Source organism: Bradyrhizobium sp. AUGA SZCCT0222 (genome assembly GCF_018130205.1).
Taxonomy (GTDB): domain Bacteria; phylum Pseudomonadota; class Alphaproteobacteria; order Rhizobiales; family Xanthobacteraceae; genus Bradyrhizobium.
Map to the genome: position 1 here is coordinate 1 of NZ_JAFCLX010000045.1, position 56471 is coordinate 56471.

Consider the following 56471-nt stretch of genomic DNA (forward strand, 5'->3'; position numbering starts at 1 on the left):
AACGGCCCGGAATTACCGGGCCGTCGTCACTCTCGCAGCCATCGTTCTGTGGATGCGCTAGTGTCCACACCACCTAGCGCGGGATGAGATGAGGTTGGGCCGTGACGATGGACCATTTTTCTCGCACCCGGGACACAGCATATCGTGGGGTGCTTGCGAGCCGAGGCACATTCCCTACTGTGCATGGGGTTGTTTTCGCGGTTTTGTGTCGAGCTGCCCCGCCAGCGCGATCAGCGCCCGGTCGGACCAGGCCGGCGCCAGCAGCGTCACCCCCATGGGGATGCCGTTCGGCAACACGCCGTTCGGGATCGCTACCGCGCAGAGATCCAGCAGATTGGCGAAGTACGAGTAGTGGCCAAGGCGGTTGTTCAGCGTAATCGGATCGCTGTGCATCTCGTCCAGCAGGAACGGTCGCGGCGCCGTGGGCACCACAAGCGCATCGACGCCGGAGAGAAGGCTTTGTGATTGCCGGCGCAGCCGCAACAACCGGTGCATCGCGGTGAAGGTGTCGATCGCCGAATAGCTGGTGGCCGTCCGAAGCACGGTTTTTGTAACATCGAGCAGGCGATCGGTATCGACCTCCATCAGCGCTGATATCGAGGCACGTCTTTCCGCGACCCAGGGTCCGGCGAACATCATCGCGCCAGCCTCGGCGAACGGCGCAAAATCGATCTCGACCGCGGTGCCGCCGAGGCTGGAAAACCTGTCGCAGGCCTGCTCGTAGAGCGCGCCGCATTCCGGCATGCCGAAGAATTCGAGATCGTTGGCCATGAGGCGGCCGAACCTGAACTTGCCGGCGGCGCGGGCGCTGACGGAGGCCGGCGCGGGCCGGCTGTACGGATCCTCGGGATCGAAGCCTTCTATGACGTCCAGGATCGCGGCGCCTTCCTGCACCGAATTGCAGAAGATCGAGACGCAATCCAGCGTCGGGCAGTTCGGCACCAGGCCACGCGACGACACCAGCCCGACCGTCGGCTTGATGCCGACGATGTCGTTGAACCCGGCGGGAATGCGGCCCGAGCCGCCGGTATCGGTGCCAAGCGCGAACGTGACGTGGCCGGCGGCGACCGCGACCGCCGAGCCCGAACTGGAGCCGCCCGAGACATAGCGCGGGTCTGCGACAGCAGCGCAGGAGCCGTAGGGCGAGCGCGCGCCGGAGAGGCCGGTGGCGAGTTGATCGAGATTGGTCTTGCCGATGCAGATCGCGCCGGCCGCAATCAAGCGTTCGACGCTTTCGGCTGATCGTGCCGGCATGTAGCTGAACGCCGGGACGGCGGCCGTCGTCGGCATGCCTGCAACGTCGATATTGTCTTTGACGCCGAACAGGACACCGAGCAGGGGGAGGGTTTCGCCGGAATCGGCGCGTGTCATCAGCGTGCGGCAATGATCCCGCGTCTCCGCGATCGGGCGGACATGGATCCAGCAGTTCCGGTCACGCTCGCTCTCGATCCGCCGATAGGCCGTCTCGATGGCCTGCAGCGGGTCGCTCCCGGCAGGGGAGGACGTTGCGAATCGTAGATTGATTTGGTTCACCTGAAAGAACTCCACCCGCGCTGCTCTCGGCAAAACTGGGCGAGCGGTTCGTCACGAACAAGCAATTAAATGCTTCGTGTTCAGGTGCGGCGGTGATTCACGCCGTCACGAATTCATCGCGCCGATAGCCCTGCGCATACAGCAATGCGGTGAGATCGCCGTGGTCGATCCGGGCGGCGGCGGCCGCCGCCACCGCCGGCTTGGCGTGATAGGCGACGCCGAGGCCCGCGGCCTCGATCATGCCGAGATCGTTGGCGCCGTCGCCGGTCACCAGCGTGTCGATGTCGTCGAGATCAAAGGACTCGGTGAGTTCGATCAGCGTCGCGAGTTTGGTGGCGCGGCCGAGGATCGGCTCGGTGACTTCGCCCGTGAGCTTGCCGCCCGACACCTTCAACTCGTTGGCGCGGTTTTCCTGGAACCCGATCATCGCGGCGACCGCGTTGGTGAACAGCGTAAAACCGCCCGAGATCAGGCAGGTGTAGGCGCCGTTGGCGCGCATGGTCATGACCAGTTCGCGGCCGCCCGGCGTCGCCGTGATGCGCTTTTTCAGCACTTCATCGACCACGCCGACCGGCATGTCCTTCAGCAGCGCGACGCGCTCGCGCAGCGCCGGCTCGAACTCGATTTCGCCGCGCATCGCGCGCTCGGTGATGGCGGCGACGTGCGCCTTCAGTCCGGCAAAATCGGCCAGTTCGTCGATGCATTCCTGGCCGATCATGGTGGAATCCATGTCGGCGAGAAAAAGCTTCTTGCGCCGGAAGGCGGCAGGCTGCACCACAATGTCGATCGGCAGGTCGCCCCGCGCCTGGCGCAGGCGGGCCTCGATCGCCTTGATATCCTCGCTGCCGGTGAAGGGGATATCGACCGCAACTTCGTCGAACAGCCATTGGGCCGTGCCGGGCGAGGGCAGGACGGCCAGCGCGCCGTCGACGATGGTGGAGTCGAGCGCGGGGTTGACGGGATTGCAGATGAGCGTGGCGACGAGGGACATGCAGGCGAATTCGCGTTTGGGGAGTAAGGCCGTGCTTATCGCAGGGCCGACCGCCAGCGGCAAGTCGGCGCTGGCCCTTGAGCTGGCGCAAAAGACCGGCGGCGTCGTCATCAATACCGATTCCATGCAGGTCTATCGCGATCTCCGTGTCATCACGGCCCGCCCGACTCCCGCCGAAGAGGCACAGGCGCCGCATTGGCTCTATGGCCATGTCGATGCCGCCGTGAACTTTTCCGCCGGCGCGTGGGTCGCGGACGCCGCCAAAATGCTGTCGGAAGCACAAGCCGCAAAACGCCTGCCAATCTTCGTCGGCGGTTCCGGCCTCTATTTCAAGGCGCTGACGCGCGGCCTGTCGGCGGTGCCGCCGATCCCGGCCGAAGTGCGTGACAGTGTGCGCGCGCGGTTGGAGCGCGATGGCGTCGAAGCGTTGCATGCGGAACTCGCAAAGCGCGACCCGGCAACGGCGGAACGCCTGAAGCCGCGCGACCGCGCCCGCATCGCACGGGCGCTCGAAGTGGTCGAGGCCACCGGCCGCGCGCTGACCGACTGGCACCGTGAAGGCCTGCCGCCGCTGCTGCCGCAAGGCGAGTTTCACGCGCTATTTCTGGCACCCGAGCGCGACCAGCTCTATGCCCGGATCGATGCGCGGTTCGACGCCATGCTGGCAGCAGGCGCATTGGAGGAGGTGGCCGCACTGGCCGCCCGACACCTCGCCCCTCTGCTGCCGGCGATGAAGGCCCATGGCGTGCCGGCGCTGATCCGAAATTTGAAGGGCGAGATCAGCCAAGCGGAGGCCGCCGAGATCGGCCGCGCCGACACCCGCCACTACGCCAAGCGGCAGTTCACCTGGTTCCGGCACCAGTTGCCGGAGTTTGAGTGGGTGGCGCCGGAGGCGGCGCGGGGGTGGGTGGAGGCGCGGGTTTTGTAGCCCGGATGAGCGCAGCGATATCCGGGATCTCACACCCTGCGGCGATCCCGGATGTCGCTTCGCTCATCCGGGCTACGGCTGCTAGGCCCCGCGCATGGCAGGGAACAGCAAATTCGCACTCGCCGAACGGCCGGAACCCCGTTACACTGCCTTAATCGGGCTGAAAGCGTCCTTCCCTTGACTTCCGGGGTCCGATCGCTATAACGCGCGTAATCTTCGGGAAGTCTGGGCCGTCCTATGCGTAATATTATTACCAAGCTCCTTATCGTAGTCGTACCCTGGCGCACCGCCCGGGATGGCTGAGGCCATCCAATTGCAGGCGGTGTGCATAGGGCCTCTGGGGCCCTTTTTTATTTCCCAAATCCAAGCCGACGAAGCCGCGCAGACACAGCGCATCCGGAGCAAGCCAAGGAAAACGTCATGACCGACAAGAGCCACGATCCGAACCAGATGACCGGTGCCGCGATGATCGTGCGCGCGCTCATCGATCATGGCGTCCAGCATTTGTTCGGCTATCCCGGCGGTGCGGTGCTTCCGATCTATGACGAGATCTTCCAGCAGAGCGAGGTCGAGCACATCCTGGTGCGGCACGAGCAGGGCGCCGGCCACGCCGCCGAAGGCTATGCGCGCTCGACCGGCAAGCCGGGCGTCGTGCTGGTGACTTCCGGCCCCGGCGCCACCAACATGGTGACGCCGCTGACGGACGCGCTGATGGATTCGATTCCGCTGGTCTGCATCACCGGGCAGGTGCCGACGCATTTGATCGGCAATGACGCGTTCCAGGAATGCGACACCGTCGGCATCACGCGGCCCTGCACCAAGCACAATTGGCTGGTGCGCGACGTCAACGATCTCGCGAAAGTGTTGCACGAGGCGTTTTACGTCGCCACGACCGGCCGTCCCGGACCCGTCGTGGTCGACGTGCCAAAGGACGTGCAGTTCGCGACCGGCACCTATCATCCGCCGCGCAAGTCCGACGTGCATGTTTCCTACACTCCGCGGGTCAAGGGCGACGCGTCGCAGATCCGCAAAGCCGTGGCGCTGCTCGCCGGCGCAAAGCGCCCGGTGATCTACAGTGGCGGCGGCGTCATCAATTCCGGACGCGAAGCCTCGAAACTGCTGCGCGAACTGGTCGAAGTCACCGGCTTTCCGATCACTTCGACCCTGATGGGCCTCGGCGCCTATCCCGCGACCGGCAAGAACTGGCTCGGCATGCTCGGCATGCACGGCACGTATGAATCCAACATGGCGATGCATGATTGCGACGTCATGCTGTGCGTCGGCGCGCGTTTCGACGATCGCATCACCGGCCGCACCGACGCGTTCTCGCCGGGCTCGAAGAAGATCCACATCGACATCGATCCGTCCTCGATCAACAAGAATATCCACGTCGACGTGCCGATCATCGGCGACTGCGGCAACGTGCTCGGTGATCTGTTGCAGGTGTTCAAGGCGGAAGCGAAAAAGCCTGATATCAAGGCGTGGTGGCAGGAGATCGCCGTATGGCGGGCGCGCAATTCGCTCGCCTACCGGAAGAACAGCGAAGTCATCCTGCCGCAATACGCCATCGAGCGCCTGTTCGAGGCGACGCGCGGGCACGACACCTACATCACGACCGAAGTCGGTCAGCACCAGATGTGGGCAGCGCAGTTCTTCGGCTTCGAGGAGCCGCACCGCTGGATGACCTCGGGCGGGCTCGGCACCATGGGCTACGGGCTGCCGGCCGCGCTCGGCGTCCAGGTCGCGCACCGGGACAGCCTCGTGATCGATATCGCGGGCGACGCCTCGGTGCAGATGACGATGCAGGAGATGTCGACGGCGGTACAGTTTGAACTGCCGATCAAGATCTTCATCCTGAACAACCAGTATATGGGCATGGTGCGGCAGTGGCAGCAGCTGCTGCACGGCAACCGGCTGTCGCATTCCTATTCGGAGGCGCTGCCGGATTTCGTCAAGCTGGCGGACGCGTTCGGCTGTGTCGGCCTGCAGGCGATCAAGCCCGGCGATCTCGACGGCGCGCTCAAGGAAATGATCTCGATCAAGCGCCCGGTGCTGTTCGATTGCCGCGTCGCGGCGCTGGAAAATTGCTTCCCGATGATTCCGTCCGGCAAGGCGCACAATGAAATGCTGTTGCCGGCGGAAGCGACCGACGAGGCGACCGCGGCGGCCTTTGCCGGCGGCAAGGCGCTGGTGTGAGGTCAGATGTTTGATCTGGGGCAACTCGAGCACGCGCACAGGATCGTCGGGGCAGCGATGCCGCCGACGCCGGCGCATGCGTGGCCGCTGCTGGCGCAGCGGCTCGGCGCCGACGTGGTCGTCAAGCACGAGAACCACACCCCGATCGGTGCCTTCAAGGTGCGGGGCGGGCTGGTCTATGTCGAGCGGCTGCAACGCGAGCGGGCGCAGACCTCAGGAATTATCTCGGCGACCCGCGGCAATCACGGCCAGAGTCTCGCTTTCGCCGCGCGCCGTTTCGGCGTACCGGCGACGATCTATGTGCCGCATGGCAATTCGATCGAGAAAAACCAGTCGATGCGCACCTTGGGCGCCAACCTCATCGAGCATGGCGAGGATTTTCAGTCCGCCCGCGAGGAATGCGAGCGTCACGCCGAACGCGAGGGTCTCGAGCTGGTGCCGTCGTTCCACCGCGACCTCGTGATGGGCGTTGCCACCTACGCGCTGGAATTGCTGCGCGCTGCTGATGATATCGATGTGCTCTATGTGCCGATCGGGCAGGGCTCCGGCATCTGCGGCTGCATCCTGGCGCGTGATCTGCTCGGGCTAAAGACCGAAATCGTCGGCGTGCAGTCGACGGAAGCGCCGTCCTATGCGCTGTCGTTCGCTGCCGGCACCGTGGTGAAGACCAACAGCAGCAATACGCTGGCCGACGGCATGGCTACGCGCGTCCCCGACGCCGAGGCGCTGGCGATCATTCGCAAGGGCGCCTCGCACATCGTGCAGGTGACCGACGACGAAATCGCCGATGCGGTGCGCGCCTACTGGACTGATACCCACAATCTCGCTGAAGGCGCCGGCGCCGCCGCGCTTGCTGCTGCCCTGCAGGAGAAGTCGAAGCTCCGCGGCAAGCGGGTTGGGCTGATCCTGTCCGGCGGCAATATCGATTTCGATCTGTTCTGGAAATGGATCGCCCGCAACGAAAATGTCACCGCCGCCAAGGCACTGGCGTAGCCAAGATTTGGGAACGACAATGAATCAGCCCGCATCCGCCTATTTCCTCGAAGAGCGCCACGATCCGACCGAGTCGCACACGCTCTCGGTGCTCGTGCAGAACGAGCCGGGCGTGCTCGCGCGCGTGATCGGGCTGTTCTCCGGCCGCGGCTACAACATCGAAAGCCTCACCGTCTCCGAGACCGAGAGCCAGAAACACCTCTCCCGCATCACCATCGTCACGACCGGCACGCCGATGGTGATCGAGCAGATCAAGCACCAGCTCGACCGCATGGTTCCGGTCTATCGCGTCGTCGACATGACGCTGACCGGCCGCTCGATCGAGCGCGAGCTCGCGATGGTGAAGGTGCGCGGCGGCGGCGACAACCGCGTCGAGGCGCTGCGGCTGGCGGACGCGTTCCGCGCCCGCGTGATCGACGCCACCACCGAAAGCTTCGTGTTCGAGATCACCGGCAATTCGGCCAAGGTCAGTCAATTCATCGACCTGATGCGACCGATCGGCCTTGTCGAGGTGTCGCGCACCGGCGTTGCCGCGATCGGGCGCGGGCCAGAGGGGATGTGAACCATGCTGGCGCGCGACTGGTATTACAATCAACGGCGGCAACTCGGGCTCGATTCCGCCGTCGCCTCGATCTACGACCGGCATGACGACAGCGACATCCGCGCCCGCGCGGCGCTGACCATGCTCGGCGTCCAGCGCGGCTGGCGGGTGGCCGATATCGGCTGCGGCAACGGCGTATTGGCGGTCGAGGCGGCGCTGATGGGCGCCGAGGTCGACGCCATCGACATCTCGCCGGCGATGCTGGCGCTCGCCAACATCCAGGCGCGCGACCGCAAGGTCGCGGTCCGCACCCAGCCGGCGGGCATGCTGAGCTTCGCCTATCAGCCGAATTCCTACGACCTGATCGTCAGCGAGTTCACGCTGCATCATCTGCCGGATTTCTGGAAGGCGGTGGCGCTGGCGCGGATTTTTGCGGCGCTGAAGCCCGGCGCGAATTTCTACCTGCGCGACATCGTCTTCGTCAGCATGCCCGACGGCGTCGATCGCGATGTCGAGGCGTGGGCCGATTTCTCGATCAAGAACCACGATTTCGAGCGCGAGAGCGTGGTCACTCATATGCGCGACGAGTACTCGACCTTCGGCTGGGTGATCGAACGCATGCTGACCGATGTCGGCTTCACGCTGGAATCGGTCGACTACCACGCGCCGCTGCACGGCACTTATCTCTTGCGCAAACCGAAGCCGGACCACCAACAGAGCTAGAAAAAATGAAACCGGCCGATGTCTGCATCGCCGTGATGCCGCTGGCGAAGCGCTCGCAAGCCTCCTCAAAAACAGTTCTGCCAAAGATCGCGTGAGGCCACCATGTCACATTCGCTGCTGATCGCCTTCGTGCTGTTCGCCACCGTGATGTTCTTCACGCCGGGGCCGAACAACATCATGCTGCTGTCCTCGGGGCTGACTTACGGGTTCCGCCCGACCATCCCGCACATCGCCGGGATCACTGTCGGCTTTGCCTTCATGGTCGGCGCGGTCGGGCTTGGCCTTGGCACCATCTTCATCGCCTATCCGGTGCTGCAGACGATCCTGAAATATGCCGGCGTCGTTTACCTGATCTATCTTGCCGCCGCGATCGCGATGTCCGGGCCGGTTTCGGCCGACCAGGACAACCGCCGCGGGCCGATGACCTTCTGGGGCGCGGCCATGTTCCAATGGGTCAACGCCAAGGGCTGGGTCATGGTGATCGGGACCATCACGGCCTATGCCGCGATCGCGGCCTATCCCTGGAACATCGCGATCCAGGTCGTCCTGAGCCTGTTGCTGGGGGTGCTTTCCTGCACCGCCTGGGCCTTGTTCGGCAGCGCGCTGCGGCCGGTCCTGACCTCGCCGAGGGCGGTGCGGGCCTTCAATATCGTGATGGCGGTGCTGCTGCTGGCCTCGCTCTACCCGGTCTTCATGGACGCATGATGCCGCACCGCGCCATGCAGAAACGGGTTTCCCAGAAAGCGAAAAATGCTCTAGACAACGCCGGAAATTCGCGGGCGACCGGCGCTCCATCCTAACCCAAATGCCTGATTAACCGGCCCATTCTGGCCACCGATGAGGAAACGACTATGCGAGTTTATTACGATCGTGATGCCGACCTGAACCTGATCAAGGGCAAGAAAGTCGTCATCGTCGGCTACGGCAGCCAGGGCCACGCCCATGCGCTGAACCTGAAGGATTCCGGCGTCAAGGAAGTGGCCATTGCGCTGCGCAAGGGCTCGGCTTCGGCCAAGAAGGCGGAGGCCGCCGGCTTCAAGGTGATGGAAGTCGCCGAAGCCGCCAAATGGGCCGATCTCGTCATGATGCTCACCCCCGACGAACTGCAGGGCGACATCTACCGCGAGCATCTGCACGACAACATGAAGAAGGGTGCGGCGCTGGTGTTCGCGCACGGGCTCAACGTGCATTTCAACCTGCTCGACCCGCGCGCCGATCTCGACGTGCTGATGATCGCGCCGAAGGGCCCCGGCCACACCGTGCGCTCGGAATATCAGCGCGGCGGCGGCGTGCCCTGCCTGATCGCGATCGCCAAGGACGTATCCGGCAACGCCCACGACCTCGGCCTGTCCTATGCCTCGGCCGTTGGTGGCGGCCGCGCCGGCATCATCGAGACCACGTTCAAGGAAGAGTGCGAGACCGATTTGTTCGGCGAGCAGGTGGTGCTCTGCGGCGGTCTGGTCGAACTGATCAAGGGCGGCTACGAGACGCTGGTGGAAGCCGGCTACGCGCCGGAGATGGCCTATTTCGAGTGCTTGCACGAAGTGAAGCTGATCGTCGACCTGATCTATGAAGGCGGCATCGCCAACATGAACTACTCGATCTCCAACACCGCCGAATACGGCGAATACGTCACCGGCCCGCGCATCGTGACCGCCGAGACCAAGGCCGAGATGAAGCGCGTGCTCGCCGACATCCAGAGCGGCAAGTTCGCCCGCGACTGGATGCTGGAGAACAAGGTCAACCAGACCTCGTTCAAGGCCACCCGCGCCAAGCTCGCCGAGCACCCGATCGAGGAAGTCGGCGCCAAGCTCCGCGACATGATGCCGTGGATCAAGAAGGGCGCATTGGTCGACAAGACGAAGAACTGATCGTTCGAAGGTCTAAACGAATGAGGGCCGCGCGTTGCGCGGCCCTTTTTCATTCGCAGGATCGTAGGGTGGGCAAAGCGCAAGCGCGCCCGCCATTTTCATTCACGGACGAGCGCCATCAGGTGCGGGCAGTACGTGCGGCTGCTTCTCGATCCTGTTGTGAAGCTGCCAGAAGCGCACGGTGCGCTGGGCGGTCTCCATCGACAGTTTCCTGTAGTCCCGCTCGGCTATGGCCAGCGTCTGATCGTCGATCTTCAGCTTCACCGGGCGGTTGCGCAGGATGCTCTCGACCGTCGGCCAGTTCAGCCGGGCGGAGCGGCAGGGAATCAGGATGAGGTCGGCGCGGGGGCCTTCGATCAGGCGTGCCATCATTTCGGCCGGCACGTCGTTGAGGACCGCGAGCGAGACCATGACCTCGTCGAACTTCTTCGCCTCGGCGAAACCATAGACGGCTGCGTCGTCCAGCTCTTTCAATTCCATCATCAGCCTGACCAGTTCTTCGGCCACGCGGAAGTCGCGTCCGGACGGCGGTCCCTCGCGCACGATGTCCTCGATCACCCGCCGGATCTCCTCCTGGAGCGCGGGCGGCGCCAGGGCCAACAGCCGGGTGCGAACGGCGTCCTTGGCGCGGCGCAGCAGGTCGCGCAGGAACTTGATGGGAAGATCGAGGCGCAGGCCGAGGATCTCGACCAGTTCGTCGTCAGCTTCGGAATGGGCCACCATGCCGGAATAGCCGGCTTCGGAGAACCGCGCGGTCGCGTTCTTCGCGAGCCTGCGAATGACCTTGGTTTGGCCGCGATCGACGATCACGTCGGTGACGGCCTCCGGCAAATTGTCGCGCGCCGAAATCGCGAGCAGATGGTCCTGGCCCTTGATGCTGGCGATCTCGACCAGTGCTTCGACGCTGAGGCGGTTGGAATGGGTGAGCACCTCGCCGGCGACCGCGATCTCGTCGTCCCATGCGAGGTATTGGATAACTTCGAACGGCGCGTAGTCGAGCGGCGCCAGCCGCTTGCTGAGCTCGGTTCTCGCCCGCGTCTCGACGCGTGCGATCAGCAGGCAGAGCACGTCGTCAAACACCTTGACCTGGTCTTCGCTGAGGCGTTCGCCGTCATTGAGGAAGAGATCGGTGACCTGACGCAGGGTTTCGACGCGCCGGGCCGGCGATCCATCCCTTACGGCATCTTCGAGTTCGGCGATAATCGAGTGAGCCGGCTGTTGCGCCATTGTGGCAGCCTGTTTGTTGTTTCAACTTCAGCACGCACAATGCCGAGCGCGGTCTTTCGCGAGCGTTAAGGCGAAAGCCCGTAGAAATGCGGAACGACAGCACTGAAAACAGGCAATCGCGAAATTCGCAGCCATCGCTGCTAGTTCGCCGCTTGCGTGCGCCGAACATTGTCCGCTTTGCGTTCCCGATTGCTTTACCACGCACGCGACGCTGCATGCCGTTATACTGCGCCGTGATCGCCGGCATTCGCATGATTAGCGCCGTTTCCGGTATTTTGACCGGCAGCTATCCTCTCCAAACCGTTGCGAAAAAAACTCGAAGGCGAAGCGCTCCGACAACAGGCCATCAAGTCCGGTCCGCTGCCGAGGAGGTGGTCCATGATGCGCGGCGCTAAGGATTTTTTCACGATGAATTCTGTTAAGGCTGCCGGAATGCGTTCTTCAACCTCTCGCGCAAGAACGGGGGCGGGCGCGCGCACCGTCGTGACGGGAGTTTTGGCCGCCGCCGCCGCGCATTGCACTTCTCTCGATCCGGATTACATCAACCCCACCTCACGGAGGGGGAGACAATCATGAGATCCGTCGTCATCACCGGTGCATCCACCGGCATCGGCTGGGCTGCCGCGAAACTGCTGCTCGATCGTGGCTTTCGCGTGTTCGGCAGCGTGCGTAAGCAGGCCGACGCGGACCGCCTCAGGGTTGAGTTCGGCGACAATTTCACGCCGCTGCGGTTCGACGTCACCGACGAGGCCGCGGTGCTGGCCGCGGCGCGCGAGGTGCGCAGCCAGTTGAACGGCGAAACGCTCGCGGGCCTCGTCAACAATGCTGGCATCGCGGTGGCAGGTCCCGTGCTTGAACTCGCGGCCGACGAATTCCGCCGCCAGATGGAAGTCAATGTGATCGGGCCGGTTATCGCGACGCAGGCGTTCGGCCCGCTGCTCGGCGCCGATCCGTCACTGAAGGGACCAAAGGGGCGCGTCGTCATGATCTCGTCGGTCTCGGGGAAAAATGGCGTCCCGATGACGTCGGCCTATGCGGCCTCCAAGCACGCGATCGAGGGGCTGTCGGAGAGCCTGCGCCGCGAATTGATGCTGTTCGGGATCGACGTCATCATCATCGCGCCCGGCGCGGTAAAAACGCCGATCTGGAGCAAGGCCGAGGACGTCGACATATCCGGCTACAAGAACTCGCCGTTCTTTCCGGCGCTGCAAAAGGTCCGTGCCTACATGCTGCAACTTGGTTCGATCGGATTGCCCGCGGAGAAAATCGCCGCGAAGATCTTCGACGCGCTGACGCTGCCAAATCCCAAGGTTCGCTATTCGATCGTGCCCGATCCGCTTCAGGTGTTGGCGGCGGCGCTGCTGCCCAAGCGCACCATCGACAAGATCATCGCCAGGCGCCTCGGCCTGACGCCGCAGGCATGACGACGATTGGCAAGACCAGCGCGGAGCTGACCGAACTCGTCAACGAGGCGCTTGGCGATCAACCGGGATGCGAAACGGCGCGCATCACCGGTCTTCAACCGGTGCCGGGCGTCCGCGGCGGCCGCAACTGGGAAATTCCGAGCGTCGCGCTCGGCGACAGCCTGATCAGCGACGTCGATCGCGCCGTGATCACGATTCATCGCCGATTGGGCCGCACGTTTCATCTGATCTGATATGACCGTACGAGCGCGCAGGCGTTATGGCCGTCATCCCGCCTGCACCGTGTGCGGCGTTCGCGCCGCGGCCATGCTGATCATCCGCAAAGCGAACACCGCCAGCAGCGGGATCAGGAACAGCGCGTATAGCGGCATGTCGGGAATCCGCTTGCCGAACGACACCATGAACTGAAACAGCAGATAATAGCCGCCGATCAGATGCAGCGTGCGGAAGGCCCGCGCGCCGATCGCCTTGGCCGTGCGGTCGAATGAGGTCGCCGCCATAGCGATGATGAAGGCATAACCGATGCCGCCGAAGATGTAGGAGGCGGGCGAGGTCGCGGCCGTATAGCCCGCAGGATCCATCATTGCGAAGGCGGCGATCGCAATCGCATGAATGCCGTGCGAGGCTGCGAAGGTCACGCCGAGGTAACGGCGGTTGCGGCGCTGCCATCGCGTCCAGGCGTTGGGCCAGAGCCGCGCCAGCGCGGCGGCGCTGAAGGCGAGACAAAAGAACAGCAGCGAGGTCCGCGCCGTGAAGCGGATCACCATGCGCACGCCATCGACCTCGAATTGCCGCATGCCGGCGATCCAGACGCTAAGCGCGAGCAGGGTCAGCGCCAGCACGGCAAACAGCCGCCAGCCTTCGAACCAGTTTTGACGCGTCGGCATGTCCAACTCCCCCTTGACCTTGCCGTCATTGCGAGGAGCGAAGCGACGAAGCAATCCATTCCTTCACTGCGGCTCGATGGATTGCTTCGCTGCGCTCGCAATGACGCGGATGCAGATGTAATCACCAGTTACTTATGCGCGTCACGCAGCGTCAACCCGTGTAATCGTTGCTTACATTCACAAGGGGGTGATGTTAGGAGGGACGATGCGTTCCTCGGCCAAGCCTCCGTCCGCCAAACTTCCGGCCAAGCCGCGCCGCCGCACGGCGCGCGCGCCGGCGGCAAAGCCCTATCATCATGGGGATCTCCGCCGGGTTCTGATCGACGCCGCACTGCAACTGGTCGGCGAGGGTGGTCCTGACGCGGTCAGTGTCCGCGAGGCTGCCCGCCGTGCCGGGGTGTCGCCGGGGGCGCCGTTCCGGCATTTTCCCAGCCGCGACGCCCTGATGAACGCGGTCGCCGAGGAGGCGCAGCGCAGGTTCCGGGTCGAGATCGAAGCGGTGCTGGCTGAGGCATCGGCCAGCAATCCGTTGGGCCGGTTCCGCTGCCTGGGGCTCGCTTATCTGCGCTGGGCGATGAAGAATCCGACCCATTTCGAGATCATTTCCAGCCGCCGTTTTTTTGATCACGACGAGGCGGCCGGCGTCTCGCAGGACAATGCCGAACTGATCGACCTTACCGAGCGCACGCTGGCGGAGGCGTTTGCACAGGGGCAATTGCGCTCGGCGGACCTGAAACAGGTGCAGATCGCCGGCCGGGCGCTGGTCTATGGCTTCGCCCGGATGAATATCGACGGTCATTTTCCGCGCTGGGGCGTCGCCGGCGCGGACGCCGAGCGAACCGCGGAAGCGATCCTCGATCTCTTCATCGAAGTTATCGCCAAAGTTCCCGGCAAATCCGCTTGATGCGTTTGATGCGTTTGAGGAGCTTTCCGACGCGCGTAACGCTCGAAGCCGGAACCGGCAATCTCGCCGCGCGTTGACAAGCGCGGCAAGGCGTTCCGCCACCGTTCGCTGCTGCACAATTCAAAGACTGCATCCTGAACCGGGAGGACGCCCGTGGTCAGAGAAGGTCCTGCGCAACCCGCACCACCGCCAAAAGCACCCTATCCCGCCGACAAGGCGCGGGGCGCCGAGGTGATCCTCAATACGCCGCTCAGAAAGTGGATCTTCTTTGGCGGGCTTATCGGCGCGATCCTGCTGGTGCTCGTCCTGAGCCTTGTTCGCCTCGGAAGCGGCTAACGGAGACTGCCATGAAACGAAGCCTGTTCTGCGCGATCTTCGTGCTGACCCTGAACGGTGCCGGTCTCGCCCAGCCTGCGGGAAACGTTCCCGCATTCTACATCGTGCTGAACTCGCTGACGAAGACCTGCACGGTGGTCGACAAGACCCCTCGCACCGATACACCCAACATCACGGTGGCCAGCGATACGATCTACAAAACGCGAGCCGAGGCGGAAACCGCGGTCAAGGCGCTGAAGCCGTGCAACCAATAGCGCGGCATCCGCAACGCATCAGCCTGACGGTTACTTCTTGAGAGGCCCGAGCAGCCTTTCGTAATGCGTCTTGACCGAACCGTAGCATTCGCAGGCATTCGCCTGCAGCGCTTCTGCATCCATGATCTGGATCTTGCCGCGGGCATATTTGATCAGCCCCGTCTCCTGCAATGTCCTGGCCACCGCGGTCACGCTCGTTCGTCTGACACCCAGCATCTCACCGAGATATTCCTGCGTGAACGGCAGGTAATCACTATCGGACAAATCTCTCGCGCGCAGCAACCAGCGGCAGAACCGCGCTTCCACCTGGTGCGTGGCAAAACATGCGGCGGATTGCTGGGCCTGGGCGTAGACCGTTTGTTCGTGCCGCATGAGCAGGGCAAGCAGTTTCGGGCTTTGCATTGCGACCGATTTCAGGGCTTCGATGTCGCATACGACAATTTCACCGCTGAGCTGAATGATGCCGCGGCTCACCGCAATCTTCCCGTCAAGCGCCGCGGAAGCACCCACCACACCGTCCTTGCCGATCATGGCCGCTTCGACCATTTCGCCGGTCGACAGCGTGATCACGAGCGACACCACCGCGCTGGTCGGAAAGTAGACGTGGCGGATTCGCTGGTCCGCCTCGAACAACACCCGGTGCTGGTCGAATTGTGCGGCCTTCAAATGCGGACCGAGAAGTTTCATGTCGGACGGCGGGAAAAGGCTGAGCAATTGATTGTTCATGAAATGCGCTCCTGCTGACAGGCGGGAGCGCGAACTACTCTCAGCTATCGGTGCTTTCGCGGGATACCCGATAATTGTCGAACGGTACGTCAACTACCGGACATAGCAAGAAAATAATCCCACTATGTCGGGTGGCGGACAGACGCCGGAACTCATTCGGCGAACGATCCGACAGGATTACAACGGGCTCGGGAACCTCCATTTTGCAGGACGTCGTTTGGCGCGCCGCGACGAGCAGGGCCCGATCAAACCAGTCGGCGAGATGTGCATGAAGGAAAGATCATGTCCAAAATGCCGGACGTCCCCCTTTCCTCGATCGAACGGCCACGCTGCGGCAGGTGCCTCACCCGGATGATGCTGGTCCGACTAGCGCCTTTGTCTGACGGGTCGGAGGAGCGGACTTTCGAATGCCCGAAATGCAACGCGATCGAGAGCAGGACGGTTGCCGACCCGCTGAAATCGGAAGCCGTCGTGCGGCTGACGACCAATGTCCGGCCGCCGGTTTGACGAAGACCTGAGCTTGACGGAGATCGCGATCCGGGTCGCAGGCGCCTCTGCGTGGACCGTCGTGATCGCCGTCTCGATATTCTTCGCGATCCTATTTTTCCTCGGGGCGGGCTGACGTTTTCCGTGGCTGACGCTCTGGCTTGGCTCAGGTCTTCGGTGGCCGGCCTCGCTTCGCAAACAGCATGCCCTGCATGTCCACGGCGTTTTGCAGAATGCCGGCGCGTTTCATCGCTTCGGTGCGCTCCGGGCCGGGGGCCATGGTGCGGGCTGCTTCAAGCGCGGCCAGTGCTTCGGTTTCGAGATCGAGCCTGGGGCGGGGATTCTTGATCGGTCGGGCCATGGATCTAACGCTTCGGCTGGGTTTTGGTCGGATTATCGAAGACCGGGCCTGGCGCGGCTTCCTGCGGGGGTAACCGTCCCGGCTCGAGACCTGTCCGATCCACGGCCGTCGTATCCAGCGGGTCGATTGCCTCGATCCTGGTTTCGGCATGGGCGCATTTCGGGCATTGATAATTTCGATGCTCGAAACCTTCCGGTCCCGCCGACACGGCAACCGTCAGCATCCGCGTTTTGCAGTCAGGGCAGCGCGGACGGTGGATGGGCAACAGCTCTGGATCAGCTCTGGTCCCGGGCATGCCAAAAAATACCGCCGTCCGAAAACCCTTGTCTGTCTGATACCTGACCAAGAAAGTCACTAAAATCAGGTTCCGCCCGCGACGGTCCTTCGCCGTTGGTAGGCAGCGCGACGGGCTGGCCGGAAGTTAGCGGCGTGGGCCAGCGTCAGCCGGATTCACTAAAGCTTTGCGTTGCAACGGCAAATTCATTGCCTGTTCATGACGTTTACACTACGTTTTCATGGCACGACCAGGTTCCGGCTGCGTCGTGCGTCTCCTGGCCGTCGCCAGCCAAGGCATTTGCATTGCGCCGGGTAGTGTTGCGTCCCGCCCATGGCGCCCGCGCCAAACCCAGGTCCCTCTGCCACCGCTGCGGTTACCGCCGGCATTGCCGCGATCGGCATATGGCGGCTGTTGGCCGTCGCCGCGCCGCATATGGCCGCGCTGGCGATCATGCTGCAGACCGAGGCCGATTTCGGCTCGCGCCTGTGCTTCGCACTGTCGTGGGGCATCCTGAACTTGCTGTTCGTCGCGCTGCTGCGCCGGCCCGCGCTGTCGGGCGCGCTGTCGCTGACGCTGGTCGTGGCGCTAGTTCTGCTGTCGCAGTTCAAGCACGGCGTCGTGCAGATGACCGCGAACTTCGTCGATCTGATGGTGATCGATCGCGACAGTGCGGCTTTCCTGTTTACGATCTTTCCGAACCTGCGCTGGTCGGTAATCTCGGCGGGCCTTGTGACGATCCCGCTGATGTATGCGCTGTGGTGGCTCGATCCGTTCCGGATCCGCCGGTTGCCGGCGCTGGCGGGGATGCTCGCCTGCCTTGCCGCGCTCACCGGATACGCTTTTGCCTGGCCGGACGAGGCCTGGCGCGGCTACTATCCCGACGGCTACCTGTCCAAATTCGCCCGTTCCGGCGTTACCGCGGTCTCGGATTTCGTTAACTACGGCTTCATGGAGTCCGACGCCGTCTCCGCCGGTCGCCTCAAGCTGCCGCTGGTGGATTCATGCGCCCCGGCGGGGCGGCGGCCGCACATCATCATGGTCCATGATGAGTCGAGCTTCGACATTCGCCAGGCGCAGGGCGTCAAGGTCCCGGCGGGCTACGGCAGTCATTTCGACTCCTTCGACGGCAAGGCGCGCAAGTTCGTGGCCGAAAGCAGCGGCGGAGCGAGCTGGTTCACCGAATACAACGTGCTGGCCGGGCTTTCGTCGCGCTCGTTCGGCCGGTTTTCCTACTTCGTGACCCGTATCGCCGCGGGCCGCGTCGAGCGCGGCTTGCCGCTCGCGCTGCGCCGCTGCGGTTACAGCACGACCTCGCTCTATCCCGCCCACGGCGCGTTCATGAGTGCACGCGGCTTCCACACCACCACCGGCATCCAGAAATTCTACGATGCACGCGATCTCGGCGCCAAGGGCATCGAGCCCGACAGCTTCTTCTATGACAAGACCCTGAACCTGTTATCGCAGAACGCAGCATTGAACCCGCAATTCATTTTCGTCTATCTCGCCGCCAATCACTTCCCGTGGGAGACGCCGTTTCGTGCGGACCTGACGCCATCCTGGTCGAAGCCCGGCAACGCGCCCGTGGTCGATGAATATGTGCGCCGGCAGACCATGAGCGCCAACGACTATTCGGCGTTCGTCGCGGGGCTGAAAAAGAAGTTCCCGGCGCAGCCGTTCCTGATCGTGCGCTATGGCGACCATCAGCCGGAATTCTCGTCGCATGTTCTCGATCCCGGGATTGACGAGACCGCCGCCGGCAAGAAATTCGAGAGTTACGATCCACGCTATTTCACGACCTATTATGCGATCGACGCCATCAATTTCGAACCGGTCAAGAGCCCTGCGGTGATGGAAACCGTCGACGCGGCCTATCTGCCGTTGGTGGTACAGGAGGCCGCCGGCATCCCGCTCGATCCCTCCTTTTCGGAGCAGAAGAGCATCATGCTGCGCTGCAAGGGCGTGTTCTATGCTTGCAAGGGCGGTGCGGAAGCCCGACGCTTCAACCGGCTCCTGATCGACGCCGGTTACGTGAAAAACCTCTAGCAACAAGGGAGGGCAGCATTCCAGCCTCCGCCAAACCTGCAGCAAGCCGGACCGGCGATACAGCATCGCGCGGGGTCTGGTTCTATGCCGGCGTCGGCGTGGTCGCCGCATTGCATCTTGCGGCCCTGGCTGTCCTGCTCAGCACGGAATACGGATTCGTTGGGATCACGCTCGCGCTGCTGGCGTGGGTTTTTGTGAATTGCCTGTTGCTGCTGGTGCTGCGGCGGCCCGGTGTCGCCGCGGCGCTGGCGCTTGTTCTGGTGGTGCTGCTAATCGTGCTGTCGCGCTTCAAGTTCGACATTTTGCAGCTATCTCTGACGTTCCTCGATTTCCTGATCATCGATCGCGATACGTTTTCGTTCCTGCTCTCGGTGTTCCCACAGTTGCGGACGCAGCTGATCGTGGCGGCGGTGATTGCCGTTCCGCTGCTGTGGGCGATCTGGCGCGCCGATCCGCTTCGCGCAGCTCGCGGGCCTGTGCTGGCGCTTCTTGCCGCAACGACCGTGTCGATGTCGGCGATGTCGGTCGCTGCGCCCGAGCAGCCTTGGGAGCCGTTCCAGGGCATCAATCATATTTCCAGCCTCGCGCGCTCGGGCGTGGTCGCGGTGTCGCGGCTGGCCTCGACCGGATGGATCGAGGCCGATCCGCCGACGAACGGCTCGCTTGGCCTGGCTCCGGGTGCGCACGCCACGGCCCGGCCGGCGCTGCCGCCAGACGAAAAATGCGATACCACTGCCAAGCGCCCGCACATCATCATGCTGCTCGACGAGTCGAGTTTCGACATCACCGCAGCACCCGGCGTCAAGGTGCCGCCCGGCTATTCCGACTACTTCAAATCCACCGACGGCAAGCGACGGACCATGATCGCGGAGGCGACAGGCGGCCCGACCTGGTACACCGAGTTCAATGTCCTGACCGGCATGTCGGCGCGCTCGTTCGGCGATCTGAAGTTCTACGTCACGAGAATCACCGCGAACCGCATCGAGCGTGGCCTGCCGCAAGCGCTGCAGCGCTGCGGCTACAAGACCGTCTCGCTCTATCCGACCTATGGCGACTTCCTCAGCGCGCGGGCGTTCCAGAAGGGTGTCGGCGTCAACAGGTTCATCGACATGGCTGACATGGGCGTCGATGAGGACATGCAGCCCGACAAGTTCTACTTCGATCAGGCCTTGAAGGCGTTTGCAGACGAGCAAGCGTCACAGTCGCCGGTCTTCATGTTCGTGTATCTCACGGCCAATCATTTTCCCTGGACCAGTGTCTACCGGCCCGATCTGACGCCGGACTGGAAACCGCCGGGAAATACGCCGGAGATCGACGAGTATATTCGCCGCCAGAGCATGACGGCGAACGACTACCGCGATTTCACCGCACGGCTGGCGCGCGACTATCCGGACCAGTCGTTCCTGGTGCTGCGCTTCGGCGATCATCAACCGGCAATCTCGCAGAAACTGCTCGAGCCCGGCATCGACCGGAAACTGCTGGGGCAACGTTTGATGAGCGCGGATCCGCGCTACTTCTCGACCTACTATGCGCTGGATGGAATCAACTTCCAGCCGCCCGATCTGTCGTCGGCCCTCGCAACCCTCGATGCCGCCTACATTCCGCTCGTCATCCAGGACGCCGCTGGCATTCCGCTCGATCCCTCGTTCAAGGAGCAGAAGAGCATCATGCTGCGATGCAAGGGCGTGTTCTATGCCTGCAAGGACGGCGCGGAAGCCAGGCGCTTCAACCGCCTCCTGATCGACGCCGGCCTGGTGCGGGGACTGTAGTGGCGTAGGGTGGCAAAGCGCTAGCGTGCCCACCATTTAATTCGAAGAGCAATGGTGGGCACGGCGCCAAGTGCGCCTTTGCCCACCCTACGTTTCGGCATCACTTATTTCTTCTTCACGGCGGCAAGGATGCGGTCGGCTTCCACGCGCCAGTCGGGGCTGCGGGCAAAAGCCTCGGTGCCTTTCGCACCGAACAGGCCTTCGTCGGCGAGATCAGCGATAAAGGCCTGGCGTTCGGCGGTGCCTTCCGCCGACCAAGGTGTGAGGCCGGCCTCGCGCACGGTTTCAGCCACTTCGCGAACCTCCTCGCTGCGGCGACGGCCATGCTCGATCACGCGCTGGAAGAAATAGGCGCCCTGTTTTTCCCAGTCGATGCCGGGAAAGGTTTCTGTGAGCGACGCCAGCACCGCGTCCTCGACGCCATAGGCGCGCGCGGTCGTAAAACTCTCGATCACCATCGCCTCCAGGCCCTTGATCATCACGCTGCGGCACATCTTGACCGCCGAAGCGACGCCCAATTGCCGGCTTGCCACCTTGGCGTCAAAGCCGAGTTCCACCAGCAGCGGCGCGAGCGCCTCGGCACCGGCGCCGCCAAGCAGCAAGGGCACCTTGATGCGGTACGGCGGGATCGAGGTCATCACTGCGCCTTCGACATAACGGCCGCCCTTGCCGTCGATCAGGGCGGCGGCGCGCTGCTTGGCGCCCGGCGATGCCGAATTGAAATCGAGGAACCAGGCGTCCTGCCTCACGGCCGGCGCGCAAGCCTGCGCGACCGGGACAGCCTGGCTTGCGGTAACGGCGGAAACGATGAAATCGGCACTCGCGGCGAGATCGGCATGGGACGCCGCAAGCGCTACACCGTGCGCGAAAGCATGGTCGCGCAGCGCGGAGCCTGTCTGATCGCTGCGCAGCTTGATGTCGTAGGTCGCGACCTTCACGTCCTGTTTGCGCAGGTCCTCGGCGAGAATGCGACCCACTTCGCCGTAGCCGACGAGGCCTACGTTCCACTGTCTTGGGTCGGTCGATACAACGGTCATTTGAGACATTCTCCAGACTAAGGATTCAATACGGCTGCAAAGAACGCAATCGCGCGTGCGATCGCGTCGCGGGTCGCGGACGCATTGGCGGCGTCGCTCTGGCGCGAGGGACTGGGATCGTCGAAACCATGCGCCGCATCGGGGTAGAGCTGGAACTGGATGTCGCCACCGATCGCGCGGCTCTTGGCGACGAAGTCGGCGCAGCGCCGCGGCGAGACTTCCTCGTCGGCCGATCCATGCAACACGCGGACGGGTGCGTAAGGTTTGATCCCGTCGGCGAACTGGCCTTTCAGGCCGCAGCCCGGGTAGAACGCCAATCCGGCCCGGAAGCCGGTTGCGGGCGTCGGCGCTGTGATGCCGGGCGCGCTCACCGACATCGTCGCCAGGGTGGCGCTACCGCCGTTGGACCAGCCCTGCAGCGCGACCCGATCGGCGATCACGTCGCTGCGTGTCCGCAGGTAAGCCAGCGCGCCATGGGCGTCGAGCGGGCGAATGGTGATTTCATTCAATTCATCCGGCCGGGAATCGTAGCTGAAACGGGGAAAACCAGTTGGATAGCCGCGAGGACCAAAACCATCGACCAGGATGGCGAGATAACCTTGCCGGGCCCAGATGTGTCCCCATTGCTGATTGCGTTTCGAAAGCGTCGAGGCGTCATATTTGCCGTTGGCGGCCGAGGAATAAACGCCGGCGCGGCCATGCATCATCACCACCGCAGGCGTGCGCGCTGCATGCGGCACCTCCGGCAAAAAAACATAGCCGACCAGTGTCGTCCGCCCATCGGCACTGGCAAAGGTGACGCGCGCGGGCAGGGATGCGGCTGTGGCATCGGCCATTCCGAACATCAGTGACGACATCGCAGCGATACAAGCGGCAGGCGGTGAGAAAGAGTGCGAAAAATTCACGGCGCGGTTCCATGTGAGCCGGGACAGCTTAGCGCAGGTCACCTACTTCGTCCCGATCTTCTCCCACAGCCACCTCGCCACCGCATCGGGCGAGGAAATAGCGTCGTTGCCGGCCGCGCGCAAGTTCGCCTCGCGCATCACGGCGATATCGATCTTGCCGAGCAGCGGCTGCAGCGCCGCCCGCAACGCCGCATCGCCGGCGCGCCTGGGGGCGAGCAGCACCACCGCATCGTAGGGCGGGATCGCGTGCCTGGGATCGGTGAGCACCACCAGATCGTATTTCGCGATCAGTCCGTCGCTGGTGTAGCCCGCGATCACGTCGACTTCGCCAGAAGCTGCCGCGGCATACATGAAGTCCGGCTGCATCTGCCGTTGCGCGCGGAACGACAGCCCGTAGGCCTTTTTCAGCCCGGCCCATTCCGGCCGTGAAAAGAACTCGTAGTCCGCGGCCATCGACATTCCGGCCGCGTGCGGCGCCAGATCGGTGATGCTGCGGATGCCGAGCTGCTCCGCCCGTTTGCGCGGCATCACCAGGGCATAGGCGTTTTCGAAGCCGAGTTCGCCGAGCAGCGTGATGTTCTGTTTGGCAAGCATGGTCTTCAACTCGTCGAGCACCTCCTGGCGAGGCCTGATGTCGCTGCGCTGGAACTGATTGGCCCACAGCGTGCCGGAATAATCGACGTAGAAATCGATATCGTTGGCGGCCAGCGCCCCGAAGATCACGTTCGAGCCGAGGCCTTCGCGCGAACTGGCAGAGAGGTCGGTGGCTCTCAGCCGCTGCGCCATCAGCGCCGACAGCACATATTGCTCGGCAAAGGTCTTGGCGCCGATGACATAGCTGGTTTGCGAGCGCGTCATGGCGGGCACCAGCGTCGCCGCGACCAGCATCGCGATGCCGGCGCCGCCAAGCACGGCGCGCACGCGGCTGCGGTGGCGCAATCCGCTTTCGACCAGTGCCAGCAATTGATCGACGGTTAGCGCCAGCACCGCGGCCGACAGGCAGCCGAACAGCACGAACACCCAGTTCTGGGTCTGCAATCCCGCGAAGATGTAGTTGCCGAGGCTGGTCTGGCCGATCGGCGTCGACAGCGTCGCGGTGCCGATCACCCAGACCGCCGCGGTGCGGATGCCCGCCATCATGACCGGCAATGCCAGCGGCAGTTCCACCGTGAACAGCGACTGCCGCGGCGTCATGCCGACACCCTGTGCGGCTTCCAGGATCGCGGCATCGACGCCCTGCAGGCCGGTGATGGTGTTGCGCAGCACCGGCAGCATCGAATAGAGCGCCAGCGCCAGCACGGCGGGGAGGAAACCGAAGGCGGAAAATCCAAATCCGAACCACGACAGCGACACCGCCGCGAGCGCCAGCAGCAGCGGATAGAACAGTGCCAGCAGCGCCAGGCCCGGAACGGTCTGCACGATGCTGGCAAGCCCGAGCAGCGCGCCGCGCATCACCGGACGATTGCGTGCCGTAATCGCGAGGGGCAGGCTGACCGCGAGCCCCAGCGCCAGTGCGGTGACGCTGACGCGGACATGGTTGCCGAGATAGTCAGGCAGATGCCCGAGCGCCTCGCTCCAGCGTGGATCGGCGAACAGGTTCATGCCGCGCCATCCCGCGGCAGCAGCGCGCCAAGCCGTTCCGCCTGCCGCCGCGGCGTGCGCAGCAACTCGCCGACGTAAGCGTCGTTGCTATCAGAGAGTTCGGCGGGCGTGCCTTGGGCCAGAAGCCGTCCGCCGCGCATGATAGCGATGCGGTCGGCGAGCAGAATGGCCTCGGTCATGTCATGGGTGATCATGACCGTGGTCAGCCCGAGCCGGCGGTGCAATTCGCGATAATCGTCGCCGAGTGCGTCGCGGGTGAGGGGATCGAGCGCGCCGAACGGCTCGTCCATCAGCACGATGCGCGGTTTCGCGGCAAGAGCCCGCGCCACGCCGACGCGCTGGCGCTGGCCGCCGGACAATTCATGCGGCAGGCGGTCGCGATGCTGCGCGCGGTCGAGCCGCACCAGATCGACCAATTCATCGACCCGCGCCACAATTTCGTCCGCGGGCCAGCCGAGCAGCTTTGGCGTGATGCCGATATTGCCGGCGACGGAAAGATGCGGAAACAGCCCGCCGCTCTGGAACACGTAGCCGATCCGCCTGCGCAGACCGATCGGGTCGACATTGCGGACGTCCTCGCCTTCCACCGTGACGTGGCCCTCGTCCGCGTCGATCAGCCGGTTGGCCAGCCGCAGCAGCGTGGTCTTGCCTGACCCGGAGCCGCCGACAATGGCCAGGAACTCACCCTCGGCGACATCGAGCGAGACGTCGTCGACCGCCACCACGCGGTTCGCGCCTCGGCCACCGTCGAAGGTCTTGCCGACATGCGCGTAGGAGATGAGAGACGAGGCGGGCATTCGGCGTGGATTCTCTGCAAGGGAAATAGCGATAGCCGAACAATCGGCTAATCGTGAGCCGGGTGCCAACCTTTTTCTGCCGCCGGCACGCGGTAACGCCATTCGATGGCCTCGTCGGCCGGCAGGCCATTGAGGTGAGGCGGTCAGTCCTTCGGGATCATCGCCGAGGCCATGAACGCTGCGACGGCAGCGGAATATTCCGCCAGCCCCTCATGACTGAAATGCATGTCGTTACCTCCCCAATAGAAGCGCTCGGGGCGCGATCCGGACCGCTTCTTCAGCGCGTCGGTGGCATTGAAGAAAAGAAAGCCGTTGGCGACGCAAATCTTTTGCACCGAAGAGCTGACGAGATTGTTCCACAGGCGGCCCTTGGCGTCGGGTTTGAGGTGCTGGAGATGCGGATGAGAGATGAACAGCACGCGGCTGCCATCCCCAGTGTAATCCTTCAGCACCTCTGCCAGCTCCTGCAGATTGTTCCTGAAACTCAGGAGCGGCTCTGCATATTTCCGTTCGAGATCGGCGCCCTGGTCCTGCGAATAGGAAAAGAGGGTGAAGTCCGATCGGTTCTTCTCAACCACCGCTGGCATATGGATAAAGGAGTGCCAAAGCTTTGCCGCAAAGCGCATCAGGTACAAGGGATGCTTGCGAGCTTCCATCAGGCCGAGACTGCATTCGCGTCCAATGGGTGAAGCCTTGACGCCGACATTTTGTCCGCGTTCGTTGCGGACAATCAGCCCGCGGTATCGGGCGAAGTCGTCGTACAGATCGGTTTCGTCCACGTCGACCACGATATAGTCGGGACGCAGCACCGGTAGCAGCTTCTTGGCCTGCGGCACGAAGATGGCCGGGGAATACGAGGTATATCCCGCATTGTAGGTCTTCAGGCAGGAACCGCGCTCTGTCTTGAAGTATTTTGCAACGTGATACGGCAGCGTGTTCTTGTCGTCGTAGCCTTCCATAAAGGAATCGCCGAGGAACAGGACCGAAACCGGGTTTTCGCACTCGGCCTGCTGTGCCGTATCGTCGGTGATCCTGATGCCGTTCGCGTCAAACGATCGCTTGTAGCTGAAGCCGGTCGAATCGCCGTAGATGCACAGATTCTGGTCTTGCGGTGTCGGCTGATGGTTCACCACGTCGGATTGCCAGTTCAAATTGACACCAGCCATTTCGAGATCGTACAGCGGACCGAAATACTGCTGCAGCCGAAACCCAATCTCAAAGATCACGGCCCACGTGATGACCAGCAGTACCGCCGATCCGACGAGGTGAAACCCCCGCTTCATTGAACGTCTCCGGCATGAATTCCGAACAGATCAGTAGATACCCAAATTCGTTGCATGGCGATGGGTCTGTCGATTGGCGATCACCAAAGCAGACCGGTCGTGCTGGCAAAAAGAAGCGGTGACCGGGGTGGCGGCCCGGCCTCCAGCAATGGCAATAAGATCAATTACCACGTTGCGGTGCCGCGTTGAACTTATCGTTCGTAACCGCTAAGGCATGACCCAAATTGGGGAGGGGACGCAGTGGATACGGTACAGCCTACGGCGGTCGCGCTTGATGAGGCGACGGTGGCATTCCGCTTGGCCGACGCACGGGTCTATACGGCGGTGGAAAAGGCCCGGCTTTCGGTCGCGCATGGCGAGTTCGTCGCCATCGTGGGTCCCACCGGATGCGGGAAATCGACGCTGCTCAACGTCGCCGCCGGCCTGTTGAAGCCGGCCGCGGGCGCGGTGCGGATTTTCGACCAGCCGCTCACCGGGCTCAATCGGGACGCCGGCTATCTGTTTCAGGCCGATGCGCTGTTTCCCTGGAAGACCGCGATCGACAATGTCGCCATTGGCCTCGAGATCAAGGGCGCGCCGCGGGCGATGGCGCTGGAGCGCGCGCAGGGCTGGTTGACGTCGGTCGGGCTCGGCGCGTTCGGCAGTCGCTATCCGCATATGCTGTCCGGCGGGCAGCGCAAGCGCGTTGGGCTCGCGCAGGTGCTGATCCGCGATCCCAAGATCCTGCTGATGGATGAGCCGTTCGGGCCGCTCGATGCCCAAACCCGCCAGATCATGGGCAATCTCTTGCTGGAACTATGGACCGCCGACCGCAAGGCGGTGCTGTTCGTGACCCACGATCTCGAAGAGGCGATCGCGCTGGCCGACCGCGTGGTGATCATGTCGGCGGGACCCGGCGCGCGCATCATCGGCGATTGGAAGGTGGCCCTGCCTCGCCCGCGCGACATCTCGGAAGTGCGGATGGAAAAGCAGTTCCACGAGCTGCACCGGGAAATCTGGAGCGTTCTGAAGGATGAAGTGATGAAGGGTTACGCGCAGTCTTCGCAAGCGGCGGAGGCCTCCTGATGTCCCGCCTGACGCTGCTGTTCTGGCAATTGATGGTCGCCGTGGTCGCGCTCTCGCTGTGGCAGTTCTTTGCCACCGTGCCGGTGTTCGGCCGCATGCTGCTGCCGCCGTTCTTCTTCTCGACCCCGGTCGATGTCGCCAGCCAGATATACAAATGGTTCGCGACCGGCGTGATCTGGAAGCATCTGATGATCACGCTGTGGGAGTCGGTCTTGGCCTTCGTGATCGGTTCGGTTGGCGGCGTGCTGGTCGGCTTCTGGTTCGCGCGCCAGCCCCGCGTCGCCGCGGTGTTCGATCCCTATGTCAAGATGATGAACGCGTTGCCGCGCGTGGTGCTGGCGCCGATCTTCGCGCTGTGGCTCGGGCTCGGCATCTGGTCCAAGGTCGCGCTCGGCGTGACGCTGGTGTTCTTCATCGTGTTCTTCAACGTCTATCAGGGCGTCAAGGAGGTCAGCACCACCGTGCTCGATAATGGCCGCATGCTCGGCATGAGCGAACGGCAGTTGACGCGGCATGTGTACTGGCCCTCGGCGCTGTCGTGGATGTTTTCCTCGCTGCATACCGCGGTCGGTTTCGCCGTGGTCGGCGCCGTTGTCGGCGAATATCTGGGATCGGCGGCCGGCCTCGGCTACCTGATCCAGCAGGCCGAGGGCGTGTTCGACGTCGGCGCTGTCTTCGCCGGCATGTTCGTGCTGTCGGCCTTCGTGATCCTGATCGATTTTGGCGTGACGCTGGTCGAGCGGCGGCTCTTGGTGTGGCGGCCGGCGCCCGTGGCGCGGGATTGATCGACGCCGTCGGAGGCCGCGGCCTTGTTACAGACGTCTGCTTAATTGTTACTCGCCTTCGGCGAACGAACTGACGCATGATCAAGCCGGGCCGACCCATGCGCGGCTTCGTCGGCGCGACCGCCCGAAAGCAAATGATCCCCGCACAGGACGCAGGCCAATCCGATGAGACCTTGCTGCGCTACGCCGGCTGGCGCGTCGTGCTCGCCTGTTTCCTCATGGCGCTGTTTCTGTTCGGCTTCGGCCTTTACGGTCATGGCGTCTACCTGGCCGAACTGCAGCGTCTGAACGGCTGGCCGGCCGCGCTCATTTCGGGCGCGAGCACGGTGTCGCTCCTGCTGTGCAATATTTTCGCAACCTTCACCAACGAACTCGTTGCCCGGCTGGGTGCGAAGCGGCTTGTGCTGCTGGGAATTGCGGCGCTGGCGGCGTCGACGACGCTGCTCGCATGGGCGACCACCCCGTGGCAGCTCTACGCCGCTTTCATCCTGATGTCTCTGGGATGGATCGGCATGGGAACGGTCGTGATCGCGACGGTTGTGAGCCTTTGGTTCGTGCGCCGTCGTGGTCTCGCCATCAGCCTTGCGTTCACCGGCGGGAGTTGCGGCGGGGTCGTCGTTACGCCGTTGCTGGTGTTTCTCGTCGAGTGGTTCGGCTTCCCGGCCGCGATGCTGACCGTGACGGCGATCATGGTCGCGGTTCTCGTACCCGTCGCTGTCGCCTGGATCGGTCCGCCAGCAGGCGGTGGTTTGGCCGAGGGGCAGATCAAGGATCCGTCGCCAGCCGAAATGTCTTCCGCTACGGGCGAGATCTCGCGCGCGAAACTGCTGCGCAGCCCGGCGTTCTGGACAATCTCGGTTCCATTCGCGCTTGCGCTGTTGGCTCAGATTGGTTTCATCGTGCACCAGATCGCATTGCTTGAACCGAAAATCGGCCTTGCCAGCGCGGGTGTCGCGGTTTCCATCATGACGTTCATGGCGATAGCCGGGCGCCTCGGCCTCGGCATCTTTGTCGACCGGCTCGATCCGCGGCGCGTCACCGCCGTGTCGCTCGTCAGTCAGGCGGCGGCGCTGCTGGCCGTCCTGCAGACCGACGACGTTTCGGTCGTCCTCGCCGCTTGTGCGGTGTTCGGCTTTTCGATCGGCAATATCATTACCTTGCCGCCGCTGATCATTCATCGCGAGTTCAATGCCGCAAGCTTTGTCGTGGTCATGGGGCTGTCGAACGCGGTCAGCGGAACCGTTGGTGCGCTTGGTCCCGGCCTCGTCGGTCTCGTACGTGGCTGGCGCGGCGACTATGATGCCGTCCTGGCGGTGTGCATCGGTCTGGAGCTGCTTGCGGCAGCGATCGTGGTCCAGCGCGGGCTATTGCGATGGCGGCCGGCGCCGGTGGAGGGGCGAGGGTAGGGTCTCTCGTCGTCATTGCGAGGAGCGCAGCGACGAAGCAATCCATTCTTCCTTTCCGGGGCGAGATGGATTGCTTCGCTTCGCTCGCAATGACGGAGGAGAGACCGTCCGCGTCAGTTCAAGATCTTCGTGTCATCCGGCGCCTGCGGCGGGGTCTTGATCGCGATCGCCTTGATGGTGCGGCCGACAGGCTTGGTACCGCCATGCGGGGTGCCTTTGGGGATGACGACGAGGTCGCCCGGCTTCACCGTCACTTCCTTGTCGCCAAGCCAGATCGTTCCGGTGCCTTCGAGGATGTACTGAATCTCGTTGGCGTTGGCATGCAGATGCTTCGGCGGGCTGCCATCCTGGATCGCGATGGTCACGCCATCCGCGGAGACAAGCATTTTGTTGCGCATGCCGCCGGCGTTGAGAGGAGACAGCTTGTCCCCTTCGAGATCGCCGGTCGAGATGACCTGCGCGGTGATGTTTTCGGCGGCAAGGGCAGGGCGCAGCAGATGCGTGACGCCGCAGCCGGCGGCAAAGGCGGTGGCAATTGACAAGGTGATGGCGATACGATTCATGGATAGTCCTCCCAGGGAAACTTTTGCGGCGGAATGCTACGCCGCGAAGCCGCGCTTCGCCAGCGCGACGAAAGACCACGCATCTGCGATGGAATAAACCGCAGCGAGCGGACCAGCGTTGCAATAATGGCCCTCGCATTGTCGGCAAAGTCGCCTTCTCAAGGCCTGTGCACTGCATTATCCTGTCGGCAACCCATCGGAGGAAACCATGAAGAAAATTGTTGGCCGGCTGGCCGGGGCGCTGCTGGCGCTGGTCCTGACGTCAGGCTTTGCCGCAGCGCAAAGCAAGGTCACCATCGCGATCGGGGGCGGGTCCTGCCTGTGCTATCTGCCGACGGTGCTGGCCAGGCAGCTCGGCGAATACGAAAAAGCCGGCCTTGCCGTCGAGCTGGTCGATCTCAAGGGCGGCTCGGATGCACTGAAGGCCGTGCTGGGCGGCAGCGCCGACGTGGTTTCCGGCTATTTCGACCATTGCGTCAATCTGGCGGCCAAGAAGCAGGAACTGGTGTCGTTCGTGGTCTATGACCGCTATCCGGGGCTGGTGCTTGTCGTGTCGCCCTCGCACAACAAGGAAATCAACTCGATCAAGGATCTCGCCGGCAAGAAGGTCGGCGTCAGCGCGCCGGGATCCTCGACCGATTTCTTCCTGAAGTATCTGCTCAAGAAAAACGGCCTCGATCCGACCAGCGCCTCGGTGATCGGCGTCGGCCTTGGCGCCACCGCTGTCGCGGCGATGCAGCAGGGCCAGATCGACGCGGCCGTGATGCTGGATCCATCGGTCACGGTGCTGCAGGGCAGCTATCCCGACCTCAAGATCCTCAGCGACACCCGCACGCAAAAGGATACGCTCGAAGTGTTCGGCGGCGAATATCCGGGCGGCTCGCTCTACACCACGGCGGCATGGATCAAATCCCACGAGAAGGAAGTGCAGGCTTTGACCACGGCGATCGTCAACACGCTGACCTGGATTCACTCCCATTCGCCGGAAGAGATCATGGCGAAAATGCCGGAAGAGATCGTCGGCAAGAACAAGGAGCTGTATCTGGCGGCGCTGAAGAACACGATCCCGATGTATTCGCTGAACGGCAAGATGGACCCGAAGGGCGCGGATGCGGTGCTGGCGGTGTTCAGCGAAAGCTCACCCGAGGTGGCAAAAGCCAACATCGACGTCACCAAGACCTACACCAACAAATATGTCGATCAGGTCAAGAAGACGACCGGATCGATCGCCAAATAACACGTGAAATAGTGCGTGACGCAATGTCGGAAGTGATGCGGCGATGAATGGCACGACGCCACCGGTCATTCATCGCGTTACCTCGCTCGATCTGCCGGTCGAATCCTGGTCCTGGCCGTTCGCCGCCGTGCGGCGGGCGGAGATCGACGCGCATTTTGCGCAGGCGCAGCGCGACCAACCGCAACTGTGGAACGGGCGCGTGCTGCTCGGACGCCATCCGGTCTTTGCTGGCAGTCACCTCACGGCCAGCTATTTCGAGGCCGATTTCGCGAGCTTCCTGGCCTGGCGTGACTGGGGCTTTCCGGACCGGGACGTGTTCAACGGTTTTGGGATGGGCGCGCTGCGCTGCGCCGACGGCGCGTTCGTGCTCGGCGAGATGGGCCAGCACACCTCCAACGCCGGACGAATCTATTTTCCGTCAGGCACGCCCGACCTCGACGACGTCAGGGATGGTGCGCTCGACATATCCGGCAGCGTGGCGCGCGAGCTCGAGGAAGAAACCGGTCTCGTGCCGGGGGAATACCGGAGCGATCCGGATTGGCACTGCGTCTACACCGGCCCGGCGCTGGCGATGATCCGGCTGTTGCACGTCGATATGTCGGGCGAGGCATTGCGCAGCCGGATCGAGGCCAATCTCGCCTTGCAGCAATCGCCCGAATTATCGGCCATTCATCTGGTGCGCGGAACGCGCGATCTCACCTCAGCGATGCCACGCTTCGTGACGGCGTTCATTGAGGCGCAATTTGCGGCGTAGCGAGGACATGGGTCGAGCGCTTCGTGTTACGACACGTGGCGCTTTTTCTTTTTATTGGCGCCCGCCTTCTTGACGATTGCTCTTTTCGTTGGCGTGATTGCGACCGTGCCGGCCAATCGTCGCTCGGCGGCGGCGGTCCTCCGGCTCGACAGTTTGAATTTGGTGTAGCCAAGCACCCGCTCCATCGCGATCCGCGCCTTCTCGGCGTCGCCGCTCTCGATCGCGCGTGCGGCGGCGGCATGGTTGGGCAAATTGTCCCGGAACCAGCCGGCGCTGCCCACCGCGACAATGAAAACCGTGCTCAGGATGGTGTCGATGGCGCCACGGAAGCCTTGCAGCACCGGGTTGTGCGTGGCGTCGAGGATCGCGAGATGAAACGCCTTGTCCGCGGCGATGGTGCTCGCCTGATCCTGAGCGGTTTCCATCGCGGCCAAAGCCGCATTAATGCGCCAGCGGTCGTTCTTGGTGGCGCGCTCGGCGGCGAGCGCTGCGGCCGCCGGCTCGATGATCGAGCGGACTTCCTGGATTGCCAGCAGAAGATCGCGGCCCGGCTCGTCCTTGCCGACCAGCCAGCTCAGAACGTCGCGGTCGAGCAGGCTCCATTCACTGCGCGGCAGCACGTGGGTGCCATGCCGGGGGCGGACGCTGACCAGTCCTTTGGCGGCGAGCGTCTTGATGGCCTCCCGCACCACGCCGCGTCCGACGCCGAAGCGGGTTTCGAGATCCGGCTCCGGTGGCAGGGCCGCTCCGACCGGAATGAGATCCTGCGCGATTTCGCGGCCGAGTGTCGTGAGCACGTTGCGAATGCGCCCCGGCTTGACACGCTTGTCGGCGCTCTTCGGCTTGGCCACCTCCTTCTCCTCTTGACGTTGTTGAGATTTGGCTGAGATTTGCGATTTGCTAGCATGGGTGATGTATGCTAGCAATCATCCGATGTTTAACATCCGATGATTGAGCGGCTGCGCGCATCGGTTGTGCTGCGACTGATATTTTTTTGGATGCCGAGGTGCCGCGACAGTGTAACCTCGGTTATTGCCTTGACATCACACGGCGCTACCCGTGTGATGTCGAAAAAAGATACGACAAAAACAAAAAGGTGCATCGCACCATATACAGGGAGGATTTGATGCCGGGGCACAAGGTTGCGCGCCTGTTTGTCGGGCTGTCCGCCGCGGTGGCGGTGCTGGGGATGGCGGTTGCCGCCGAAGCTCAGGAAAAGAAAATCAAGATCGGCGTGATCTACGACCTGACCGGCCCGCTCGCCGGCGGCGGTTCCGAGCTGCAATACACCGGCGCCAAGATCATGCTCGACCATTTCAGCAAGACCGGCGTCGAAGGCTACAAGATCGAGGCGGTCTACGCCGACGCGCAGAGCAAGCCCGATGTCGCCATCAACGAGGCGATCCGCCTCGTCGAGCAGGAAAAGGTCGACATGCTGCTCGGTTTCTTCTCGTCGGCGCAGTGCGTGCCGGTGGCCGCCCGCGTCGAGCAGCTGAAGAAGTTCATGTGGATCACCACCTGCATTTCCTCGGCGGTGCTCGCCGACAAGAATTTCAAATATATCTTCCGTCCGCAGGCCAGTGGCGATCAGTTCGGCCTGATGACGATGGATTTCATCGCCCAGAACTCCAAGGAAAAGTTCGGCAAGGAGCCGAAGGACCTGCGGGTTGCGATCATCCATGAAGACGGCGCCTATGGCGTCGACGTGTCGAAGGGTAACGAGGCGGGCGCCAAGAAGGCCGGCTTCAACGTCGTCCTGAAGGAGGGCTATTCCGCCACCGCGCCGGATCTTTCCGCGCTCGTCACCAAGCTGAAGCGCGGCCGGCCCGACGTGGTCTTCCATACGGGCTACAACCCGGACATTACGCTGCTGCTGCGCCAGGCGCGCGAGCAGGGCCTGAAATTCGGCGCGCTGGTCGGCCATGGCGCGGGCTACGGCGTCTACGAGAAGCTGAAGGAAGGCCTCGGCGCCGACGTCAACTACGTCTTCAACACCGATCCGATCTCGATCTGGCTTGCCAACCAGAAGTCGATGGATCCGAAGCTGCCGCCGATGATCAAGATGGTGGGCGAGGAATTCGACAAGGCCAAGCCCGGCGTCGCCATCCGTTCCGCCCATGTCGGCATGGCCGCGTCCAACACCTACGTATTCATGACCGAGGTGCTGCCGCGCGCGATCAAGAAGTATGGCGGCGTCGATCCCGAGGCGTTGCGCAAGGCCTCGCTCGAAGTCGATTTGCCGGAAGGCGGCACCATGCTCGGCTTCGGTGTCAAGTTCTACGGCGAAGGCCAGCAGATGGCCGGCCAGAACGAACGCTCGTTCCCGGTGGTGATCCAGTATGTCGACGACAAGTCGTATGTGGTGTGGCCGAAGAGCCAGGCGCAACGCGAGGCCGTGTTGCCCCTGCCGAAGGGCACCACCTTCAGCAGCCAGTAGGTTAGCGGAGTATCTGGGGTGCTGACGGTGAACGGGTTGGTGAAGCGCTTCGGCGGCTTCACCGCGGTCAACAACGTATCGTTCCGGGTCGAACAGGGCGAGATTCTCGGCCTGATCGGGCCGAACGGCTCCGGCAAGAGCACGATCTTCAACATGCTGTCGGGCACGCTGGTCCCGACCGCCGGCTCGATTTTGTTCGACGGCGCGGAGATCGCGGGCGTCGCGCCGCATCGCATTATCAACCGCGGCATCGGCCGCACCTTCCAGATCCCGCGACCGTTTCACCGGCTCAGCATCTTCGAAAACGTGGCGCTGGCCGGTTACTACGGCCAGGGCAGCCACAGCCGCGCCAAGGCCAATGAGGCCGCCGAAAAGGCGCTTCACATGGTCGGCCTGACCACCGATCGCCATGCCACCGTCGACGGCCTCGGGGCCGCCGGCCTGAAGAAGCTCGAACTTGCGAAAGCGCTGGCGACCGGGCCGAAACTTCTGCTTGCCGACGAAAGCCTCGGCGGCCTCGACGAGAAAGAGATGGATGCTGCGGCGGACATGCTGCGCAAGATCCGCGACGAACTCGGCATCACCATCATCTGGGTCGAGCACATCATGGGCGTGCTGATGCGCGTCGTCGATCGCGTCATGGTGCTCGACCACGGCGAAAAGATTTCCGAAGGCTTGCCGAGTGCGGTGTCGAGCGATCCCCGCGTGATCGAGGTCTATCTCGGCACCGATGCGGATTCGACTCTGGCCGCGGCCGGGGAAGCGCGCCGGCGGGCAGGGGACTAGGCATGCTCGAATTGAAATCGGTCGATGCGGGTTACGGCACTTTCCAGGCGTTGTTCGGCGTCAGCCTCGACGTCAAGGCGGGCGAGGCGGTCGGCGTGATCGGCCCCAACGGCGCCGGCAAGACCACGCTGATGCGGGTGATCTCCGGCCTGATCCGGCCCACCAGAGGCTCGATCTCGATGGAAGGCACCGACGTGCTGGCGACCCCGGCGCATCGCATCGTCAGCCTTGGCATCGCCCACGTGCCGGAAAACCGCCGGCTGTTTCCGCGGCTCACGGTCGACGACAATCTGAAGATGGGCGCCTACATGGAAGGCGCCCGCGCCAAATATGCCGAGCGGCTGGAATTCGTGTTCGACCTGTTTCCGCGTATGAAGGAACGCCGCAGCCAGATGGCGGGCACCATGTCGGGCGGCGAACAGCAGATGTGCGCGATCGGCCGCGCGCTGATGTCGAACCCGAAACTGCTGCTGCTCGACGAGCCGTCGGCAGGGCTGGCGCCCGTCGTGGTGCAGCAGGTGTTCGAACTGGTGAAGCGGATCCGCGCCAGCGGGCTGACGGTGCTGATCGTCGAGCAGAACGTGCAGCAGGTGCTAAAGGTGGTCGACCGCGCCTACCTGCTCGAGGCCGGCAGCATCCGCGCGTCGGGCACCTCGGCCGAGATGATGAGCAACGACACCATCAAGCAGGCATATCTCGGTGTGTAGCGTGATGACATTGGGTCGAACGGCAAAGGAACTGCGCTCCCTCTCCCGCGCTTGCGGGGGAGGGGTGGGGTGGGGGTGTCGCCGCGAGTCACACTATTCGTGTGGAAAGAGTTTCCCCCACCCGGCACGCTTGCGCGTGCCGACCTCCCCCGCAAGCGGGAGAGGTGAAGCGAAGCTGGGATAGGGCAAAGCGATGCAGGGATTTCTCGACGTCTTCGACATCTATCTGCTGGAAGCCGTGGTCAACGGCATCCTGCTCGGCGGGGTGCTGGCGCTATTGGCGCTCGGGCTCAATTTGATCTTCGGCGTCATCGACGTGACCTGGATCTGCTATGCCGAGCTGGTCATGATCGGCATGTACGGCATGTACTATCTGGTCCAGTTTTACGGCCTGCCGTACTGGGCGGCGGCGCCGCTGACCATTTTGCTGGTGGCGCTGCTGGGGGCAGCATTGCACTACATCGTGATCGCGCCGCTGCTCACCGCGCCGCCGATCAACCAGCTGCTCGCCACCGGCGGCGTGCTGTTCATCCTGCAGAGCTTTGCCACTGTCGCCTTCGGCATCGACTTCCGCAATCTCGGCATCCGCCTGCCGGTACTGGCGCTCGGCGAGATGCACTTCAGCTATTCGCGGCTGTTGTCCTTTGCCGCAGCCCTGATCGGCATGGTCAGCGTCTATTTCTTCATGACCCGCACCTATACCGGCACCGCGATCCGCGCCATCTCGCAGGATCGCCAGATCATGTCGTTGATGGGCGTCGACACCAAGCGCATCTATCTCGTCACCTCGGCGCTGGGCGGGGCGCTGGCGGGGCTGGCTGCCTGTCTCCTCGTGTTGCAATACGACGTGCATCCTTTTGTCGGCCTGTCGTTCGGGCCGATCACCTTCCTGATCTGCGTGCTCGGCGGGCTCGGCAACTTTGTGGGCGGCTTCATCGCGGCGTTCGTGTTCGCCGAGATCATTTCGCTCGGCGGCCTGTTCTCCGACCTCGAATGGGGCTACGTGCTCGCCTTCGCCTTCTTCATCGTCATGATGTTCATCCGGCCCGCGGGCCTATTCGCGAGGCGCTCGTGAACGCGCGAACCATTGCCTGGGTCGTCGGAATAGCGGCGCTGATCGCGCTGCCCTTCGTCTATCGCCAGCCCTATCATCTGCACATCCTGGTGCTGATCCTGATCTGGTCGTTCGCCTATACGTCGTGGTCGATCATGGGCCGCTTCGGCCTGGTGTCGCTCGGCCATGGCGGCTTCATGGGGGTCGGCGCCTATGTCACGGCGTTGCTCTGGAACCATCTCGGCGTCTCGCCGTGGATCGGCATTCCGCTCAGCATGGTGTGCGCGGGTTTGCTCGCGGTCATCGTCGCCTATCCCTGCTTCCGCTACCGCATCACCGGGCACTATTTCGTGCTGGTGACGCTGGCGCTGTCCGGCATCGTGCTGCAGGTCATCACCGCGACGCGCGACTACACCGGCGGCTCGCTCGGCTACACGCCGAACCGCACCAAGGGCAGCCAGTTGCTGGCGCTGCAGTTCGACGACAAGACGACGTGGTATCTGATCGCGCTGTTCGTCTGGGTGGTCGGACTTCTGATCTGGCAATGGGTCGACCGCAGCATGAGCCGCTACGCCATGGAGGCGATCTCGGACGACGAGGACGCGGCGGCCGCCGCCGGCGTCAACGTGACCTTCGAAAAGCTCAAGATCACCATCATCAGTGCGCTGATGACGGCGCTCGCGGGCGCGCTGTACTGCCAGTACCAGATGTTCATCTCGCCCGACACGGTCAGCGGCATTGCGGTGTCGCTGCAGATGGTGTTCGCCGTCATCGTCGGCGGCGTCTACGTGTCGTTCGGGCCGACGGTCGGCGCCATCATCACGATCCTGCTTGCCGAATTTCTGCGCATCTGGTTCGGGACCAAGGCGGTGGGCTGGGACAACCTCGTTTACGGCGTGCTGCTGGTGCTGTTCATCATATTCCTTCCCAAGGGCATTCTTGGTAGCGTCATGGATCGGTTCAAGACGCAACCCAAGAAGTCTGGGGAACAGAAGCCCGTAGCCTCATGAGCAATAAATCACAGCAACCGCTTGGCGACACCCTAAAACCCTTTGTCGCCCCGTTTCGCGTTGACGGAACGGGCGAATTTCACCTGAAATCGCACAAGACCAGCGAGAAGGGTGGTCTCGACAAGGACAAGGGCGAGAAGATCATCGAGGCCAACCGCAAGCGGCTGAGCGATTATCAGGAAAAGCTTTACGCGCAGGACAATTGGTCGATGCTTCTGGTGTTTCAGGGCATGGACGCCGCCGGCAAGGACTCGGCGATCAAGAGCGTGTTCGACGGCATCAACCCGCAGGGCTGCGAGGTCACGTCGTTCAAGCAGCCATCGACCAGGGAGCTCGACCACGATTTTCTCTGGCGCAGCATGATCGCGCTGCCCGAGCGCGGCCGGATCGGCATCTTCAACCGCTCCTATTACGAGGAATGCCTTGTCGTGCGCGTGCACACCGAGATTCTCGGCAAGCAGAAGATTCCGAAAAAGCTGGTGACTGGGAATATCTGGCGCGAACGGTTCGAGGATATCTCGGCCATGGAGCGTTACCTCGCGCGCAACGGCACCGTGATCCTGAAATTCTTCCTCAACATCTCCAGGGAAGAGCAGCGCGAGCGCTTTCTCGCCCGGCTGGACGAGCCCGCCAAGAACTGGAAGTTCTCGCTGGCCGATATTGCCGAGCGCAAGCTGTGGGCAAAGTACCAGGCCGCCTATCAGGACATGATCCGTCACACGTCGGCGCGCCACGCGCCATGGCATGTGGTGCCGGCCGACCACAAATGGTTCGCCCGCGTCGTGATCGGCTCGACCATCGTCAGCGCGCTCGACAGGCTGGATTTGCGTTTTCCCGAGGTCGACAAGGCCGACCGCAGCGAGTTCAAGCAGGTGCGTGAGGCGCTGCTGGCGGAGGAGAAGGGTGAGGGAAAGGTTGCGAAGAAGTAGAAGCAGGATGGGTAGAGCGCAGCGAAACCCATCGAGGCTTCCGCGGGTGAGATGATGGGTTTCGCTTTCGCTCCCATCCTACTGACCCTTCAGTCCCGACCGCCCTCCAGGCCATACTCCCGGTAGATCGTCTCCGGGTCGGTTTGTGGGAACAACCGGCACTTCGCCTGGGCCAGATGCAGACCCTCGCTACCGGGGGCGCAGCCGGCAATCAGGAGTTTTCGGAGATCTTCCATATGGGGTCGCGGCTGAATCTTCTCCGGAAGCTGTTCGAGCGCGACCAGGGCCGTGGCGAGTGCCTGGGTCACCACCCACTCATCATGGCCCGTAACCCCCTTCTTTGGCATGAGACAGCCTCCTGTCGGATCGGTACCCGGCAGCTTACGTCCATAAACCGGCTTTACGCAAAAGTTGAGGCAGGGGCCTCGCGCAGCAAAGCACCTTTACGCTGTGCGCCCCGTCAGGTCCGATCGGGTTTGCCGCCTTCGCCTTCATCGCTCTCGTCCTTGACGAGCGTCAGGAGGCGCAACGTCAGGAAGGTAAACACGGCGACCGTGACGGCGACGTCATAACTTCCGAGCCCAACGGAAACGCCGATCGCGCCGGTCGCCCACAGGCTTGCCGCGGTCGCGGTGCCGTGAACAGAGGTGCCCTGTTTGAGAATGGCGCCGCCGCCAATGAAGCCGATGCCGGTAATCAGCCCTTCGATGACTTTCGCCATGCCGTCGGGGGAGTGCACGAGCAGGTTTTCGCTGGCTTGCACGAAGCCGCAACTGGCCAGGGCGACGAGCGGAAACGTCCTTAAGCCGGCGCTTCGTGCGCGCTTCTCGCGATCCCAGCCGATCGGCACCGCGAGCGCGAAGGCGGCGGCCAGCGCAATAAAGTGACTACCGATCTGAAACCTGTCCAACCGCGTGCCCCGTCCATGAACCGATCATCGGTCATACAGTCGGCATCCGCGCATCACCATGCGGCTTTAAGCGCTCAGGGATGGGTGGAACAAATGTGGCATACGCGTAAGGCGTATCCGCGGCGCTCAACCCCGGTGCAGCGGTTGTGTGATCGCGGACGTTTGGATGTGCAACTGCCGAACCGTTGTGAGCGTTGCAAACAGAACCGCAAGGCCAAAGGCCGCCAGCAAGGTCAGCAGGAGAAACCGAGGGCTCATGCGCCGCTCCATTTTACAAATCTCCACCCTGGCTAAAGATGGTTCTCGCGGCCTGGCTTTCAACCCGGCGCAACGACCGGGAGAGGGGAGGCCGACCCCTCGCGGCTGCGTGTCCGGGGGATGCTGAGGGCAGGACGCCGTTTACCCTGCGGCGCTTTTGCCCCGTTAGGTCATCTATCCTGACCATCTTTTGGCATTGCGGCCGGCCATATTTCTCGTCTAGAACGGCCATGGAACGTGGTCCCGGCAACGAACTGTCAATGGTTTTGGCTAAGGATTTCGTCTCCTCAAGGGTCTGGCAATGCTGATTCGCAGCGAAAATGTTGGAGTTCAGGTTGGATCGGCCTCGGCCGTTCGTACCTGCGCGATTCCGGCTGCGTCCTTGCCCACCCTCCTTATTGGCGGGCTTCTGCTTCTTATCGGCCCCTGAGGGCCGTCTGGGCGGTTGCGCCTGGGCACTCAGGGGTTGCGTGAGATCAAGGAACCCTTCAGCGCCCAAAAACGGCGCACCACCCAAAGGAAGTTGCAGATGACCACAGCCAATAAGTCCGAGAAGGACCGCGTAATCGTATTCGACACCACCTTGCGCGACGGCGAGCAGTGCCCCGGCGCCACCATGACGTTCGAGGAAAAGATCGAGATCGCCGAGATGCTCGACGACATGGGCGTCGATGTCATCGAGGCCGGCTTCCCGATCACCTCCGAAGGCGACTTCCAGGCGGTCAGCGAGATCGCCCGCCGCTCCAAGAACTCTGTCATCGCAGGTCTGTCGCGCGCCAATCCGAAGGACATCGACCGCTGCGCCGAAGCGGTGAAATTCGCCAGGCGCGGCCGCGTCCATACCGTGATCGCGACCTCGCCGCTGCACATGCGCGTCAAGCTGAACATGACGCCCGAGCAGGTGATGGAGCTCTCGATCGCCAACGTCACCCGCGCCCGCAACCAGATCGACGACGTCGAATGGTCGGCCGAGGATGCCACCCGCAGCGAGATGGATTATCTCTGCCGCATCGTCGAGGCTGTGATCAAGGCCGGCGCCACCACGGTCAACATTCCGGACACCGTCGGCTACACCACGCCCGAGGAATACACCCGCTTCATGCGCACGCTGATCGAGCGGGTGCCGAATTCCGACAAGGCGGTCTTCTCCGTGCACTGCCACAACGACCTCGGCATGGCCGTGGCGAATTCGCTGGCCGGCATCGCCGGCGGCGCGCGCCAGATCGAATGCACCGTCAACGGCATCGGCGAGCGGGCCGGCAACGCCGCGCTGGAAGAAGTCGTGATGGCGATGAACGTCCGCAATGACGTGTTTCCGTGGTGGAACAAGATCGACACCACAATGCTGACGCGGGCCTCGAAACTGGTGTCGGCGGCGACCTCGTTCCCGGTGCAGTACAACAAGGCGATCGTTGGCCGTAACGCGTTTGCCCATGAAAGCGGCATCCATCAGGACGGCGTGCTGAAGGACGCCTCGACCTACGAGATCATGCGCCCCGAGATGATCGGCCTGAAGAAGTCGTCGCTGGTGCTCGGCAAGCATTCCGGACGTCATGCCTTCGTGCACAAGCTGGAGGAGATGGGCTACAAGCTCGGCGCCAACCAGCTGGAAGACGCCTTCGTGCGGATGAAGGCGCTGGCCGACCGCAAGAAGGACATCTACGACGAGGACATCGAGGCGCTGGTCGATCAGGAAATCGCCAACTCGCATGACCGCATCAAGCTGACGTCGCTGACGGTCATCGCGGGCACCCATGGGCCGCAGCGCGCCACCATGAAGCTCGACATTGGCGGCCAGACCAAGATCGAGGAGGCCGAAGGCAATGGCCCGGTCGATGCGGTGTTCAACTGCATCAAGGCGCTGGTGCCGCACGAGGCCAAGCTCGAGCTGTACCAGGTCCACGCGGTCACGGAAGGCACCGACGCGCAAGCCGAGGTCTCGGTGCGGCTCGCCCATGAAGGCCGCTCGATGACCTCCAAGGCGTCAGATCCGGATACGCTGGTGGCTTCGGCAAAAGCCTATCTCGGCGCGCTCAACAAGATCGTCATGAAGCGCGAGCGCGACATGCCGTCGTCGGCCGTCGCGAGCTGACGGCGCTAGTTGCGCCGTCATTCCGGGGCGCGAAGCGAACCCGGAACCTCGAGATTCCCCGGTGCGCAATTGCGCACCTGAGGTTCGTCCTTCGGACGCCCTGGAATGACGGCGAATGAAATGGGAGAAAACGAAACGCGGCGCCCTCGGCGCCGCGTTTTTGCTTTGCCCTCGGGTCGAGCGCACTCGCTCGCTTACACCGTGATTCCGGTCACAGCACAAACATCCGGTTTTGGTCAGCCTCGATGCCGACCCTCGACGATCTCAGTCCCTTGGATGGGCGTCGGGGGATGGACGGCCTATTGAAGGAGACAATGATGGCCAACATGCAAGCAATTGTGAACGCCGACGGCCTTGCGCCGTTGCCGGATGCCAAGCTGGACCAGGTCAGCGGCGGCTGGTTTCCCTTCATCGCCTTGGGCGTTGCATTGGGAATTGGCTACTGCATCGTGGATGGAACGCTCGACCCGAAGCCCGGCCCGAAGGGAGATTTCCCGATCGGCCCAAAGAACGTCGGTTGATCGGTCCGCCAAGGTTGCCGAAGCGACGCCGTGCCCAACAGGGTGCGGCGTCGTGCGTTTGAGCGTCGCGAGACGTCGCGACTGGTGTAAGCGCGCTCTACTTCCGGCTGGCGCTGGGCAGCTGGACCGGGACGTGCGGCGAGGTGCTGATCACCCGGGTGCTGCCGTCCGAATAGGTCGGGCTCCGCTCGGCCTCGCTCCGGAGGGTTTCCAACAGTAGAAAGAATTTTTCTGAAAGCATGGCGTGTTCCACTTCGTTGAGGATGCCACCGCTGGTCTGGTGAAATTGCTTGTTCAGTAACGCCTCAGTATGCCTGACAATGGTTTCAGGAAGTGTTCGCCAGATCACTAAAATGGCTTTGTTGGTGGACAGAATTGTTTCATCAAAGCCGGTCTGCAAAAAACCTATCACGGAAACGCGACGGCCGGCGCCCGTAAGAACCCGGTGATCTAGCTCGCATCAAGCCGCCGTCTTGCGGCCCCTCACCATCAGGACGAACAGGACGGCGAGGCCCGACGTCACCGTGTACATCGTGAACGCGTTCAGATAGCCGATCATCATCGACTGGCGGCCGATCTCTTTTGCCACCTTGGCAAGGCCCGGCACGGTGTCGAAATTCCACCCGCCGGTCAGGCCCGGCGTCGTCAGCGCGCGGTTATAGGGTGAGATCATCTCGGTCATCCGGCTGTAATTGGCGCCTGAGGTACGCACGATTTCGGCGATCGACAGCGAGATGAAAAAGCTCGATCCGATATTGCGCAGCAAATGGAAGATCGCGGACGCTTCAGCATAATGCTTGGCGTCCAGCGTGCCGAACGCCACCGCCGTGATCGGCACCCAGACGACGCCGACGGCAAATCCCTGGATCATGCTGTTGATCACCAGGATCTCCATCGTGACGTTGAGGTCGAAGGTCAGCATCCACAGCCCCGCCACGGTCTGCAGGCCAAAGCCGAAGGCCATGGTGAGGCGCGGATCGAGCCGGTTCATCAAGCCGGCGATCATGAAGCCGACCAGCATTCCGAGGCCGCGCGATCCGATCACCTGTCCGACCAGGGCGTCGGGATAACCGGCCTGCTGCTGCAGCAGCGGCGGCAGCAGCACCATCGGCGTGAAGTTCAGCATGCCGTAGATCGTCACCAGCGCCAGCCCGATCGCATAATTGCGGTCGGTCAGGAGTTTCAGGTTCACGAACGGATTGCGGGCGCCGAGGCTGTGAATGAGGAAAACATAGAACGCGATGCCCGCAATCAGGCATTCGACCACGATCTCGGTCGAGTCGAACCAGTCCAGCCGCGGCCCGCGCGCGAGCACCAGCTGGATGGCCGCCAGCGCGGTCGCCAGCGCGATGAAGCCGGTCCAGTCGAAGCGGACCTTGGTCAACTGGTTGTCGGAAGGCAGCGTCCAGGCCATACCGATCGTGGATGCAATCCCGATCGGCACCAGCATGTAGAACGACCAGCGCCAGCTATGCGCCTCGGCGAGATAGCCGCCGTACACCGGGCCGAACACCGGCGCGACCGCGACCGCCATGCCGAAGATCGACATCACCATCGAATGCTGGCGGCGCGGAAAGGTCGCAAACAGGATCGACTGCGACAGCGGTATCACCGGCGCGCCCGCGCCGCCCTGCAGGATGCGCCACAGCACCAGCGTCTCGAGCGATTGCGCCATGCCGCAGAGCAGCGTCGCCAGCGTGAACCATCCGACCGACCACACCATGACGCGTTTGCTGCCGAAGCGGGACACCAGCCAGCCCGTCATCGGCGTCACCACCGCGGTCGCCAGGATGTTGAAGGTCATCACCCAGGCGACCTCGTCCTGGGTCGCCGACAGCGCGCCCTGCATCTGCGGCAGGATGGTCGACGTCGTCAGCAGCGCCGTGCCGTACAGCGAAGAGCCGAGCACGACCGTCATCAGCGTCAAATATCGCTGCGCCGTGGACATGGTCCCGGCAGGGTCCTCGGCCTCCATGCTGGTGGAACTCAGGGTGATGTCCCTTGCGGCAGCTGATGTCAGATACTAACCTAGCTTACTAATTTCAGGGCGGCCACAACAGCGCCATGCCGAATACCGACGAATATATTGGGGTTGTGATTTCGGACGTTGCCCGCCTGTTGCGGACCGAGTTCGATCGCCGCGTGCGCCGCCTCGGCATCACGCGGGCACAATGGCTGGTGTTGACCCGCCTGCACCGCCGTCCCGGCGCCTCGCATTCCGAACTGGCCGAGATGATGGAGGTCGAGAAGGCCACCGCCGGCCGCATGATCGACCGGCTGGTGGCTAATGGCTGGGTCGAGCGCCGCACGCAAGCGGACGACCGCCGCGTCAAGCGTGTGTATCTGACCAAGGAGGCCGAGCGGGTCCACAAGCGGATCTGGCGTATCGCCGAGGATACGGTCGATGCCGGGCTCGCCGATCTCGCCGGGCCCGAACGCAAACAGCTGATGGCTTTGTTGCAGCGCATCAAGAAAACCCTGGTATCGGCGGATGGCGGCGAGGCCGCGCGGGGCGAGTTGGCGACGGCCCCGCGAAAGCGAGTTCCATTGGCGACGGTCCGGCTCAATGGCAGGGCCGCGCCATGACCAAACGGATGAAGCGATTGGCGCTGATCGGCGTGCCCCTGTTGGTTCTGGTGGGCGCGCTCGCCTTCTGGCTGCAGGGCGGCCGCCACATCTCGACCGAGAACGCGTTCGTCAAGGCGGACATCGCCCAGATCGCCAGCGAGGTTCAGGGCCGTATCACCGAGTTGCGGATCCGCGATCATTCGGCCGTCGCCGCCGGCGACGTGCTGCTTCGCCTCGATCCGACGCAATACCAATTGGCGCTCGCCAAGGCCGAAGCGGAAATTGATTCCGCGCGCGCCGCCGTCGAGCAGCTCAAGGCCAGCCTGCGCGAGATCCGGGCCGAGACAAAGGAGGCGGAGAACAAGCTGGCGTATCTGCAGTCCCTGGCCAGGCGCCAGCGTGAATTGTCCGGACGCGGCGTCGCCTCGACCGCGAAGGTCGAGCAGACCAACAGCGAGGAGCAGGAAGGCGAAGATCGCGTCGCCGTGCTGCACCAGCGCATCGCGCGCGTCGAGGCAGCCCTCGGCGGCAAGCCCGACCGGCCGACGGATCAGTTCGCGGCGGTGCGCGAAAAACTGGCGGTGCGCGATCGTGCCGCGCTCGACCTTGCCTATACCGAGATCAAGGCGCCGAAGGCGGGCGTGGTGGTTAATTTCAAGCTGCAGCTCGGCGAGCAGGTCAAGGCGCAGACGCCGCTGTTCGCGCTGGTCACCGACCGCAGGCCCTGGCTGGAGGCCAACTTCAAGGAGACCGACCTGACCTATGTGACGGTGGGGCAGAAGGCCAAGGTCGTGCTGGATATGCATCCCGACGTTACCTGGGACGCCGTGGTGGAGAGCATCAGCCCGGCGACCGGCGCGGAGTTTGCGATCCTGCCGGCGCAAAACGCCTCGGGCAATTGGGTCAAGGTCGTGCAGCGCCTGCCGGTGCGGCTGCAGCTGGTTGAACGATCAGGCGAGCCGCCGCTGCGCGCCGGCATGACCGCCTATGTCAGCATCGACACAAGGCGCGCCCGCAGCCTCGCAAGGCTGCTCGGCGGCGGACCTGCGGTTGCGGCGAATCCTGCGACGCAAGAGACCAGCAAGTCGGAATAACGCGGATCAACGCGCGCTGCCCTGGCCCGTCCGGCAGGAAGGGCGCGCCGGGCATTCGTGATATTCGTCACGGCAGCAATCCTTGCAGCACCCTAACGTTGCAGTCGTTCGAGGTCGGGAATTCCCCCGCCGATATGGGAGCGCGACATGAGCAAGGAAATCAACGAACTGACCATGGACGAGCTCGATGCCGTGAACGGTGGCGCAGTCACCGTCGTCGTCGACAAGGGCTACGTCGGAATCGAAATTACGGTTGGAGGCTACGGGTTTGGGGTCTGGGTTACCGGTGGCTCGCTCTGCGGCGCCCTGTTTACGCCGGGGCACCGTGGCGGGACCTGCATCCCATAATCGCAGTATGCGTGACGCCGTGGGCTGGTCTGCTGGGCCGATCAGCCCGATCAGCCCCCGACGATTTCCTGTCAGCCCGGCAGAAGCCGCTTTACTCGCTTCCAGGCGGGCGCCACGGCATATCCGATGACCGGGATTGACGCCGCGCCGACCACCAGTCCGATCACGCCTGAGATGGCCGCCTCGACGATCCATTTGAGCAAGCCGGCGACGGCCGGCAGGGCATGGGCCGCAGCGTCGGTGGCGGCGTGGACGGCATGACCGATCGAGGGCGGGCCGTACGCCTCGATGCCGTGAAGGATGATGCCGCCGCCAACCCAGATCATGGCGGCGGTCCCGACCGCGCTGAGAAACATCAGGAAGACGGGCATGCCCCGGACAAGGGCATGTCCCAGACCGCGGCCGATACTGGCGATGACCGAAACATTGTCGTTTCGCGCCAGCGCCACGCCGGCGTCGTCGGCCTTCACGATCAGGGCTACCAGGCCATACACCGCGACCGTGATTCCGATTGCGACAACCGCGAGCACGACGGCCTGCTTCAGGATGCTGCCGGCGGGGAGGGCTGCCAGCGTGATCGCCATGATCTCCGCCGACAGGATGAAGTCGGTTTTGATCGCGCTGGCGACTTTCTGGTCCTCGAGCGTCTGCGCCTGCAACGCCACTGTGCCGAGCTCGACCTCATGCTGGTGCGCATGATGGGGCATGACGGCTTCGTACAGCTTTTCAACGCCTTCGTAACAGAGATAGGCCCCGCCAAACATCAGCAGCGGCGTGATCGCCGAGGGCAGGAAGTAGCTGAGCGCCAGCGCAACGGGAAGCAGGATCAGGAGCTTGTTGCGAAGCGATCCCGCCGCGATCTTGCCGACGATCGGCAGTTCGCGCTTGGCAGCGAATCCGATCACGTAACCTGGCGTGACAGCGGTATCGTCGATGACGACGCCGGCCGCCTTTACCCCCGCCTTGGCGGCCTGGCTGACCACATCGTCAAGGGAAGCTGCTGCCACCTTTGCGATCGCCGCGATATCGTCGAGAAGGGCGATCAATCCGACGCTCATCGATAAATCCCGTTCATGATTCGCGGGTTCCTCGCCGAGCGTGACCCTCCGCAGATTGAGCTTTGACAGCGAACTGGCTTTTACAGCATTGGGCTGACTTTCACGATCTGCTTTTTCGACGCAATCCAGACCTGCAGTTCAGCGCGCTAGGTTTCAACGCGCGGAGACGTCGGCTAGTGTGCGCGCGATCCAATGGGGAATGTCATGAACTTTTCTGCAATTTTTGCGCGCATCGTCGCGCTGATCGGCGGGGCTGCCTTGTTTTGGCGCAAATTACAAGGCGACGCGCCGGCGCCTGCCTGGGGCAGCACGCCTGTGGTGCCGGAAGCGAAGCCGCAGGGCGCCATCCCGACGCTGAAGATGCCGTCGGCGAGGGGCTGGGACAAGGGGCAGAAGCCGACGGCAGCACCGGGGCTCAAGGTCAATGCATTTGCGACCGGCCTGAAACATCCGCGCTGGATCAACGTGCTGCCCAATGGCGATGTCCTGATTGCGGAATCGAACCAGGTCGCAGGTCCGGTCAGAAACGTGTTCGGCTATGCGATGCAGGCCACGATGCGGCGGGCCGCGGCGCTTGGCGAAAGCGCGAACCGCATCACGCTGCTCCGCGATGCGGATGGCGACGGCGTCGCCGAAAAGCGCGGGGTTTTCATGGAGGGGCTGAACCAGCCGTTCGGCATGGCGCTGCTCGGCGACACCTTTTATGTCGGCAACACCGACGGCGTGGTGGCGTTCCCCTATGTGGCGAACGCCGATCGCATCACGGCAACAGGGCGCAAACTCGTCACCTTCAAGCCGGGCGGGCATTGGACGCGGAGCCTGCTGCCGAGCCCGGATGGCAAGAAGCTCTACGCCGGTGTTGGCTCGCTCACCAACATTGCCGACAACGGCATGGAAGTGGAAGAAGGCCGGGCGGCGATCCATGAACTCGATCTCGCCGGCGGCTCCAGCCGCATCTTTGCCGGCGGCCTGCGCAATGCTGTCGGCATGGCCTGGGAGCCGCAGACCGGCGTACTCTGGACCGTCGTCAACGAGCGCGACGGTCTCGGCGACGAGACGCCGCCGGATTACCTGACCTCGGTGCGCGATGGCGGCTTCTACGGCTGGCCCTATTGCTACTGGGGCCAGACGGTGGACGACCGGGTGCCGCAGGATCCGGCCATGGTCGCCAAGGCGATCACGCCGGACTATGCGCTCGGCGGGCACACTGCGTCGCTCGGTCTTTGCTGGGTCCCCGCTGGCACGCTGCCGGGTTTTCCCGATGGCATGGCGATCGGCCAGCACGGCTCCTGGAACCGCAGCACGCTGAGCGGTTACAAGCTCGTTTTTGTGCCGTTCGAGAACGGGCGTCCGTCGGGGCCGGCGCGGGATATTCTCTCCGGCTTCCTCGCACCCGACGAGAAGGAATCTTATGGACGACCGGTCGGGGTGGTGGTCGGTCCCGACGGCCGGTCGCTCCTGATGGCGGACGATGTCGGCGACGTGATCTGGCGCGTCACCGGCGCGTAGCAGAACTGAGCGCGCCCGCGACGGCTGGATCGGCGAACCTAAGCGCCGCCCGGCCGTCACCGGATGTGGCGGTAATCTTGTGTTGCGCAGCTTGCCGGAAGCGTTGAGAATTAGCGCTCATGTTTGGCAATTGAATTTGGCCCTTGTCGCCGAGAAGGCCTGTTAGTGCGCGTTACCGGGTGGATATTGCTGATTGCCGGCGCTCTGCTTTGCGCCACGCTGGTATGGGCGACGGTTGGGTTCCTGCTGATGGGCGTCGGCCTGCTGTCACTCCTGGTGGCAGAGAACAACCGACAGCGCGTGAGTGTCACAACGCTCGGCCGCGCGCCGGCCGATGAGCGCATGGCGCAGCCTCCGGTTCCTGAACCGCTCGTCTCTCGCGAACCCCCGAAGCCGATAAGCCCACCGGCGGTTTCCTATGACAGTCAGGCATGGCGTCAGCTTGTTGAAAGCGATGTCGATCTCGCGCGGATAACCTCCGTGTTGGCCGACTACGGCCAGCAATATGTCGACGAGTTAGCCTGCGAATACATGGCTGACATCGACAAGCAGCGCCTGCCCGCCATCGTTGAGGGTATCATCGGAAGAGCAAGCAAGAGTGTTGCGCCGCGTGGCAATGGCATGCCGGTTGACGAGGCCAGGCCGCCGGTTGGCAGCTCGACGGCGGCCCGTCGGCTGGATCGGACGTCGAGGCCTTTGCCGGAGTCGACATTAAAGCTTTCCGAAAAATCGCCCGATTCCGCTTTCTCGCCGGTCGAACCGGCCAAACAGGAAGCAATTGGCGCACCCACTGAGCCGCCAACTGCAGTGGATCCTGCAGCGGGCGAGGCAGACCGCAACAAGACGATCATCAGCGCCGATGAGGAACTCACCACCATGCTCGGCAAATTGTCCGCGGACGCGGCCACGCCCAAGCAAGAGCTGAGCGCTGCCGCGGTTCAGCCATCACATTGCCGGGATCGGCCGGCCAATCTTGTAATAGCCATACTTCGACCACGACCAACTGGCTTGATTTGCGCAACCCGAAAACAAAACGGGAGATCGCAATGAAGCGAGACATCGGGGTGATAAGCGGCGCGACGCTCGCGATTGGCGTGGTCATGTGGGCGTTTGTGGGCAATCCGGCCAGCACGAAGCGAACCAATATAGCGCAGCATGTGACCCAGACGATGGACGTTGCGCCCGAACTCAAGCATGTGACCGAGCGCAGCCCGTATATGCGGTCCGAGCGCTGACCAGGGCTGCGACAAATCGACGATATTTCCTAACCTCGTGGCGGTATTGCCGGCCCGGCTGCGACAGCATCTCGCACGGGCGACGTGGTCGCCTTGCCTGCGAACGCAGTGAATTCACCCCCGGATGTTGCTAGGCTGCTCCAGAGATCGGTGACCCGAGTCGTTGGATGCCGTCATGTCCACGCGAACGGCGCACCGTCTTTGACGACCCCCACAAAGGGGAACGTTTCTGAATGCAGCCAGCGAGGCAGGCCATGGTGAAACCGTTTCCGTCCAAGACCCACATCGGCAACCACATGCTGCATCCGGAAACCTTGATGCTGAACTACGGCTACGATCCGCAATTGTCGGAAGGCGCCGTCAAGCCGCCGGTGTTCCTGACCTCGACCTTCGTGTTTCGGACCGCCGAAGACGGTCAGGATTTCTTCGATTTCGTCTCGGGCCGGCGCGAGCCGCCCGAGGGGATGGGCGCGGGCCTGGTCTATTCGCGGTTCAATCATCCCAACAGCGAGATCGTCGAGGACCGGCTTGCGGTCTATGAGCGCACCGAGAAATGCGCGCTGTTCTCGTCCGGCATGTCGGCGATCTCGACGGCGATCCTCGCCTTCGTCCGCCCCGGTGACGTCATTTTGCACTCGCAACCGCTCTATGGCGGCACGGAAACCCTGTTCACGAAAACGCTTGCGGGGCTCTCGATCGGCTCGGTGGGTTTTGCCGACGGCATCGACGAAGCCGCGGTGCAACTGGCGGCGGAGGACGCCATGCGCAAGGGACGGGTTTCGATGATCTTCATCGAGACCCCGGCCAACCCCACCAACGGGCTGGTCGATATCGCGATGGTCCGCCGCGTCGCCGAGAACATCGGCGAGGCGCAGGATCACACGCCGATCGTCGCGTGCGACAATACGCTGCTCGGGCCGGTGTTTCAGCGGCCGATCGAACACGGCGCGGATCTGTCATTGTACTCGCTGACCAAATATATCGGCGGCCATTCCGACCTGATCGCGGGCGCAGCCCTCGGCTCGAAAGCCCTGATGAAGGACATCAAGGCGCTGCGCGGCGCGATCGGCACCCAGCTCGACCCGCATTCCTGCTGGATGCTTTCCAGGTCGCTCGAGACCTTGAGCATCCGCATGGAAAAGGCCGACGCCAACGCACGGCTGGTGGCGGATTTTCTGCGCGACCACGCCAAGGTGGCGCATGTCCATTACCTCGGCCATCACGATGTGCACTCGCCGGCCGGGCGTCTGTTCGCAGGGCAATGCACCGGCGCCGGCTCGACGTTCTCGTTCGACATCGTCGGTGGCCAGGCCGCCGCCTTCAAATTCCTCAACGCGCTGCAGATCTTCAAGCTGGCGGTCAGTCTCGGCGGCACCGAGTCGCTGGCCAGCCTGCCGGCGAGCATGACGCATTCCGGCGTTCCAGCCGACATCCGCCAGAAAATCGGCGTGCTCGACTCCACGATCCGGCTGTCGATCGGCATCGAGCATCCGTCCGATCTGATCGCCGATATCGCGCAGGCCTTGAACGCGGCGTAGCTGTGTGCCTCGCGTGATGCCCGCTTGTGCCGGGGGGAACGAGGTTCCCCTCTGGGTCAGCTTTGCCGCGGGCCGTGCCCAAAGCAACCTCCATGGTTAATGAAGTACGATCGCATTACGTAACATCCGATCCGGCGCGAGGGCAAAGCGCTCACCCACTCCGCCATTGCTGCTGTAGAGGCAACGCGGCGTTAAGCCCTCCATGGAAATTTGCCCGGATCGGAGCAGCCTTAAGATGATCACCAGCCGCCGGGAAATTGGCAAAGCACATATCCCGTTGTGGGCGGCGGGATTTGTGGCACTGGCTTGCGTCGCAATTCTCGCGCTAAGCGGCTGGCGCGAATGGGAGTCCCGGCAGGTCGACCTGAAGAACGCAGAAGTGGACATGGCCAATCTTGCCCGTTCGCTGACGCAGCATGCCGACGATACGTTTGACCTGGCTGACACCATTCTAACCGGAATGGTCGATCGCATGGAGACCGGCGGAACCAGCCCCGCAGCACTCGAAAAGATCCGGACGTTTCTTCAATCGCGCAAGTACAACCGGCAACGTATCCGCGGGATCTTCGTCTATGATGAAACCGGCCGCTGGCTCGCAACCACCGAAGACGTCAATCTGGCCGGTCTCAACAACGGCGATCGCGACTACTTCCAACAACATCGCGCCTCCACCGACCGCGGGACGCTGATCGGCCGGCCGGTCAAGAGTCGTTCGGGAGGACAATGGATCATCACCCTGTCCCGTCGCTTCAATCATCCCGATGGCAGTTTTGCCGGCGTGGTGTTGACCAGCATCGACGTGGCCTATTTCACGCAATTCTACCGGCGATTTGACATCGGACCGAACGGCTCGGTGTCGCTGTTGAATGCCGATGGCATCATGCTGGCGCGCAGCCGTGACGAAGACGGCAGCAATGTCGGACGCGATATGTCCAAGTCGCCATTGTTCCGGACCCTGAAAGACCGCCCCAGTGCCAGCGTCTATTACTTCAAATCGCCGCTGGACGGACTTGAGCGGTTGAGCTTCTACCAGCTGAGCAGCCGATATCCCATCCTGGTTCTGGCGACCAAGGCGCAGGACGATGTGCTGGAGCCATGGCGCCAGCAATCGTTCACACGGCTGGCTGTCGTCGCAGGCCTCTTGCTGGTGATTGCGCTGACCGGCTTTGCCTTCGTGCGTTACCTGCTGCAGCGCCAGCGCATGGCGGCAGCCCTTGTGGCCAAGGAGGCGGATTTTCGCCTGCTGGCCGAACAGTGCAGCGATGTGGTGATGCGTATCGGGCTGGATGAGCGGATTCTCTACGTTTCGCCATCCTGCGCCCGCGTGTTCGGCCAGGACCCCGCCAAGTTGCTGGGAGCGCCGGCCCTTGCGGCGATCAACGTGGAGGACCGGCCGCGGGTTGAGCAAGCCATCGCGGCATTGAAAAACGGCGAGGCCGAAGAGGCGCGGCTCATCTACCGCGTCCGTCACCGTGAGAAGAACGAAATCTGGGTCGAGACGGCGCTGCGCGTGACGCGGGCGGCCGAGACCAACAAGATCGACGGCGTGGTCGCAATCTCGCGCGACATGACAGAGCAGCAGGATTTGCAGAACAAGCTGGCGGCGCTTGCCACTTCCGATGGATTGACGGGATTGGCCAACCGCCGGCATTTCGACGAGCGCCTGTCGGAGGAATGGGCGCGCGCCAAGCGCGATGGCACGCCGTTGTCGCTGTTGTTGATCGACGTCGACCATTTCAAGAAATTCAATGATCACTATGGTCACCAGGCCGGAGACGCCTGCCTGCGCGCGCTGGCGCGGATCCTGGACGCGCAAATTCGCAGGCCGGCAGATCTGGCAGCCCGCTACGGCGGTGAAGAGTTCGTGCTGCTCCTGCCCAACACCGATTCGGAAGGCTGCATGCAGGTCGGCGAGAAGGTGCGTGAAGCGCTTCTTGAACTCGGCATGCTGCACGCGCTCAACCCGCCTTCCAAACTCATTACGGTCAGTCTCGGCGGTGCGACGAATGTCCCGGCCCAGAGCATGACCGAGCACGCGGCCCTGATTGCTGCGGCGGATCGGGCGCTCTATTCGGCCAAGAATGGAGGACGTGATCGGCTGGTCATGTCAGGACAAGTCGTCGCCTGGCCTGATGTCAAAAGCGCTTGATACAAGACCGCGTGAGGCGAGACGCCTCGCCATTTTCGATCTGGCGCTTGGCTGACTTCACGAAGTCTTTTTGGCCCTGACCGAAAACGACAAGGGCATGCGCGGCACGTCATCGGCAAGCCGCCACAGCCTGTCCGACGCCGGCACCAGGCTTGGCAGGCCGCGCCAGGGCAACGCTTCGTGCTCCCTGAACATCGTAATCGTCAGTCCGGCATCGATCAGGCCGCCGAGCACGGCCGAAAGCGAGTGGATCCACTCGCGGGTCGATCGATGCGACATGATCGTGGGATCGCCGGTGTAGGTGGTCTCGTTTGCGAAATGCAGCGGCCGGTCGGCAGGCGTTTGAAAATCGTAGGTGGGAACAAACCTGCCGGCGAATTCTTCCATCACCGTGAAGGTGGGATGCGCGTCCGCGAAATAAAGCTCGCCACCCGGCGCCAGCACGGACGCAATGGTCTCTGCCCATTTCTTCATATCGGGCAGCCAGCAAATGGTGCCCCAGGTGGTGAAGACGAGATCGAATGGGCCGGGCGTCAGGGCAGGGGCCTGATCGACGGTCCCCTCGACGAAGTCCGCCTTCAGGCCGGTCTCATCGGACAGGCGCCGCGCCACATCGAGCGCGGCCGGAGAAAAATCCAGCCCGGTCACCGTCGCGCCGCGCCGCACCAGGCACAGCGTATCACGGCCGATATGGCACTGCAGATGCAGGACGCGCTTTCCCCTGATGTCGCCGAGTTCCGCCACTTCAATCGCGCTCAGCGCATCCTCGCCAACCCGAAACCGGTCGAGCATGTATTCACCGTTGGTATCGCGTGCATGAATGGCGGTGCGCTCGTCCCAGTTCCGGCGATTGATGTCGAAGGGGTCGGTCATGTCTGCTCCATCTTGGTGACCCCTAGCAGATTTCAATGTGCTTCGCGAATGTCCGCCTCGCGATCGTGGACGCCAAATCATTCCTCTGGCATCCTATCGAGATGTCGTTGGCCCTGATCATCCTGATCGCTCTCGCCGTGCTTTGGTTGGCGGAACGCAGCCTTGAGCACCTTGCATTGGCTGCGGCTGCGCTGTGTTTGTGCACCGCAATGTTGCTGTTTGTCGTTAGCGATCTGGAACGCGCGATCCTGTTGTCTTCCATCATGGCGGCGGCAATTTTCGGAGCGTCGAGAGTCAAATATAATCACAGCGGGATCAAACTCATTGCAACCGATTTGCCGCTGGCCTTTGCGGGAACGGTTCCATTTTTATTGGTGCAGTATCCGCTTGCCCTGACGGCTGCTCTGGCGGGAGGCATCACGCTCATCCTGACTGCGGTCGCGACCCTGATTTACGTGCGCGGACCGCCAGTGCCGATTGAACTCCAACTCCTGTTTTTCGGCATGGCTTGTATTGGCCTGGTGGCCGCCTACAAAGCGAGCGGCGGGTCGCTAACTTTCCAGCGCAATGCGGCGCTCCGCCGCTGTTTTCTTTCCAGCTTCATCGCTTCGCTGCTCAACCCGCTTTCCTGGCGGCCGTCCGGCGGGCTCGCGCTGAGCGATATCGCCAAAGATCCGCTGCCGCTGATGGCGGCCGTACCGGCGCGAAGCCTCGACTATCCCGACATCATCGTGATCCAGCATGAGTCGATCTTCGATCCGCGCCTGTTTGGTCTCCCGGTTGAGCCGATTGTCGAATCGTTTCTGTCACCGAAAGACGGACTCCATGGCAGCCTCAACGTGGATATTTTCGGCGGAGGATCGTGGCAATCGGAATTCAGCCTGCTGACCGGCCTTTCAAGCGCGAGCTTCGGTTCGAACGCCTATTTTCTCTTCAAGCGCGGGGCCGGCCGCTTCCACAGCAGCCTTCCAGGGACGCTCTCGGCGCTCGGATACAGAACAATGCTCACCTCGAGCTGCCGCCGCAGCTTTCTCAGCTATGACAGGTTCTACCGTTCAATAGGCATCAACGAGCGTCTCTTCACCGATGATTTTGAGCCGCCCTTCGACGTCGATCGATTCGAAGCCACAAATTCGGATGCGTTGTTTCTGGACGCCGCGCTCAATGCGCATATGAAAGGCATTGCCGGCGATGCCTCACCTCGCTTTCTATATGCGCTGACCAACTTCAATCACGGCCCGCACAACCGAAACCTGGTTGCCCCCGGGCGCTTTGAAGGCGAGCGGGCGTTTGCTGCCGCGGGCCTTCCCGATGCACATTATGCCGAGTATTACGCGCGGCTGGTCGAGACCGCCGTGACCTGGAATAGACTCAAGTCCGAGCTTTCCTCCCGTTTTCCCAAGCGTCCCACGCTCATTGTGCACTATGGCGATCATCAGCCCGTCATGACCCGGCGGATCGAGAAAAAACTCAAGCTCGGCTCGGACGCGA

56 protein-coding genes (1 of these 56 running past the window's edge) are annotated in these 56471 nt (G+C 63.1%); 37 read left to right on the forward strand and 19 right to left on the reverse strand.

Annotated elements, in window-relative coordinates:
* Positions 1-174: 174 nt before the first annotated feature.
* Together atzF and serB are read right to left on the reverse strand one after the other, a co-directional pair.
* On the reverse strand, positions 175-1533 hold the full coding sequence (gene atzF / locus JQ629_RS28950; protein ID WP_212415510.1) for an allophanate hydrolase: 1359 nt from the start codon (positions 1531-1533) through the stop codon (positions 175-177).
* Positions 1534-1630: 97 nt separating this feature from the next.
* Complete coding sequence (gene serB / locus JQ629_RS28955; protein WP_192737979.1) at positions 1631-2524, reverse strand: phosphoserine phosphatase SerB; 894 nt, start codon at positions 2522-2524, stop codon at positions 1631-1633.
* On the opposite strand from serB, the gene miaA reads away from it, so the two are divergent.
* From miaA to ilvC, 7 genes are all read left to right on the forward strand, one after another.
* Positions 2523-3452, forward strand: coding sequence for a tRNA (adenosine(37)-N6)-dimethylallyltransferase MiaA (gene miaA, locus JQ629_RS28960; RefSeq protein ID WP_212415550.1), 930 nt, complete (start codon positions 2523-2525; stop codon positions 3450-3452). The two genes, serB and miaA, sit on opposite strands and share 2 nt — an antisense overlap.
* A 420-nt stretch (positions 3453-3872) precedes the next feature.
* Complete coding sequence (locus JQ629_RS28965; protein WP_212266476.1) at positions 3873-5648, forward strand: acetolactate synthase 3 large subunit; 1776 nt, start codon at positions 3873-3875, stop codon at positions 5646-5648.
* Between the two features lie 6 nt (positions 5649-5654).
* Positions 5655-6641, forward strand: coding sequence for a threonine dehydratase (locus tag JQ629_RS28970; RefSeq protein WP_212415511.1), 987 nt, complete (start codon positions 5655-5657; stop codon positions 6639-6641).
* A 19-nt stretch (positions 6642-6660) separates the two neighbouring features.
* Positions 6661-7203 carry an acetolactate synthase small subunit gene (ilvN, locus tag JQ629_RS28975; RefSeq protein ID WP_192737977.1) on the forward strand — a complete coding sequence of 181 codons (543 nt, stop codon included), beginning with the start codon at positions 6661-6663 and terminating at the stop codon, positions 7201-7203.
* A gap of 3 nt (positions 7204-7206) precedes the next feature.
* Positions 7207-7905, forward strand: coding sequence for a class I SAM-dependent methyltransferase (locus tag JQ629_RS28980; protein WP_212415512.1), 699 nt, complete (start codon positions 7207-7209; stop codon positions 7903-7905).
* Between the two features lie 102 nt (positions 7906-8007).
* Complete coding sequence (locus tag JQ629_RS28985) at positions 8008-8610, forward strand: LysE family translocator (RefSeq protein ID WP_192737975.1); 603 nt, start codon at positions 8008-8010, stop codon at positions 8608-8610.
* Positions 8611-8756: 146 nt separating this feature from the next.
* Positions 8757-9776 carry a ketol-acid reductoisomerase gene (ilvC, locus tag JQ629_RS28990; RefSeq protein ID WP_212034449.1) on the forward strand — a complete coding sequence of 340 codons (1020 nt, stop codon included), beginning with the start codon at positions 8757-8759 and terminating at the stop codon, positions 9774-9776.
* Between the two features lie 102 nt (positions 9777-9878).
* Here ilvC and JQ629_RS28995 read toward each other — a convergent pair whose 3' ends face one another.
* The gene (locus JQ629_RS28995; RefSeq protein ID WP_212415513.1) at positions 9879-11003 is read right to left on the reverse strand and encodes a DUF2336 domain-containing protein; all 1125 of its coding nucleotides are present in this window, start codon (positions 11001-11003) and stop codon (positions 9879-9881) included.
* 572 nt (positions 11004-11575) lie between these two features.
* On the opposite strand from JQ629_RS28995, the gene JQ629_RS29000 reads away from it, so the two are divergent.
* Entirely contained in the window at positions 11576-12427 is an 852-nt protein-coding gene (locus JQ629_RS29000; RefSeq protein WP_212415514.1) for an SDR family oxidoreductase, read from the forward strand.
* Complete coding sequence (locus JQ629_RS29005; protein ID WP_212266488.1) at positions 12424-12660, forward strand: hypothetical protein; 237 nt, start codon at positions 12424-12426, stop codon at positions 12658-12660. Before JQ629_RS29000 ends, JQ629_RS29005 begins: the two co-directional genes overlap by 4 nt.
* A gap of 33 nt (positions 12661-12693) precedes the next feature.
* Here JQ629_RS29005 and JQ629_RS29010 read toward each other — a convergent pair whose 3' ends face one another.
* Positions 12694-13314, reverse strand: a complete 621-nt coding sequence (locus JQ629_RS29010; protein WP_212415515.1) for a hypothetical protein — start codon at positions 13312-13314, stop codon at positions 12694-12696.
* Between the two features lie 205 nt (positions 13315-13519).
* Between JQ629_RS29010 and JQ629_RS29015 the strand changes: the two genes are divergently transcribed.
* From JQ629_RS29015 to JQ629_RS29025, 3 genes are all read left to right on the forward strand, one after another.
* Entirely contained in the window at positions 13520-14218 is a 699-nt protein-coding gene (locus JQ629_RS29015) for a TetR/AcrR family transcriptional regulator (RefSeq protein ID WP_212415516.1), read from the forward strand.
* Between the two features lie 153 nt (positions 14219-14371).
* A complete protein-coding gene (locus JQ629_RS29020; RefSeq protein ID WP_212415517.1) occupies positions 14372-14554 on the forward strand; it encodes a hypothetical protein in 183 nt (60 codons plus the stop codon).
* An 11-nt stretch (positions 14555-14565) separates the two neighbouring features.
* Positions 14566-14808, forward strand: a complete 243-nt coding sequence (locus JQ629_RS29025; protein ID WP_212415518.1) for a hypothetical protein — start codon at positions 14566-14568, stop codon at positions 14806-14808.
* A 30-nt stretch (positions 14809-14838) separates the two neighbouring features.
* On the opposite strand, the gene JQ629_RS29030 is transcribed toward JQ629_RS29025, so the two are convergent.
* Positions 14839-15534 carry a Crp/Fnr family transcriptional regulator gene (locus tag JQ629_RS29030; protein ID WP_212415519.1) on the reverse strand — a complete coding sequence of 232 codons (696 nt, stop codon included), beginning with the start codon at positions 15532-15534 and terminating at the stop codon, positions 14839-14841.
* Positions 15535-15816: 282 nt separating this feature from the next.
* On the opposite strand from JQ629_RS29030, the gene JQ629_RS29035 reads away from it, so the two are divergent.
* Entirely contained in the window at positions 15817-16041 is a 225-nt protein-coding gene (locus tag JQ629_RS29035) for a response regulator (protein WP_212415520.1), read from the forward strand.
* 145 nt (positions 16042-16186) lie between these two features.
* Here the strand turns inward: JQ629_RS29035 and JQ629_RS29040 are convergent, their stop codons facing one another.
* Positions 16187-16381 (reverse strand): hypothetical protein, encoded by a 195-nt coding sequence (locus JQ629_RS29040; RefSeq protein ID WP_212389916.1) that lies wholly within the window; start codon positions 16379-16381, stop codon positions 16187-16189.
* A gap of 607 nt (positions 16382-16988) precedes the next feature.
* Here JQ629_RS29040 and JQ629_RS29045 point away from each other — a divergent pair.
* Both JQ629_RS29045 and JQ629_RS29050 read left to right on the forward strand, forming a co-directional pair.
* Positions 16989-18701 (forward strand): sulfatase-like hydrolase/transferase, encoded by a 1713-nt coding sequence (locus JQ629_RS29045; RefSeq protein WP_212415521.1) that lies wholly within the window; start codon positions 16989-16991, stop codon positions 18699-18701.
* 98 nt (positions 18702-18799) lie between these two features.
* Positions 18800-20470: a sulfatase-like hydrolase/transferase gene (locus JQ629_RS29050; protein WP_349631339.1), complete on the forward strand. Its 1671-nt coding sequence runs from the start codon at positions 18800-18802 to the stop codon at positions 20468-20470.
* Positions 20471-20574: 104 nt separating this feature from the next.
* Here JQ629_RS29050 and JQ629_RS29055 read toward each other — a convergent pair whose 3' ends face one another.
* The 5 genes from JQ629_RS29055 to JQ629_RS29075 form a co-directional block, all read right to left on the reverse strand.
* The gene (locus JQ629_RS29055) at positions 20575-21516 is read right to left on the reverse strand and encodes a DUF1932 domain-containing protein (RefSeq protein WP_212415522.1); all 942 of its coding nucleotides are present in this window, start codon (positions 21514-21516) and stop codon (positions 20575-20577) included.
* An 8-nt stretch (positions 21517-21524) separates the two neighbouring features.
* Entirely contained in the window at positions 21525-22343 is an 819-nt protein-coding gene (locus JQ629_RS29060) for a dienelactone hydrolase family protein (protein ID WP_212415523.1), read from the reverse strand.
* 111 nt (positions 22344-22454) lie between these two features.
* Complete coding sequence (locus tag JQ629_RS29065) at positions 22455-24014, reverse strand: ABC transporter permease/substrate-binding protein (RefSeq protein ID WP_212415524.1); 1560 nt, start codon at positions 24012-24014, stop codon at positions 22455-22457.
* A complete protein-coding gene (locus JQ629_RS29070) occupies positions 24011-24811 on the reverse strand; it encodes an ATP-binding cassette domain-containing protein (protein WP_212415525.1) in 801 nt (266 codons plus the stop codon). The genes JQ629_RS29065 and JQ629_RS29070 overlap by 4 nt, the downstream gene beginning before the upstream one ends.
* A 143-nt stretch (positions 24812-24954) precedes the next feature.
* The gene (locus tag JQ629_RS29075) at positions 24955-26094 is read right to left on the reverse strand and encodes an SGNH/GDSL hydrolase family protein (protein ID WP_212415526.1); all 1140 of its coding nucleotides are present in this window, start codon (positions 26092-26094) and stop codon (positions 24955-24957) included.
* Between the two features lie 240 nt (positions 26095-26334).
* Between JQ629_RS29075 and JQ629_RS29080 the strand changes: the two genes are divergently transcribed.
* The 3 genes from JQ629_RS29080 to JQ629_RS29090 all read left to right on the forward strand — a co-directional run bounded on the left by JQ629_RS29080 (position 26335) and on the right by JQ629_RS29090 (position 29350).
* Entirely contained in the window at positions 26335-27159 is an 825-nt protein-coding gene (locus tag JQ629_RS29080; protein ID WP_212415527.1) for an ABC transporter ATP-binding protein, read from the forward strand.
* Positions 27159-27944, forward strand: coding sequence for an ABC transporter permease (locus tag JQ629_RS29085; protein WP_192737957.1), 786 nt, complete (start codon positions 27159-27161; stop codon positions 27942-27944). The genes JQ629_RS29080 and JQ629_RS29085 overlap by 1 nt, the downstream gene beginning before the upstream one ends.
* A 77-nt stretch (positions 27945-28021) precedes the next feature.
* Positions 28022-29350 carry an MFS transporter gene (locus JQ629_RS29090; protein WP_349631340.1) on the forward strand — a complete coding sequence of 443 codons (1329 nt, stop codon included), beginning with the start codon at positions 28022-28024 and terminating at the stop codon, positions 29348-29350.
* A 113-nt stretch (positions 29351-29463) separates the two neighbouring features.
* Here JQ629_RS29090 and JQ629_RS29095 read toward each other — a convergent pair whose 3' ends face one another.
* Positions 29464-29913, reverse strand: coding sequence for a cupin domain-containing protein (locus JQ629_RS29095; protein WP_212266521.1), 450 nt, complete (start codon positions 29911-29913; stop codon positions 29464-29466).
* A 208-nt stretch (positions 29914-30121) separates the two neighbouring features.
* On the opposite strand from JQ629_RS29095, the gene JQ629_RS29100 reads away from it, so the two are divergent.
* Together JQ629_RS29100 and JQ629_RS29105 are read left to right on the forward strand one after the other, a co-directional pair.
* A complete protein-coding gene (locus JQ629_RS29100; protein WP_212415528.1) occupies positions 30122-31150 on the forward strand; it encodes an ABC transporter substrate-binding protein in 1029 nt (342 codons plus the stop codon).
* 43 nt (positions 31151-31193) lie between these two features.
* Complete coding sequence (locus tag JQ629_RS29105; protein ID WP_212415529.1) at positions 31194-31904, forward strand: NUDIX hydrolase; 711 nt, start codon at positions 31194-31196, stop codon at positions 31902-31904.
* Between the two features lie 26 nt (positions 31905-31930).
* Here JQ629_RS29105 and JQ629_RS29110 read toward each other — a convergent pair whose 3' ends face one another.
* Positions 31931-32755, reverse strand: coding sequence for a FadR/GntR family transcriptional regulator (locus JQ629_RS29110; protein WP_212415530.1), 825 nt, complete (start codon positions 32753-32755; stop codon positions 31931-31933).
* A 275-nt stretch (positions 32756-33030) separates the two neighbouring features.
* Here JQ629_RS29110 and JQ629_RS29115 point away from each other — a divergent pair, with 275 nt between their 5' ends.
* From JQ629_RS29115 to JQ629_RS29140, 6 genes are all read left to right on the forward strand, one after another.
* Positions 33031-34341 carry an ABC transporter substrate-binding protein gene (locus JQ629_RS29115; RefSeq protein WP_212389904.1) on the forward strand — a complete coding sequence of 437 codons (1311 nt, stop codon included), beginning with the start codon at positions 33031-33033 and terminating at the stop codon, positions 34339-34341.
* An 18-nt stretch (positions 34342-34359) separates the two neighbouring features.
* Positions 34360-35127 (forward strand): ABC transporter ATP-binding protein, encoded by a 768-nt coding sequence (locus tag JQ629_RS29120; protein WP_192737950.1) that lies wholly within the window; start codon positions 34360-34362, stop codon positions 35125-35127.
* 2 nt (positions 35128-35129) lie between these two features.
* A complete protein-coding gene (locus JQ629_RS29125) occupies positions 35130-35834 on the forward strand; it encodes an ABC transporter ATP-binding protein (RefSeq protein ID WP_212415531.1) in 705 nt (234 codons plus the stop codon).
* 193 nt (positions 35835-36027) lie between these two features.
* Positions 36028-36909, forward strand: a complete 882-nt coding sequence (locus tag JQ629_RS29130; RefSeq protein WP_212415532.1) for a branched-chain amino acid ABC transporter permease — start codon at positions 36028-36030, stop codon at positions 36907-36909.
* Complete coding sequence (locus JQ629_RS29135) at positions 36906-37898, forward strand: branched-chain amino acid ABC transporter permease (RefSeq protein WP_349628870.1); 993 nt, start codon at positions 36906-36908, stop codon at positions 37896-37898. Before JQ629_RS29130 ends, JQ629_RS29135 begins: the two co-directional genes overlap by 4 nt.
* The gene (locus tag JQ629_RS29140; RefSeq protein ID WP_212415533.1) at positions 37895-38827 is read left to right on the forward strand and encodes a polyphosphate kinase 2 family protein; all 933 of its coding nucleotides are present in this window, start codon (positions 37895-37897) and stop codon (positions 38825-38827) included. The genes JQ629_RS29135 and JQ629_RS29140 overlap by 4 nt, the downstream gene beginning before the upstream one ends.
* Before the next feature lie 89 nt (positions 38828-38916).
* Here the strand turns inward: JQ629_RS29140 and JQ629_RS29145 are convergent, their stop codons facing one another.
* Both JQ629_RS29145 and JQ629_RS29150 read right to left on the reverse strand, forming a co-directional pair.
* Complete coding sequence (locus JQ629_RS29145) at positions 38917-39174, reverse strand: hypothetical protein (protein ID WP_192737945.1); 258 nt, start codon at positions 39172-39174, stop codon at positions 38917-38919.
* 113 nt (positions 39175-39287) lie between these two features.
* Positions 39288-39737 (reverse strand): MgtC/SapB family protein, encoded by a 450-nt coding sequence (locus JQ629_RS29150; protein WP_212415534.1) that lies wholly within the window; start codon positions 39735-39737, stop codon positions 39288-39290.
* Positions 39738-40524: 787 nt separating this feature from the next.
* Here JQ629_RS29150 and JQ629_RS29155 point away from each other — a divergent pair.
* Both JQ629_RS29155 and JQ629_RS29160 read left to right on the forward strand, forming a co-directional pair.
* Positions 40525-42087 (forward strand): 2-isopropylmalate synthase, encoded by a 1563-nt coding sequence (locus JQ629_RS29155; RefSeq protein ID WP_212389900.1) that lies wholly within the window; start codon positions 40525-40527, stop codon positions 42085-42087.
* A gap of 245 nt (positions 42088-42332) precedes the next feature.
* On the forward strand, positions 42333-42608 hold the full coding sequence (locus JQ629_RS29160) for a hypothetical protein (RefSeq protein ID WP_212415535.1): 276 nt from the start codon (positions 42333-42335) through the stop codon (positions 42606-42608).
* A 97-nt stretch (positions 42609-42705) separates the two neighbouring features.
* Here the strand turns inward: JQ629_RS29160 and JQ629_RS29165 are convergent, their stop codons facing one another.
* Together JQ629_RS29165 and JQ629_RS29170 are read right to left on the reverse strand one after the other, a co-directional pair.
* A complete protein-coding gene (locus JQ629_RS29165) occupies positions 42706-43008 on the reverse strand; it encodes a hypothetical protein (RefSeq protein WP_212415536.1) in 303 nt (100 codons plus the stop codon).
* Positions 43009-43068: 60 nt separating this feature from the next.
* Positions 43069-44556 carry a DHA2 family efflux MFS transporter permease subunit gene (locus tag JQ629_RS29170; RefSeq protein ID WP_212415537.1) on the reverse strand — a complete coding sequence of 496 codons (1488 nt, stop codon included), beginning with the start codon at positions 44554-44556 and terminating at the stop codon, positions 43069-43071.
* 116 nt (positions 44557-44672) lie between these two features.
* On the opposite strand from JQ629_RS29170, the gene JQ629_RS29175 reads away from it, so the two are divergent.
* The 3 genes from JQ629_RS29175 to JQ629_RS29185 all read left to right on the forward strand — a co-directional run bounded on the left by JQ629_RS29175 (position 44673) and on the right by JQ629_RS29185 (position 46618).
* Positions 44673-45194, forward strand: a complete 522-nt coding sequence (locus JQ629_RS29175) for a MarR family winged helix-turn-helix transcriptional regulator (RefSeq protein WP_212415538.1) — start codon at positions 44673-44675, stop codon at positions 45192-45194.
* Positions 45191-46270, forward strand: a complete 1080-nt coding sequence (locus JQ629_RS29180; RefSeq protein WP_212415539.1) for an HlyD family secretion protein — start codon at positions 45191-45193, stop codon at positions 46268-46270. Before JQ629_RS29175 ends, JQ629_RS29180 begins: the two co-directional genes overlap by 4 nt.
* A gap of 147 nt (positions 46271-46417) precedes the next feature.
* Entirely contained in the window at positions 46418-46618 is a 201-nt protein-coding gene (locus tag JQ629_RS29185) for a hypothetical protein (protein ID WP_212266556.1), read from the forward strand.
* A 71-nt stretch (positions 46619-46689) separates the two neighbouring features.
* On the opposite strand, the gene JQ629_RS29190 is transcribed toward JQ629_RS29185, so the two are convergent.
* Positions 46690-47676 (reverse strand): DUF808 domain-containing protein, encoded by a 987-nt coding sequence (locus tag JQ629_RS29190; RefSeq protein ID WP_212415540.1) that lies wholly within the window; start codon positions 47674-47676, stop codon positions 46690-46692.
* Positions 47677-47880: 204 nt separating this feature from the next.
* Between JQ629_RS29190 and JQ629_RS29195 the strand changes: the two genes are divergently transcribed.
* The 5 genes from JQ629_RS29195 (at position 47881) to JQ629_RS29215 (ending at position 54107) form a co-directional block, all read left to right on the forward strand.
* Positions 47881-49185, forward strand: a complete 1305-nt coding sequence (locus JQ629_RS29195) for a PQQ-dependent sugar dehydrogenase (protein ID WP_212415541.1) — start codon at positions 47881-47883, stop codon at positions 49183-49185.
* Between the two features lie 165 nt (positions 49186-49350).
* Positions 49351-50235: a hypothetical protein gene (locus tag JQ629_RS29200; protein ID WP_212415542.1), complete on the forward strand. Its 885-nt coding sequence runs from the start codon at positions 49351-49353 to the stop codon at positions 50233-50235.
* Complete coding sequence (locus JQ629_RS29205) at positions 50232-50420, forward strand: hypothetical protein (protein WP_212000260.1); 189 nt, start codon at positions 50232-50234, stop codon at positions 50418-50420. Before JQ629_RS29200 ends, JQ629_RS29205 begins: the two co-directional genes overlap by 4 nt.
* A gap of 254 nt (positions 50421-50674) precedes the next feature.
* Positions 50675-51958, forward strand: a complete 1284-nt coding sequence (locus tag JQ629_RS29210) for a cystathionine gamma-synthase family protein (RefSeq protein WP_212415543.1) — start codon at positions 50675-50677, stop codon at positions 51956-51958.
* 235 nt (positions 51959-52193) lie between these two features.
* Positions 52194-54107 carry a diguanylate cyclase gene (locus tag JQ629_RS29215; protein ID WP_212415544.1) on the forward strand — a complete coding sequence of 638 codons (1914 nt, stop codon included), beginning with the start codon at positions 52194-52196 and terminating at the stop codon, positions 54105-54107.
* A gap of 57 nt (positions 54108-54164) precedes the next feature.
* On the opposite strand, the gene JQ629_RS29220 is transcribed toward JQ629_RS29215, so the two are convergent.
* Positions 54165-54980 carry a class I SAM-dependent methyltransferase gene (locus tag JQ629_RS29220; protein WP_212415545.1) on the reverse strand — a complete coding sequence of 272 codons (816 nt, stop codon included), beginning with the start codon at positions 54978-54980 and terminating at the stop codon, positions 54165-54167.
* A gap of 35 nt (positions 54981-55015) precedes the next feature.
* On the opposite strand from JQ629_RS29220, the gene JQ629_RS29225 reads away from it, so the two are divergent.
* Positions 55016-56471 carry the 5' portion of a sulfatase-like hydrolase/transferase gene (locus JQ629_RS29225; RefSeq protein WP_212415546.1) on the forward strand. Its footprint extends 284 nt past the window's final position, so only the first 1456 of its 1740 coding nucleotides appear in the window; it begins with the start codon at positions 55016-55018; the stop codon falls past the right edge of the window.

Bases quoted from the DNA above. Each gene is read 5' to 3' on its own strand.
- miaA (WP_212415550.1), top strand. From the start codon at position 2,523: ATGCAGGCGAATTCGCGTTTGGGGAGTAAGGCCGTGCTTATCGCAGGG.
- serB (WP_192737979.1), bottom strand. From the start codon at position 2,524: ATGTCCCTCGTCGCCACGCTCATCTGCAATCCCGTCAACCCCGCGCTC.
- JQ629_RS28965 (WP_212266476.1), top strand. From the start codon at position 3,873: ATGACCGACAAGAGCCACGATCCGAACCAGATGACCGGTGCCGCGATG.
- JQ629_RS28970 (WP_212415511.1), top strand. From the start codon at position 5,655: ATGTTTGATCTGGGGCAACTCGAGCACGCGCACAGGATCGTCGGGGCA.
- ilvN (WP_192737977.1), top strand. From the start codon at position 6,661: ATGAATCAGCCCGCATCCGCCTATTTCCTCGAAGAGCGCCACGATCCG.
- JQ629_RS28980 (WP_212415512.1), top strand. From the start codon at position 7,207: ATGCTGGCGCGCGACTGGTATTACAATCAACGGCGGCAACTCGGGCTC.
- JQ629_RS28985 (WP_192737975.1), top strand. From the start codon at position 8,008: ATGTCACATTCGCTGCTGATCGCCTTCGTGCTGTTCGCCACCGTGATG.
- ilvC (WP_212034449.1), top strand. From the start codon at position 8,757: ATGCGAGTTTATTACGATCGTGATGCCGACCTGAACCTGATCAAGGGC.
- JQ629_RS28995 (WP_212415513.1), bottom strand. From the start codon at position 11,003: ATGGCGCAACAGCCGGCTCACTCGATTATCGCCGAACTCGAAGATGCC.
- JQ629_RS29000 (WP_212415514.1), top strand. From the start codon at position 11,576: ATGAGATCCGTCGTCATCACCGGTGCATCCACCGGCATCGGCTGGGCT.
- JQ629_RS29005 (WP_212266488.1), top strand. From the start codon at position 12,424: ATGACGACGATTGGCAAGACCAGCGCGGAGCTGACCGAACTCGTCAAC.
- JQ629_RS29010 (WP_212415515.1), bottom strand. From the start codon at position 13,314: ATGCCGACGCGTCAAAACTGGTTCGAAGGCTGGCGGCTGTTTGCCGTG.
- JQ629_RS29015 (WP_212415516.1), top strand. From the start codon at position 13,520: ATGCGTTCCTCGGCCAAGCCTCCGTCCGCCAAACTTCCGGCCAAGCCG.
- JQ629_RS29025 (WP_212415518.1), top strand. From the start codon at position 14,566: ATGAAACGAAGCCTGTTCTGCGCGATCTTCGTGCTGACCCTGAACGGT.
- JQ629_RS29030 (WP_212415519.1), bottom strand. From the start codon at position 15,534: ATGAACAATCAATTGCTCAGCCTTTTCCCGCCGTCCGACATGAAACTT.
- JQ629_RS29035 (WP_212415520.1), top strand. From the start codon at position 15,817: ATGTCCAAAATGCCGGACGTCCCCCTTTCCTCGATCGAACGGCCACGC.
- JQ629_RS29040 (WP_212389916.1), bottom strand. From the start codon at position 16,381: ATGGCCCGACCGATCAAGAATCCCCGCCCCAGGCTCGATCTCGAAACC.
- JQ629_RS29045 (WP_212415521.1), top strand. From the start codon at position 16,989: ATGGCGCCCGCGCCAAACCCAGGTCCCTCTGCCACCGCTGCGGTTACC.
- JQ629_RS29055 (WP_212415522.1), bottom strand. From the start codon at position 21,516: ATGTCTCAAATGACCGTTGTATCGACCGACCCAAGACAGTGGAACGTA.
- JQ629_RS29060 (WP_212415523.1), bottom strand. From the start codon at position 22,343: ATGGCCGATGCCACAGCCGCATCCCTGCCCGCGCGCGTCACCTTTGCC.
- JQ629_RS29065 (WP_212415524.1), bottom strand. From the start codon at position 24,014: ATGAACCTGTTCGCCGATCCACGCTGGAGCGAGGCGCTCGGGCATCTG.
- JQ629_RS29070 (WP_212415525.1), bottom strand. From the start codon at position 24,811: ATGCCCGCCTCGTCTCTCATCTCCTACGCGCATGTCGGCAAGACCTTC.
- JQ629_RS29075 (WP_212415526.1), bottom strand. From the start codon at position 26,094: ATGAAGCGGGGGTTTCACCTCGTCGGATCGGCGGTACTGCTGGTCATC.
- JQ629_RS29085 (WP_192737957.1), top strand. From the start codon at position 27,159: ATGTCCCGCCTGACGCTGCTGTTCTGGCAATTGATGGTCGCCGTGGTC.
- JQ629_RS29090 (WP_349631340.1), top strand. From the start codon at position 28,022: ATGATCAAGCCGGGCCGACCCATGCGCGGCTTCGTCGGCGCGACCGCC.
- JQ629_RS29095 (WP_212266521.1), bottom strand. From the start codon at position 29,913: ATGAATCGTATCGCCATCACCTTGTCAATTGCCACCGCCTTTGCCGCC.
- JQ629_RS29100 (WP_212415528.1), top strand. From the start codon at position 30,122: ATGAAGAAAATTGTTGGCCGGCTGGCCGGGGCGCTGCTGGCGCTGGTC.
- JQ629_RS29105 (WP_212415529.1), top strand. From the start codon at position 31,194: ATGAATGGCACGACGCCACCGGTCATTCATCGCGTTACCTCGCTCGAT.
- JQ629_RS29115 (WP_212389904.1), top strand. From the start codon at position 33,031: ATGCCGGGGCACAAGGTTGCGCGCCTGTTTGTCGGGCTGTCCGCCGCG.
- JQ629_RS29125 (WP_212415531.1), top strand. From the start codon at position 35,130: ATGCTCGAATTGAAATCGGTCGATGCGGGTTACGGCACTTTCCAGGCG.
- JQ629_RS29130 (WP_212415532.1), top strand. From the start codon at position 36,028: ATGCAGGGATTTCTCGACGTCTTCGACATCTATCTGCTGGAAGCCGTG.
- JQ629_RS29140 (WP_212415533.1), top strand. From the start codon at position 37,895: ATGAGCAATAAATCACAGCAACCGCTTGGCGACACCCTAAAACCCTTT.
- JQ629_RS29145 (WP_192737945.1), bottom strand. From the start codon at position 39,174: ATGCCAAAGAAGGGGGTTACGGGCCATGATGAGTGGGTGGTGACCCAG.
- JQ629_RS29155 (WP_212389900.1), top strand. From the start codon at position 40,525: ATGACCACAGCCAATAAGTCCGAGAAGGACCGCGTAATCGTATTCGAC.
- JQ629_RS29160 (WP_212415535.1), top strand. From the start codon at position 42,333: ATGCCGACCCTCGACGATCTCAGTCCCTTGGATGGGCGTCGGGGGATG.
- JQ629_RS29170 (WP_212415537.1), bottom strand. From the start codon at position 44,556: ATGTCCACGGCGCAGCGATATTTGACGCTGATGACGGTCGTGCTCGGC.
- JQ629_RS29175 (WP_212415538.1), top strand. From the start codon at position 44,673: ATGCCGAATACCGACGAATATATTGGGGTTGTGATTTCGGACGTTGCC.
- JQ629_RS29180 (WP_212415539.1), top strand. From the start codon at position 45,191: ATGACCAAACGGATGAAGCGATTGGCGCTGATCGGCGTGCCCCTGTTG.
- JQ629_RS29185 (WP_212266556.1), top strand. From the start codon at position 46,418: ATGAGCAAGGAAATCAACGAACTGACCATGGACGAGCTCGATGCCGTG.
- JQ629_RS29190 (WP_212415540.1), bottom strand. From the start codon at position 47,676: ATGAGCGTCGGATTGATCGCCCTTCTCGACGATATCGCGGCGATCGCA.
- JQ629_RS29195 (WP_212415541.1), top strand. From the start codon at position 47,881: ATGAACTTTTCTGCAATTTTTGCGCGCATCGTCGCGCTGATCGGCGGG.
- JQ629_RS29205 (WP_212000260.1), top strand. From the start codon at position 50,232: ATGAAGCGAGACATCGGGGTGATAAGCGGCGCGACGCTCGCGATTGGC.
- JQ629_RS29210 (WP_212415543.1), top strand. From the start codon at position 50,675: ATGGTGAAACCGTTTCCGTCCAAGACCCACATCGGCAACCACATGCTG.
- JQ629_RS29215 (WP_212415544.1), top strand. From the start codon at position 52,194: ATGATCACCAGCCGCCGGGAAATTGGCAAAGCACATATCCCGTTGTGG.
- JQ629_RS29220 (WP_212415545.1), bottom strand. From the start codon at position 54,980: ATGACCGACCCCTTCGACATCAATCGCCGGAACTGGGACGAGCGCACC.